50 protein-coding genes, 1 pseudogene and 1 riboswitch (1 of these 52 only partly in view) are annotated in these 56,349 nt (G+C 73.1%); of the genes and pseudogenes, 25 read left to right on the plus strand and 26 right to left on the minus strand.

What is annotated here, in order from left to right; translation table 11 throughout:
* A pseudogene (locus tag ODJ79_RS01670) lies at nt 1-501 on the minus strand (NAD(P) transhydrogenase subunit alpha); the annotation flags it as partial.
* Nucleotides 502-616: 115 nt separating this feature from the next.
* On the opposite strand from ODJ79_RS01670, the gene ODJ79_RS01675 reads away from it, so the two are divergent.
* The 3 genes from ODJ79_RS01675 to ODJ79_RS01685 all read left to right on the plus strand — a co-directional run bounded on the left by ODJ79_RS01675 (nt 617) and on the right by ODJ79_RS01685 (nt 4,030).
* Complete coding sequence (locus ODJ79_RS01675) at nt 617-1,615, plus strand: zinc-binding alcohol dehydrogenase family protein (protein ID WP_263021478.1); 999 nt, start codon at nt 617-619, stop codon at nt 1,613-1,615.
* Nucleotides 1,616-1,663: 48 nt separating this feature from the next.
* Nucleotides 1,664-2,377: an acetoacetate decarboxylase family protein gene (locus ODJ79_RS01680; RefSeq protein WP_263021479.1), complete on the plus strand. Its 714-nt coding sequence runs from the start codon at nt 1,664-1,666 to the stop codon at nt 2,375-2,377.
* A 75-nt stretch (nt 2,378-2,452) separates the two neighbouring features.
* Nucleotides 2,453-4,030, plus strand: a complete 1,578-nt coding sequence (locus tag ODJ79_RS01685) for a methyl-accepting chemotaxis protein (protein WP_263021480.1) — start codon at nt 2,453-2,455, stop codon at nt 4,028-4,030.
* Nucleotides 4,031-4,044: 14 nt separating this feature from the next.
* Here the strand turns inward: ODJ79_RS01685 and ODJ79_RS01690 are convergent, their stop codons facing one another.
* The 4 genes from ODJ79_RS01690 to ODJ79_RS01705 form a co-directional block, all read right to left on the minus strand.
* Entirely contained in the window at nt 4,045-5,562 is a 1,518-nt protein-coding gene (locus ODJ79_RS01690; protein WP_263021481.1) for a methyl-accepting chemotaxis protein, read from the minus strand.
* Nucleotides 5,563-5,628: 66 nt separating this feature from the next.
* The gene (locus ODJ79_RS01695; protein ID WP_263021482.1) at nt 5,629-7,002 is read right to left on the minus strand and encodes a transaminase; all 1,374 of its coding nucleotides are present in this window, start codon (nt 7,000-7,002) and stop codon (nt 5,629-5,631) included.
* Nucleotides 7,003-7,046: 44 nt separating this feature from the next.
* Nucleotides 7,047-8,000: a nucleoside hydrolase gene (locus tag ODJ79_RS01700; RefSeq protein ID WP_263021483.1), complete on the minus strand. Its 954-nt coding sequence runs from the start codon at nt 7,998-8,000 to the stop codon at nt 7,047-7,049.
* On the minus strand, nt 7,934-9,580 hold the full coding sequence (locus ODJ79_RS01705) for a sulfatase (RefSeq protein ID WP_263021484.1): 1,647 nt from the start codon (nt 9,578-9,580) through the stop codon (nt 7,934-7,936). The genes ODJ79_RS01700 and ODJ79_RS01705 overlap by 67 nt, the downstream gene beginning before the upstream one ends.
* Before the next feature lie 114 nt (nt 9,581-9,694).
* Here ODJ79_RS01705 and ODJ79_RS01710 point away from each other — a divergent pair, with 114 nt between their 5' ends.
* The 3 genes from ODJ79_RS01710 to ODJ79_RS01720 all read left to right on the plus strand — a co-directional run bounded on the left by ODJ79_RS01710 (nt 9,695) and on the right by ODJ79_RS01720 (nt 13,123).
* Entirely contained in the window at nt 9,695-12,052 is a 2,358-nt protein-coding gene (locus tag ODJ79_RS01710; protein ID WP_263021485.1) for a phosphoketolase, read from the plus strand.
* 87 nt (nt 12,053-12,139) lie between these two features.
* Nucleotides 12,140-12,667: a pyridoxamine 5'-phosphate oxidase family protein gene (locus ODJ79_RS01715; protein ID WP_263021486.1), complete on the plus strand. Its 528-nt coding sequence runs from the start codon at nt 12,140-12,142 to the stop codon at nt 12,665-12,667.
* Nucleotides 12,668-12,730: 63 nt separating this feature from the next.
* Nucleotides 12,731-13,123: a hypothetical protein gene (locus tag ODJ79_RS01720; protein WP_263021487.1), complete on the plus strand. Its 393-nt coding sequence runs from the start codon at nt 12,731-12,733 to the stop codon at nt 13,121-13,123.
* An 82-nt stretch (nt 13,124-13,205) separates the two neighbouring features.
* Here the strand turns inward: ODJ79_RS01720 and ODJ79_RS01725 are convergent, their stop codons facing one another.
* The gene (locus ODJ79_RS01725) at nt 13,206-14,183 is read right to left on the minus strand and encodes an aldo/keto reductase (RefSeq protein WP_263021488.1); all 978 of its coding nucleotides are present in this window, start codon (nt 14,181-14,183) and stop codon (nt 13,206-13,208) included.
* Between the two features lie 78 nt (nt 14,184-14,261).
* On the opposite strand from ODJ79_RS01725, the gene ODJ79_RS01730 reads away from it, so the two are divergent.
* Nucleotides 14,262-15,140: a LysR family transcriptional regulator gene (locus ODJ79_RS01730; protein WP_263021489.1), complete on the plus strand. Its 879-nt coding sequence runs from the start codon at nt 14,262-14,264 to the stop codon at nt 15,138-15,140.
* Between the two features lie 10 nt (nt 15,141-15,150).
* On the opposite strand, the gene ODJ79_RS01735 is transcribed toward ODJ79_RS01730, so the two are convergent.
* From ODJ79_RS01735 to ODJ79_RS01765, 7 genes are all read right to left on the minus strand, one after another.
* A complete protein-coding gene (locus ODJ79_RS01735) occupies nt 15,151-15,921 on the minus strand; it encodes a class I SAM-dependent methyltransferase (RefSeq protein ID WP_263021490.1) in 771 nt (256 codons plus the stop codon).
* A gap of 106 nt (nt 15,922-16,027) precedes the next feature.
* On the minus strand, nt 16,028-16,813 hold the full coding sequence (locus tag ODJ79_RS01740; RefSeq protein ID WP_263021491.1) for a dienelactone hydrolase family protein: 786 nt from the start codon (nt 16,811-16,813) through the stop codon (nt 16,028-16,030).
* A 177-nt stretch (nt 16,814-16,990) separates the two neighbouring features.
* Nucleotides 16,991-17,920: an aminoglycoside phosphotransferase family protein gene (locus ODJ79_RS01745; protein ID WP_263021492.1), complete on the minus strand. Its 930-nt coding sequence runs from the start codon at nt 17,918-17,920 to the stop codon at nt 16,991-16,993.
* 43 nt (nt 17,921-17,963) lie between these two features.
* On the minus strand, nt 17,964-18,419 hold the full coding sequence (locus tag ODJ79_RS01750) for a hypothetical protein (RefSeq protein ID WP_263021493.1): 456 nt from the start codon (nt 18,417-18,419) through the stop codon (nt 17,964-17,966).
* Between the two features lie 149 nt (nt 18,420-18,568).
* Nucleotides 18,569-19,360: a universal stress protein gene (locus ODJ79_RS01755; RefSeq protein ID WP_263021494.1), complete on the minus strand. Its 792-nt coding sequence runs from the start codon at nt 19,358-19,360 to the stop codon at nt 18,569-18,571.
* 91 nt (nt 19,361-19,451) lie between these two features.
* Complete coding sequence (locus ODJ79_RS01760; protein WP_263021495.1) at nt 19,452-20,570, minus strand: acyl-CoA dehydrogenase family protein; 1,119 nt, start codon at nt 20,568-20,570, stop codon at nt 19,452-19,454.
* A gap of 44 nt (nt 20,571-20,614) precedes the next feature.
* The gene (locus tag ODJ79_RS01765) at nt 20,615-21,301 is read right to left on the minus strand and encodes a lysophospholipase (protein WP_263021496.1); all 687 of its coding nucleotides are present in this window, start codon (nt 21,299-21,301) and stop codon (nt 20,615-20,617) included.
* 118 nt (nt 21,302-21,419) lie between these two features.
* Between ODJ79_RS01765 and ODJ79_RS01770 the strand changes: the two genes are divergently transcribed.
* On the plus strand, nt 21,420-22,289 hold the full coding sequence (locus tag ODJ79_RS01770; RefSeq protein WP_263021497.1) for a class I SAM-dependent methyltransferase: 870 nt from the start codon (nt 21,420-21,422) through the stop codon (nt 22,287-22,289).
* Nucleotides 22,289-22,876: a TetR/AcrR family transcriptional regulator gene (locus tag ODJ79_RS01775; protein ID WP_263021498.1), complete on the plus strand. Its 588-nt coding sequence runs from the start codon at nt 22,289-22,291 to the stop codon at nt 22,874-22,876. The genes ODJ79_RS01770 and ODJ79_RS01775 overlap by 1 nt, the downstream gene beginning before the upstream one ends.
* Here the strand turns inward: ODJ79_RS01775 and ODJ79_RS01780 are convergent.
* Nucleotides 22,839-23,288 (minus strand): Lrp/AsnC family transcriptional regulator, encoded by a 450-nt coding sequence (locus ODJ79_RS01780; protein ID WP_263021499.1) that lies wholly within the window; start codon nt 23,286-23,288, stop codon nt 22,839-22,841. The genes ODJ79_RS01775 and ODJ79_RS01780 overlap by 38 nt on opposite strands.
* Nucleotides 23,289-23,370: 82 nt before the next feature.
* Here ODJ79_RS01780 and ODJ79_RS01785 point away from each other — a divergent pair, with 82 nt between their 5' ends.
* Nucleotides 23,371-23,982, plus strand: a complete 612-nt coding sequence (locus ODJ79_RS01785; protein ID WP_263021500.1) for a LysE family translocator — start codon at nt 23,371-23,373, stop codon at nt 23,980-23,982.
* A 38-nt stretch (nt 23,983-24,020) separates the two neighbouring features.
* Here the strand turns inward: ODJ79_RS01785 and ODJ79_RS01790 are convergent, their stop codons facing one another.
* Complete coding sequence (locus tag ODJ79_RS01790; protein ID WP_263021501.1) at nt 24,021-26,144, minus strand: response regulator; 2,124 nt, start codon at nt 26,142-26,144, stop codon at nt 24,021-24,023.
* A gap of 77 nt (nt 26,145-26,221) precedes the next feature.
* Here ODJ79_RS01790 and ODJ79_RS01795 point away from each other — a divergent pair, with 77 nt between their 5' ends.
* The 8 genes from ODJ79_RS01795 to ODJ79_RS01830 all read left to right on the plus strand — a co-directional run bounded on the left by ODJ79_RS01795 (nt 26,222) and on the right by ODJ79_RS01830 (nt 37,948).
* Nucleotides 26,222-29,803, plus strand: a complete 3,582-nt coding sequence (locus ODJ79_RS01795; RefSeq protein ID WP_263021502.1) for a PAS domain-containing hybrid sensor histidine kinase/response regulator — start codon at nt 26,222-26,224, stop codon at nt 29,801-29,803.
* 60 nt (nt 29,804-29,863) lie between these two features.
* Nucleotides 29,864-31,519, plus strand: a complete 1,656-nt coding sequence (locus ODJ79_RS01800) for a DEAD/DEAH box helicase (RefSeq protein ID WP_263021503.1) — start codon at nt 29,864-29,866, stop codon at nt 31,517-31,519.
* A 64-nt stretch (nt 31,520-31,583) separates the two neighbouring features.
* A complete protein-coding gene (locus tag ODJ79_RS01805; protein WP_263021504.1) occupies nt 31,584-32,108 on the plus strand; it encodes a PadR family transcriptional regulator in 525 nt (174 codons plus the stop codon).
* Nucleotides 32,105-32,782 carry an ABC transporter ATP-binding protein gene (locus ODJ79_RS01810; RefSeq protein ID WP_263021505.1) on the plus strand — a complete coding sequence of 226 codons (678 nt, stop codon included), beginning with the start codon at nt 32,105-32,107 and terminating at the stop codon, nt 32,780-32,782. The genes ODJ79_RS01805 and ODJ79_RS01810 overlap by 4 nt, the downstream gene beginning before the upstream one ends.
* Nucleotides 32,779-34,977, plus strand: coding sequence for an FtsX-like permease family protein (locus ODJ79_RS01815; RefSeq protein WP_263021506.1), 2,199 nt, complete (start codon nt 32,779-32,781; stop codon nt 34,975-34,977). Before ODJ79_RS01810 ends, ODJ79_RS01815 begins: the two co-directional genes overlap by 4 nt.
* Nucleotides 34,978-35,117: 140 nt before the next feature.
* A complete protein-coding gene (locus ODJ79_RS01820; RefSeq protein WP_263021507.1) occupies nt 35,118-35,960 on the plus strand; it encodes a tetratricopeptide repeat protein in 843 nt (280 codons plus the stop codon).
* Between the two features lie 96 nt (nt 35,961-36,056).
* Complete coding sequence (locus ODJ79_RS01825; RefSeq protein WP_263021508.1) at nt 36,057-36,782, plus strand: hypothetical protein; 726 nt, start codon at nt 36,057-36,059, stop codon at nt 36,780-36,782.
* A 14-nt stretch (nt 36,783-36,796) separates the two neighbouring features.
* Nucleotides 36,797-37,948, plus strand: a complete 1,152-nt coding sequence (locus ODJ79_RS01830; RefSeq protein WP_263021509.1) for a hypothetical protein — start codon at nt 36,797-36,799, stop codon at nt 37,946-37,948.
* A gap of 39 nt (nt 37,949-37,987) precedes the next feature.
* Here the strand turns inward: ODJ79_RS01830 and ODJ79_RS01835 are convergent, their stop codons facing one another.
* Nucleotides 37,988-38,392 carry a MarR family winged helix-turn-helix transcriptional regulator gene (locus tag ODJ79_RS01835; protein WP_263021510.1) on the minus strand — a complete coding sequence of 135 codons (405 nt, stop codon included), beginning with the start codon at nt 38,390-38,392 and terminating at the stop codon, nt 37,988-37,990.
* A gap of 79 nt (nt 38,393-38,471) precedes the next feature.
* Here ODJ79_RS01835 and ODJ79_RS01840 point away from each other — a divergent pair, with 79 nt between their 5' ends.
* Both ODJ79_RS01840 and ODJ79_RS01845 read left to right on the plus strand, forming a co-directional pair.
* Nucleotides 38,472-40,232 (plus strand): ABC transporter ATP-binding protein, encoded by a 1,761-nt coding sequence (locus ODJ79_RS01840; RefSeq protein WP_263021511.1) that lies wholly within the window; start codon nt 38,472-38,474, stop codon nt 40,230-40,232.
* A gap of 77 nt (nt 40,233-40,309) precedes the next feature.
* Nucleotides 40,310-40,945 carry a hypothetical protein gene (locus ODJ79_RS01845; RefSeq protein WP_263021512.1) on the plus strand — a complete coding sequence of 212 codons (636 nt, stop codon included), beginning with the start codon at nt 40,310-40,312 and terminating at the stop codon, nt 40,943-40,945.
* Nucleotides 40,946-40,955: 10 nt separating this feature from the next.
* On the opposite strand, the gene ODJ79_RS01850 is transcribed toward ODJ79_RS01845, so the two are convergent.
* The 6 genes from ODJ79_RS01850 to ODJ79_RS01875 form a co-directional block, all read right to left on the minus strand.
* The gene (locus ODJ79_RS01850) at nt 40,956-41,591 is read right to left on the minus strand and encodes a nitroreductase family protein (RefSeq protein ID WP_263021513.1); all 636 of its coding nucleotides are present in this window, start codon (nt 41,589-41,591) and stop codon (nt 40,956-40,958) included.
* A gap of 22 nt (nt 41,592-41,613) precedes the next feature.
* Nucleotides 41,614-42,279 carry a response regulator gene (locus ODJ79_RS01855; protein WP_263021514.1) on the minus strand — a complete coding sequence of 222 codons (666 nt, stop codon included), beginning with the start codon at nt 42,277-42,279 and terminating at the stop codon, nt 41,614-41,616.
* Nucleotides 42,276-43,658 carry a DUF4118 domain-containing protein gene (locus ODJ79_RS01860; protein WP_317620626.1) on the minus strand — a complete coding sequence of 461 codons (1,383 nt, stop codon included), beginning with the start codon at nt 43,656-43,658 and terminating at the stop codon, nt 42,276-42,278. Before ODJ79_RS01860 ends, ODJ79_RS01855 begins: the two co-directional genes overlap by 4 nt.
* Nucleotides 43,658-46,147, minus strand: a complete 2,490-nt coding sequence (locus ODJ79_RS01865; protein WP_263021515.1) for a DEAD/DEAH box helicase — start codon at nt 46,145-46,147, stop codon at nt 43,658-43,660. Before ODJ79_RS01865 ends, ODJ79_RS01860 begins: the two co-directional genes overlap by 1 nt.
* Nucleotides 46,148-46,239: 92 nt before the next feature.
* Nucleotides 46,240-46,881 (minus strand): nucleotidyl transferase AbiEii/AbiGii toxin family protein, encoded by a 642-nt coding sequence (locus ODJ79_RS01870; protein WP_411267246.1) that lies wholly within the window; start codon nt 46,879-46,881, stop codon nt 46,240-46,242.
* Nucleotides 46,878-47,219, minus strand: a complete 342-nt coding sequence (locus ODJ79_RS01875; RefSeq protein WP_263021517.1) for a hypothetical protein — start codon at nt 47,217-47,219, stop codon at nt 46,878-46,880. The genes ODJ79_RS01870 and ODJ79_RS01875 overlap by 4 nt, the downstream gene beginning before the upstream one ends.
* 113 nt (nt 47,220-47,332) lie before the next feature.
* Here ODJ79_RS01875 and ODJ79_RS01880 point away from each other — a divergent pair, with 113 nt between their 5' ends.
* On the plus strand, nt 47,333-47,707 hold the full coding sequence (locus ODJ79_RS01880) for a hypothetical protein (RefSeq protein ID WP_263021518.1): 375 nt from the start codon (nt 47,333-47,335) through the stop codon (nt 47,705-47,707).
* On the opposite strand, the gene ODJ79_RS01885 is transcribed toward ODJ79_RS01880, so the two are convergent.
* The gene (locus tag ODJ79_RS01885) at nt 47,685-48,137 is read right to left on the minus strand and encodes a GNAT family N-acetyltransferase (protein WP_263021519.1); all 453 of its coding nucleotides are present in this window, start codon (nt 48,135-48,137) and stop codon (nt 47,685-47,687) included. The genes ODJ79_RS01880 and ODJ79_RS01885 overlap by 23 nt on opposite strands.
* A 52-nt stretch (nt 48,138-48,189) precedes the next feature.
* Nucleotides 48,190-49,185 carry an L-glyceraldehyde 3-phosphate reductase gene (gene mgrA / locus ODJ79_RS01890; RefSeq protein WP_411267247.1) on the minus strand — a complete coding sequence of 332 codons (996 nt, stop codon included), beginning with the start codon at nt 49,183-49,185 and terminating at the stop codon, nt 48,190-48,192.
* A gap of 51 nt (nt 49,186-49,236) precedes the next feature.
* A riboswitch (glycine riboswitch) is annotated at nt 49,237-49,348 on the plus strand.
* Nucleotides 49,349-49,438: 90 nt separating this feature from the next.
* On the opposite strand from mgrA, the gene gcvP reads away from it, so the two are divergent.
* The gene (gene gcvP / locus ODJ79_RS01895; RefSeq protein WP_263021521.1) at nt 49,439-52,246 is read left to right on the plus strand and encodes an aminomethyl-transferring glycine dehydrogenase; all 2,808 of its coding nucleotides are present in this window, start codon (nt 49,439-49,441) and stop codon (nt 52,244-52,246) included.
* 530 nt (nt 52,247-52,776) lie between these two features.
* Here gcvP and ODJ79_RS01900 read toward each other — a convergent pair.
* Nucleotides 52,777-52,977 carry a DUF5999 family protein gene (locus tag ODJ79_RS01900; protein ID WP_263021522.1) on the minus strand — a complete coding sequence of 67 codons (201 nt, stop codon included), beginning with the start codon at nt 52,975-52,977 and terminating at the stop codon, nt 52,777-52,779.
* Between the two features lie 124 nt (nt 52,978-53,101).
* Between ODJ79_RS01900 and ODJ79_RS01905 the strand changes: the two genes are divergently transcribed.
* On the plus strand, nt 53,102-54,415 hold the full coding sequence (locus tag ODJ79_RS01905) for a chorismate-binding protein (protein WP_411267248.1): 1,314 nt from the start codon (nt 53,102-53,104) through the stop codon (nt 54,413-54,415).
* A gap of 92 nt (nt 54,416-54,507) precedes the next feature.
* Here ODJ79_RS01905 and ODJ79_RS01910 read toward each other — a convergent pair whose 3' ends face one another.
* Nucleotides 54,508-55,074: a dihydrofolate reductase family protein gene (locus tag ODJ79_RS01910; protein WP_263021523.1), complete on the minus strand. Its 567-nt coding sequence runs from the start codon at nt 55,072-55,074 to the stop codon at nt 54,508-54,510.
* A gap of 111 nt (nt 55,075-55,185) precedes the next feature.
* On the opposite strand from ODJ79_RS01910, the gene ODJ79_RS01915 reads away from it, so the two are divergent.
* Nucleotides 55,186-55,980: a hypothetical protein gene (locus ODJ79_RS01915; RefSeq protein ID WP_263021524.1), complete on the plus strand. Its 795-nt coding sequence runs from the start codon at nt 55,186-55,188 to the stop codon at nt 55,978-55,980.
* Between the two features lies 1 nt (nt 55,981).
* Nucleotides 55,982-56,349, plus strand: the 5' portion of a protein-coding gene (locus ODJ79_RS01920; RefSeq protein WP_263021525.1) for a SigE family RNA polymerase sigma factor. Its footprint extends 124 nt past the window's final position; only the first 368 of its 492 coding nucleotides appear in the window; it begins with the start codon at nt 55,982-55,984; the stop codon falls past the right edge of the window.

The raw sequence follows: 56,349 nt of genomic DNA on the forward strand, positions 1-56,349 counted from the left end.
GGCCGGGCGGGTGGTGCCGGCCGCGGTCATCAGCATCGGGAAGAAGCCGGGGTACGCCTCGGCGGCCAGCAGCGCCGCCTTGTAGCCGGCCACGTTCGCCTGCGAGGTCAGCGCGTCCATCGACTGCGCCCGGCTCAGCGTGCGCGGCAGCAGATCGAGACTCACCGCGGTCACCCCGGCGGTGGCCAGCCGCTGGGCCAGACCGGGGTCGCCGAGCGGGCCGAGCAGGCCGACCAGCAGCTGGCCGGGGCGGCACGACCCGGCGTCCTCCGGCGGATGCAGGCAGAGCAGGACGTCGCTCTCGGCGTACACCCGGGAGCGCGGGACCACCTCGCCGCCGGCGGCGGAATAGTCCACGTCCTCGAACCAGGCCCGGTGCCCCGCGCCCGGCTCCACCAGCACGTCGACGTCCTGTTTGCGCAGCCGCGCGGCCCCGTCCGGGGTGAGCGCGACCCGCCGCTCCCGCCCCGCCGTCTCGAGCAGCACCCCGACCGTAGTCATGTCCACCTCGTCGTAGATCCGACCGTCAACCTCGATGCTGTCCCAACAATGCGCGCACGGCCACCCGATGACCTGACCAAGATTCAGGCCAAGATGGACGGGGGAGGTGGGGCCGATGCTGGGATGGCAGGTGCGGGCGCCGGGCGCCGACATCGCACGGGCGCTGACCCGGACCGAGATGGCGACGCCGCGGCCGGGTCCGGGGGAGCTGCTGGTGGCGGTCGAGGCGTGCGGGGTGTGCCGGACGGACCTGCACGTCGCGACCGGTGAGCTGCCGCCGCACCGGCCCGGGGTGGTGCCGGGGCACGAGGTGGTCGGGCACGTGGCCGGGCTCGGCGAGGGGGTGCACGACTTCCGCGCCGGCGACCGGGTGGGCGTGGCCTGGCTGCGCTCGACCTGCGGGATCTGCCTGTTCTGCCGTTCGGCGCGGGAAAACCTGTGCCCCCATTCGGGGTACACCGGCTGGGACGCGGACGGCGGCTACGCCGAGTTCACCACCGTACGGGCGGACTTCGCGTACCGGCTGCCGGTCGGGTACTCGAACGAGGAGCTCGCGCCGCTGCTGTGCGCCGGGATCATCGGCTACCGCGCGCTGGAGAAGGCGTCACTGCCCACCGGCGGGCGGCTCGGCATCTACGGGTTCGGCGGGTCGGCGCACCTCACCGCCCAGGTGGCGATCGCGTCCGGAGCCCGGGTGCACGTGTTCACCCGCTCGCCGCGCGCCCAGAAGCTGGCCCTCGAGCTCGGCGCGCTCTCGGCCGGCAGCGCCGACGACGGCGTGCCCGAGCCGCTCGACTCGGCGATCATCTTCGCGCCGAACGGTGACCTCGTGCCGGTCGCGCTGCGTGCCCTCGAACGCGGCGGAACGCTCGCGGTGGCCGGCATCTACCTCACCGACATCCCGTCGCTGAACTACGAACGAGAGCTGTTCCAGGAGCGGACGCTGCGCAGCGTCACCTCCAGCACCCGGTCGGACGGGCGGCGGCTGCTCGGCTTCGCGGCCCGGCACCGGATGCGGGTGCAGGTCGACCCGTACCCGATGGAGCGGGCCGACGAGGCCCTCGCCGACCTGGCGGCCGGGCGGGTCGACGGCGCCGCTGTGCTGACGACGTAGCAACGCCAAGGTCTCGTCCGGCGACTCGGCGGACGCTAAGGTCTCGGCATGGCGGAGCGGGTCAGTGCGGGCACGTGGACGATCCAGGGCGAGACGGTCACCCTCCCGGTGACGATCACCGATGCCCGGCTGACCGCCGCGGTCTTCACCGCGCCCGCCGCCGGTGCCCGCGAGGTGCTCGCGGAGGTGCCGCTCGAGCCGTTCGTGCTGTTCGGCCGGGCGATCACCCTGCTGATGACCATCCACTACCCGCAGTGGGCGCTCAAGACGTACGACGAGGTGGGCGTCGGGCTGCTGGTGCGCGGGCCGCGCGGGGCGCCCGGCCTGCACATCGTCGACCTGCCGGTGACCGGGGCGTTCACCCGGGAGGCCGGGCAGGACTTCTGGGCGCTGCCGAAGTGGCTGATGTCGGCGGACCTGTCGTTCGGCGACGCGGCGACCGAGGTGGCCGTGCGCGACGGCGACGCCGAGGTGCTGCGCGCGACGATCCGCAACGGCTCGTGGCGCCTGCCGTTCCGCACCCGGGTGTCGCTGCCGGCCTGGTCTTATCTCGACCACGGCGCGCAGGCCGGCCGCCTGCTGCGCGGCCGGCTCCCGATGCATCTGTCCGGCGCGCGGGTGGGTCGCGGCGGTTTCGACGTACGGCTCGGTGAGCACCCGATGACCCGCCGGATGCGCGCCCTCGGGATGCTCGGCCGGCCGTTCCTGACCGTGACCGGCGCCCGCCTGCAGGGGCAGCTGGGCGAGTTCCGGCAGGTCTGACCGCTCGCCACTTCTCATGCGAACGGCCTCCGGTGCCGATCTTTTGGGCACTAGTCTGTGACAGGAGGCAGGAGCATGGGGCTCACCAGGGCGTTCGACGACCGTTCGCTAGGTGTCAAGATCGGTACGGCGGTGCTGACCGCGACGGTCAGCGGGCTCGTCGTCGGCGGCGTCGCGGTCCTGAAGCTCCACGACCAGAACGCCGACGCTGCCGCGGCGCAGCGCAAGGCCGTGGCGGTCGGTGCGGCGAGCGCCGCCTTCGCGAAGAACGTCGAGGGCTTCGCCGAGGGCATCTTCGCGCTCCAGCTCTACCCCACCCTGGCCGACACGATCATGCCGAAGCTCGCGGAAAACAAGACCGCCGTCGAGGGCGCCCTCGGCAGTCTCGGGCAGAACCTGGCGGCCGACCCGGCGGGCCTCGCCGCGGTGGCCAAGGCGAAGACCGACTGGCAGGCGTTCGCCGAGTTCGCCAGCTCCCACACCAACCAGAGCAGGGCCGAGCTCGCCCAGTCCGTCCCGAAGTTCAACGCGCTCGCCGCCGCGCTGGCGGCCGACGAGGCGACCCTGCAGGCGCGGGCGGAGGCGCAGTCCGAGCAGACCATCGCGGCCGCGCACCAGGCCAGCGTCAAGGCGGGCTGGGCCCTGACCGGGCTGCTGGTCGTGGGCGTGCTGCTCAGCCTGCTGATCGGTTTCCGGGTGGCGAGCCGTCTGCGCCGCGCCGTGCAGCGCGTCTCGCTGGTCGCCGAGGGCCTCGCCGAGGGCGACCTGACCCGTACCTCCGGCGTGTCGTCCGGCGACGAGGTGGGCCGGATGGCCGCCGCCCTCGACCAGGGCCTGAGCCGGCTGCGCGAGGACCTGGTGCAGCTGGCCGGCAACGCGGGCACGCTGAACGCGGCCGCCGGCCAGCTGACCGCGGTCTCCGGCCAGGTCGACGCGGCCGCGTCCGAGGCCTCGGCGCAGGCCGGCTCGGTGGCCGCCGCCGCCGACGTGGTCTCCAACAACCTGAACGTGGTCAGCGCCGGCTCGCAGGAGATGGGCTCGGCGATCGGGGACATCGCCGTGTCGACCTCCGAGGCCTCCGAGGTGGCCGTGCAGGCCGTCGAGATGGCCGCGCAGACCAACTCGATCGTGGCCCGGCTCGGCGACTCGTCCAGCGAGATCGCCAGCGTGGTCAAGACGATCACCGCGATCGCCGAGCAGACCAACCTGCTCGCCCTGAACGCCACCATCGAGGCCGCCCGCGCCGGCGAGTCCGGCAAGGGCTTCGCCGTGGTCGCGGGCGAGGTCAAGGACCTGGCCCAGGAGACCGCGAAGGCGACCGAGGACATCTCCCGCCGGGTGCAGGCGATCCAGCTGGACACCGACGGCGCGGTCACCGCGATCGGCGAGATCTCCGCGATCATCGAGCGGATCAACGGCATCCAGCTCAGCATCGCCTCCGCGGTGGAGGAGCAGACCGCGACCACCCAGGAGATGAACCGGACGCTGTCCGAGGCCGCGGCCGGCGCCGGGAACATCGCCCAGACGATCGGCACGGTCTCCGACGCGACCCGGCGGACCTCCGGCGCGGTCGGCGACACCCGGGCGGCGGCGGACGATCTCGCGCTGACCGCGAACCAGCTGCAGACGCTGGTGGAGCGCTTCCGCTACTGAGTCCGGCTCGGGGATCAGCGCTCGAAGGCGCGGGCCATGGTGGCCTGCTCTTCGAGCACCTCCCCGATCCGGGCCTGCACCGCGTCCATCTGCCCGATGGTCTCGCTGGTGGTGCGGATCCCGGCCGCCACCGACTCGGCGGTGGCCTGCAGCGCGGCGATCTGCTCGGAAACCCGCTTGGTCGCCTCGGCGGTCTCCCGGGCCAGCTCCTTGACCTCGCCGGCGACCACCGCGAAGCCCTTGCCGATCTCCCCGGCCCGGGCCGCCTCGATGGTCGCGTTCAGCGCGAGCAGGTTGGTCTGGTCGGCGATCGAGGTGATCACCTTGATCACGTCGCCGATCGAGTTGGAGGCGTCGCCGAGGGCGGCCACGTCGCCGGTCATGTCCGAGGCCCGGCTGACCGCCTCGTCGGCGACCCGGGCCGCGTCGTCGGTGGCCGCGCGCAGCCGGTCGACGGTGTTCAGCAGGTCGCGGGCGTTCTGCGCGGAGAGCGCGCTGCCGCGCACGATGTCCAGCCGCAGCGAGACCAGCTGCTGCACGTAGCGCAGCGCGGACGCCCGGGACTCGGACAGCTCGATGAACTCGGTGGTGAAGAAGTCCATCGTGCCGACGATCCGGTCCATGCTGGTGATCGGGAAGCTGACCGCGGAGCGGATCCCGGTGTGCACCGCGGCCGCGGCCCGTGCGTCGTCGGCCAGGTCCCCGACGTTGCGGACGAAGACCAGGTCGCGCTGCCGCCAGGCGCGCCCGGGGAGGCCGGCCCCCTCGGCGAACGACGCGGCGTGGGTCACCTTGCGGAACTCGTCGCCGGCCGAGCCGGACTCCATCTGGTACCGGAGGACGCGCTCGTCCTCGTCGATCTCCCAGTACGAGCCGTAGGCCCAGCCGAACACCTTGCGGACCGCTTCGAGCGTGGACCGCAGCGCGATGCCCGAGTCGCTGGTGGTGCCGAGCGCGTCGACCACGGCGGTGACCGCCAGCCGGTCGTCGGCCAGCTGCTGGGTGGTGAACTGGACCAGCGCGGCCCGGCGGGCCTGCTCGGCGACCCGCATGATCGCACCCCACTTGCCGATCAGCGCGTTGTCCACGGCGACCTCGGTGCGGCCGTAGAGCTCCAGCACCGCGATGACCGTGCCGTGCAGCACGATCGGCAGGGCGAGCGCGGAGCGGCAGCCGGCCCGGAGCGCGGCGTCCATCCGCGGGTCGCCGGCGCGGGAGCTGTCGGCGTACACCGCCTCCCGGGCGCGGATCGCCTGCTGGACCACGGCGGGCTGCCCGGCGGTGCCGCTCAGCTGCTCGACGATCGGGCCGACCTCGTACTCCAGCCGCGGCACGCCGCCCTCGACCAGCCAGGCGCCCGCGTAGTCCATGTCGTAGAACTCGACGTAGGTGGACGCGAAGATGCGCCAGGTGCTGGCCTCGTCGGTCGCGCTCTCCAGGTTGGCGACCAGCTCCTCGAGCGCCTCGATGTCCCGGGGTTCCCGCTGCCCCGCGGGACGGTCGGCAGCGGCTCGGCTTCCGAACACACCCATGGAAACAGGCTACGGAGTAAAGAGCCGCTTCATCCGGTAATCACCAGGTTGCCCCGGCGGGCTGGGCTAACCGTCCGACCGCAGCTCGGCCAGCGCGGCGGCGAAGATCTCGTGGTGGCGGGCGACGTCGTCCAGGGTCGTGGCGGGCGACATCAGGGCCATGTTGTGGAACGGCGTCAGCAGGACGCCCCGGTTGGCCAGGTAGACGTGCAGGAAGTCCTCCAGCTCGCCGTCCGCCGAGGCCGCCGACTCGGTGCCGGTGCGTGGTGCCGGGTCGGCGAAGCGGTACTCGACCCGCGCGCCCAGCTGGGCGACCGACCACGGCAGTGCGTGCGCCTTGATCAGGTCGCGGATGCCGTCGGCGAACGCGGTGGCCGTCGCGATCATGCCGGCGAAGGCCTGCTCGGTCAGGACCGAGGTGAGGGTGGCCCGGGTGGCGGCCATCGAGACCGGGTTGCCGGCCAGGGTGCCGCCGACCCCGCCCATGTCGACCAGATCCAGGTCGGCGCGGCCGAGCAGGGCGCCGGCCAGCTCCTCGGACAGGCCGTACGCGCCCACCGGGATGCCGCCGCCGATGGCCTTGCCGATGGTCACGACGTCGGGGGACAGGCCCCACGCCGCGGTCGCGCCGCCGGGCCCGGCCGAGAAGGTGTGCGTCTCGTCGTTGATCAGATAGGTGCCGTACCTGCGGGTCAGCTCGCGGACGCCCGCCAGGTAGCCGGGGGCCGGCAGGACGATGCCGATGTTGGTGAGCGCGGGCTCCATCAGCACGGCCGCGACGTCGCCGTGGGCGAGCTCGCGTTCGAGGCCGTCGAGGTCGTTGTACTCGGCGACCCGGCTGGTGGTGGTCACGTCGGTGGGGGCGCCGACGTTGCCCTCGCGGCTGCGGCCCGCGCCGTCCGGGCCGGTCACGATCAGGGACTCGTCGACCGAGCCGTGGTAGCAGTAGCTGTTCACCAGGATCTTCGACCGGCCGGAGACGGCGCGCAGCAGGCGGATCGCCCAGCGGTTGGCGTCCGTGGCGGTGAGCGCGAAGCTCCAGTACGGCAGGCCGAACCGGCGGGCCAGCTCGTCGCCGACCGCGGCGGCGTCCTCGGTCGGCAGCATGGTGCTCGCCCCGCCGAGCTCGGCCAGCCGGCGGGTGACCGCCGCCACCACGGGTGCGGGGGAGTGGCCGGCCATCGCGCCGGTGTCGCCGAGGCAGAAGTCGACGTACTCGTGGCCGTCGAGGTCGGTGATCCGGGCGCCGCGGGCGCCGGCCACGTACACCGGGAAACCGCCGGCGGTCTTCTTCATCCAGGTCATCGGGACCCGGCCGAAGAGGTGTCCGGCGCCGGCGTACGCGGCGGCCGACCGCGGGTGCCGGTCGGCGTAGGTGGCCCGCTCGCGGGCTGCGAGGGAGGCGAGGCGGGCGCGGTCGACCCCGGAATCCGTCGGCATGGCGCGACGTTACCAACGATCACGGCAGGGCGGGAGGGGCGCCGCTACTGATTCCGTGTCAGCAGCCGGCGCAGGATCGCGGGCCCGCCCGGCTCGGCGAGGGCCAGCACCACGCGGACCGCCGACGGGGCGGACGGGTCCTCCCGTACCGCGCCCTCGGGATCGACCCGCAGCGGCAGTCGCGGGGCGTCGGAGGGGGACAGGTCGCCGACCGCGATCGCCGCCGCGAGAGGATCATGCAAAGGAATTTCCCGTACGCCGAGCTCGGGCTCGTACCAGTCGAAGTAGACCGGGACCATGTCGGCGAGCGCCTCGTGCAGGGCGGTGCCGCCGGCCCGGAGCGCGGCCCGGTCGGCCTCGGTCCAGCGGTGGTTCATCGTCACGTCCAGCGGTACCAGCGTCACGGGCCAGCTCGCGCCGAGGACGGCCGCCGCGGCGGCGGGGTCGCCGGCGATGTTGGCCTCGGCGTGCGGCGTGACGTTGCCGGGGCGGCGGACCGCGCCGCCCATCACCGTCACGCTCGCGATCATGTCCGCGATTCCGGGTGTCTCTCGCAGGGCCTGCCCGAGGTTGGTGCACGGCCCGGTCGCCAGGATGTGCAGCTCGCCCGGATTGTCCTGTGCCAGGTCGCGAAGCAGGTCGGTCGCGCTCCGCGGATCCGGCTCGCCGCCCCGGGGGAGTTCCACACCCCCGACGCCGTTGTCCCCGTGGACCACCTCGGCGCCGCGGCGATGGACACCCGAGCCGATCGCAACGGGTATGCCGGAAACGTGCGACAGCTCCAGCAGGCCGAGCGTGTTGCGGGCGGCCTGGACCGCCGAGGTGTTCCCGTTGCAGGTGCCGATGCCCAGCAGGTCCACCGAGGGGGTGGCCAGGAGGTACGCGATCGCCAGGGCGTCGTCGACGCCGGTGTCGCAGTCGAGGTAGAGCTTCAGGACGCCGCCGCCTTCGTGCCGAACGCCGTGAAGAACCGATCCCGGAACGCGTTCATCGGCCATACCGGCGTATCACCGTGGGGCCGCAGCCCCTCCGCCCACTGCCAGTCGGTGATCCGCTCCAGGACCGCCCTGTCCTTCGTCACGATCGAGATCGGGACGTCGTGGCTCGCGCCGGCGCCCGAGGCGATCGGCGAGGGCTGGTGGTCGCCGAGGAACACCATCACCAGGTTGTCGTCGCCGTACTTGGTGATCCAGTTCACCAGCGACGTCACCGAGTAGACGATCGATTTCCCATACTCCGGGCGCACCTGCACGGGATCGGCCCAGAGCGCCTTGGGCTTCTTGCCGTCGGCCGCCATCGGCGCGTAGACCGAGCCGTCGCCGATCTGGTCCCAGTCGTCGAGATAGGTGGGAATCGGCGCCCACGGCGTGTGGCTCGAGACCAGCGGCATCTCGATCATCAGGTTCTTTCGGTCCGGCTTCTTGTACTCGACGGTGTTCAGCTGCTTGAGCGTGTACTGGTCGGGCATCGGCGCCCAGCTGAACTTCGGACCCCGGTAGCCCAGGTTGCGCGAGTCCCACACCTGGTCGTACCCGTAGAAGGCGGCCTCGGGCCAGGCGCTGGTCGCCCCCGGCATGACGCTCACCGTGCGGAAGTCCTCGCCGTGGAAGGCCCGGGTCAGGGTCAGCCGGTTGCTGGAGACCAGGTTGCGGTAGCGCTGCTGGTTGTTGATCCAGAGGCCGGACTCGAAGGTGGAGTGGGCGAGCCAGCTGCCGCCGCCGAAGGTCGGTGAGGTCAGCCAGCCGCTGCGCGACTGGAAGCCGGCGGTGGTCAGCCGGCCGGTCAGCTGGTCGAGAACCGGGTCGACCATCGGGGCCAGCTGCGGGTGCTCGATCGCGCTGCGGCCGTAGCTCTCCACGAATGTGAAGATCACGTCCTTGCCCTTCAGGGCGGTGAGCAGCTGGCCCGCGGGGACGTTGGCGAACGCGTCCTGCTTGACCTCCTTGGCGAACTCGGCGGAGTCCCGGAAGCCGGCCTGCGCCTGGTGGGCGCGGTCCCAGGCGTAGGTGGCCGTGCTGCGGGCCGCGATCGGCACCGCGGCGATCGAGAGGCCGAGCGCGAAGCTGGCCGCCCACGCCACCGCGATGCCGCCGGCCGCGATCAGCGATCGGCGCTGGTTCCGGCCGATCAGCGCGCCGATCCGCAGCACCGCCCAGATGGTCAGGGCCAGCACCACCGCCACGAGGGCCACGATCGCCGCGATCGCGCCGATGGCCGCGCCCTTGCCGTACGAGTCGACCACGAAGTGATACGCGTCGTCGAAGAGCACCCAGTCCAGCACCGGGTCGAACGGCCGGTTGAGCTCGGCGAAGAAGCCCATGTCCAGGCACTTCTCGACGACCAGCAGGCCGAGCAGGACGCCGACCACGATGCCGGCGATCCGGCGCGGGCGGGGCGGGACGAGCAGCAGCGCGATGAGGAAGGCGCCCTCGACCGGAATGCGCAGGAAGCCCAGTGGGGTGAGGCGTTCCAGGACGTTCGGGAAGATCAGGGCGGCGAAGACGATGAACCCGGCCAGAACCGTCAGGGTCCGGGCGGTGGCGGGGTGGGCGAAGAGGCGGCGCACGAAAGGTTTCACGGAAACGTCACCGCGACGGTTCAAGTTTTTCCACCGGCTCGAACGACTCTTGTACGGGCGGTGCCCGGGCACCGTAAGTTGGGCAAAAGCCACGAACCGGGAAAGGACCTCGCCGTGAGTCTCGATCTCGCCCCGAACCTGGCGACGCCCGACCAGGCGGAGCTGGACCAGCTGGACGCCTGGTGGCGGGCCAACAACTACCTGACCATCGGTCAGATCTACCTGCTGGACAACCCGCTGCTGCGCAAGCCGCTCGCCGCCGACCACATCAAACCGCGCCTGCTCGGGCACTGGGGCACCAGCCCGGGCCTGTCCTTCATCTACGCGCACGTCAACCGGCTGATCCGGCACACCGGGCAGCAGGCCATCTACCTGGCCGGCCCCGGCCACGGCGGCCCGGCGCTGGTCGCGGCGGGGTATCTCGAGGGCACCTACACCGAGGTCTACCCGCTGGTGTCCCAGGACGAGCGGGGCATGCTCCGGCTGTTCCGCCAGTTCTCCGCCCCCGGCGGCATCCCGAGCCACGTGTCGGTGACCACGCCCGGCTCGATCCACGAGGGCGGCGAGCTGGGGTATGTGCTGGTGCACGCGTTCGGTGCGGTGATGGACAATCCCGACCTGCTGGCGATCGCGGTGGTCGGTGACGGTGAGGCGGAGACCGGCCCTCTCGAGGGTTCGTGGAAGGGCGTCTCGTTCATCAACGCGGCCCGCGACGGCGCGGTGCTGCCGATCCTGCACCTCAACGACGGCAAGATCGCCGGCCCGACCGTGCTCGGCCGCAAGGACCCGGCACTGGTCCGCTCGCTCATGCAGGGCCACGGCTACCACGTGATCGAGGTCGAGGGAAACGACCTACCCGGCATGCACACCCGCTTCACCGCCGCGCTGGCCGACGCGTACCGGCGGATCCAGGCCAAGAAGGAGGGCAGCGCCGAGCCGTGGCCGATGATCATTCTGCGCTCGCCGAAGGGCTGGACCGGGCCGCACGAGGTCGACGGGGTCCTGGTCGAGGGCACCTGGCGGTCGCATCAGGTGCCGCTGTCCGGCGTGCGGGACAACCCCGCGCACCTCGCGATGCTGGAGCGCTGGCTCAAGTCGTACCGGCCCGAGGAGCTCTTCGACGGGAACGGCGCGCCGATCGCGATGATCCGGGAGCAGGCGCCGGAGGGCGATCTGCGGATGAGTGCGTCGCCGCACGCGAACGGCGGGCTGCTGACCAAAGATCTGGACATGCCGGACTTCCGCGACTACCGGATCGAGGTGAAGAGGCCCGGGGTCGAGCGGGCGGAGTCGACCCGCAAGCTGGGTGAGCTGATGCGTGACATCTACCGGTCGAGCCCCGATCGGTTCCGGTTGTTCTGTCCGGACGAGACCAACAGCAACCGGCTCGGCGCAGTCTTCGAGGTCTCCGAGCGGGCCTTCATGGAACGGACCGTCCCCGACGACGTGAAGCTCGGCCCGGACGGCCGGGTGATGGAGGTGCTCAGCGAGCACAACTGCCACGGCTGGCTGGAGGGCTACAACCTGACCGGCCGGCACGGCATGTTCGCCACCTACGAGGCGTTCGCCATGGTCAGCGCGTCGCAGACGGTGCAGCACGGCAAGTGGCTGCAGGAGGCCGCGCACCTGCCCTGGCGGGCGCGGGTCCCGAGCCTGAACATCCTGCTCACCTCCACCTGTTGGCGCAACGACCACAACGGCTTCTCGCACCAGGGTCCGGGCCTGATCCAGGTGGTGCTCAACCAGCGCGGCAACGTCGCCCGGGTCTACCTGCCGCCGGATGCGAACTGCCTGCTCTCGGTGGCCGACCACTGCCTGCGGTCGCGCTCGTACGTGAACCTGATCGTGCAGGACAAGCAGCCGCAGCTGCAGTACCTGACGATGGACGAGGCGATCGAGCACTGCACCCGCGGCGCCGGCATCTGGGAGTGGGCCGGCACCGACGACGGCACCGCCGAACCCGACATCGTGCTCGCGTCGGCCGGCGACGTCGTCACGATGGAGACGGTGGCGGCGGCGCAGATCCTCAAGGAGCGGCTGCCCGGCTTCCGGGTCCGGGTCGTCAACGTGGTCGACCTGATGACGCTGATCCGGCCGAAGGACCACCCGCACGGCATGAGCGAGACGCTCTTCTCCGAGCTGTTCACCGACGCGGAAGACGTGATCTTCGCGTTCCACGGGTATCCCGGCGCGATCCACCAGCTGGTGCACGGCCGGCCGGACGCCGACCGGTTCCGGGTGCGGGGCTTCATCGAGGAGGGGACGACCACCACCCCGTTCGACATGACCGTGCGCAACAAGGCGGACCGCTACCACCTGGTGATGGACGCCATCAACAACGCGAAACGGTTGCCCCGCGGCGCCGCCGACCTCAAGGCGTGGTGCGAGATGCAGCTGGCCCGGCACGAGGCGTACGTGGTGGAGCACCTCGAGGACATGCCCGAGGTCCGCGACTGGGTGCTGTCCTCGTAGGACCGGTCGGCTCGCCGGGGCGCTCGCTGGGCGCTCCGGCCGGCCGACGCCGGTGACCGGTCGCCGGGGCCGGACTACGTTGTGGTCATGCTGGAGAACGCCGAAGAGATCGCCGCGCTGCAGCTCCTCCTCGACCGGTCGCACGCGGGTGCGACCAACCATCTGCGCAACATCGTGCACGCCGGCCGGACCCTCACCGCCGAGGATCTGACCGGCCTGCTCACCGGCATGAAGGTGCTCAGCGTCGCCACCGTGACGGCCCGCGGCGAGCCGCGGATCAGCGCGCTGGACGGGCATTTCCTCCACGCCACCTGGACCTTCAGCACCTCGGGGGCGGCCGCCAAGGCCCGGCACCTGGAACGCCGGATGGCGGTGAGCGTGGCGCACATCGACGGCGAGGAGTTCGCCGTGTTCAGCCACGGGCGCGCCGAGCGGCTGCTGCCCGGCGACGACGACTGGAAAGAGACGCTCGAGCACTGGACGGCGTACTACGACAGTTCGCCGCTGAGCTGGGGCGAGGACGTCCGGATGTACCGGTTGCGCCCGCATTGGATGGTCGGCTACGCGTCCGATCGGCTGGAGGTGCTGAGCCGGCGCGGGGTGTCGCCGTCGTGACTATGGACCTTTGTTGATGTGGTGCAGTAATCTCCGCTCGCCGGTGATCTTCAGGAGGCGGGGATGGCGGAGCTGGTCGACCTGCTGGTGCCGGCCGAGGTCGTGCCGCTGCTGCCCATGACGGACGGTGCGCCGGGCACGACCGCGCCGATCCGTGGTGGCGGCGTCTACCTGCGCGGGGTGCCGGTGTCGGTCGCCGAGCAGTGGATGGCCCAGAACCCGGGCGTGCACACGATCAAGCGCCGGCCGGCCGCGCGGTGGTTCCGGCCGCGGGTCTACACGTACGCGTCGGTGGTCTGCCTGATCGCGGCGGTGCAGGTGGTCATCGTGCTCGCCGTGGACGGGGCGGCGAATCCGTGGTGGCTCTGGGTGGGCGGGCCGCTGGCGCCGGCCGCCGCCGGGGTGGCGCTGGCCTACAAGTCGATCCCGTTCCCGCACGTCCGCTTCGCCGGCTGACTGCCCGGCGCCGTCCCGGATGGCTCGGGACGGCGCCTGTGCCGGCCCCGGTGCCGGTGCCGGTGCCTTGCCGGTCAGCCGGTCAGCCGGTCGTGCGGGTCGTGCCGTGCGCCGCGAACGACCGGCGGTCTCCGGTCCACGCCTCGCGGGGCGCGGCGGCCGCCAGCGCGGTCAGATCGTCCTCGGCGAGCGCGATGCCGGCGGCGGCCGCGTTCTCGGTGACCCGGGCGTGGTTGCGGGTGCCGGGGATCGGCACCACGTCCGGGCCGCGGGCCAGCAGCCAGGCCAGGGCCAGCTGACCGGTCGTGACACCGAGCCGGCCGGCGATCCGGGTCAGCTCGGCGACCAGGGTGAGATTCCGGTCGAGCGCGTCCGGCGCGAACCGGCCGTCGGCGGCCCGGAAGTCACCCGGCGCGAACGGCCCGGCCGGCAGCTTCCCGGTCAGCAGCCCGCGGCCGAGCGGACTGTAGGGAACCAGGCCGGCCCCCGCCGCGCGCGCCGCCGGGACCACGTCGTCCTCCGGCTCCCGCCACGACAGCGACCACTCGAACTCGACCGCCGCGATCGGATGGACCGCTCGCGCCGCATCGATCTGCGCCGGGCTCACCTCCGACAGCCCGAGATGGCGAACCTTTCCGGCCTCGACCAGCGCCGCCATTGCGCCGATCGTGTCCGCGAGGGGCACCTCCGGGTCGACCCGGTGCAGGTAGTACAGATCGATCACGTCCACGCCCAGCCGCTTCAGCGAGGCGTCGCAATAGCCGGCGACGCGATCGGGGTGCGCGTCCAGGCTCACCCCCCGATCGCCGCGCACGATGCCGAACTTGGTCGCCACCACCACCTCGTCGCGGCGACCCGCGATCGCCCGGCCGACGAGCCGCTCGTTGTGGCCCCCGCCGTAGCTCATCGCCGTGTCGAGCAGCGTCACGCCCGCGTCGAGCGCCGTGCGGATCGCCGCCACCGAGGCGTCCTCGTCCGCGGGCCCGTAGGCCTGCGACAGCCCCATGCAGCCGAACCCCATCGCCGAGCACGTCAAACCACCAAGAATCCGTTGCTCCATGCGGTCCAGCGTGATCGATCGGCGGGGCAACTCCCAATGCGTTTCGCGTACGCATTCAGCGCGGTGCACGATGAATCCATGGAATTACGGCAGCTGGACACGTTCGCGGCGGTGGCCCGGCAGGGCGGTTTCACCCGGGCGGCGGAACACCTGCGGCTGGCGCAATCGGCCGTGTCCGCCCAGGTACGCGCGCTCGAGACCGAGCTGGGCGTGCCGCTGTTCGCCCGCACCACCCGCCGGGTGACGCTCACCCAGGCCGGCGAGGCGCTGCTGTCCCGATACGACCGCATCCAAGCGGAACTGGCCGGCGCCCGATCGGACCTGACCGAGCTGACCGCCGTGCTGCGCGGCCGGGTCACGATCGGCGCCACGGCCGTGCTCGGCGACTTCACGCTGCCGGCGGCGCTCGCGTCCTTTCACGACCGTTATCCGGGCGTGGAGCTGTCGCTTCGATCCGACCTGATCGCGGGGCTGCTCGCGGCCCTGGATGCCGGCGAGACCGACCTGGTGGTCGGCCCGCGGCACGAGGACCTGCCCGAACGGTTCCGCGCGCGCCGGATCGCCGACGAGCACCTGGTCCTGGCCCTGCCGCCGGGCCACCGCCCGGTGACGTCGCTGGCAGACCTGCGGGACGAGCCGTTCGTCTGCCTGCCGGCGGGCAGCGGCCTGCACCGGATCCTGCTCGCGGCGGCGTCGGCGGCCGGCTTCACCCCGCGGATCCCGTTCGAGACCCACAGCGCGATGGCGATCCGCGACCTGGTCTCCGCGGGCGTCGGGGTGGCGCTGCTGGCGCGGTCGGCCGTGCTCCGGCCGGGCCCGCCGATCGCCGTGCACGCACCGCACCCGGCGATCCCGCACCCGCCGATCGCGCTGATCCATCGGCGGGACCGGCCACTGTCCCCGGCGGCCCGGGCCTGCCGCAGCCACCTGCTCGACCAGGCCCGCGCGCGGCGCTGATGCTTGTCTGCTACGACGCCGGGCTCTTGGCGAGGCAGACCGTGGCGCGGCTGTCGACGATGATGCCGCCGGAGCGGTGCATGCGGGTCAGTTCGGCGAGCGCGCGCTGCTTGAACGCGGCGGCGTCCGAGGGGCCGAGGGCCTCGACGCGAGCGGCGAACCCGTGCGACATGTGGAAGTCCCAGCAGGTCTGCGGGTCCGAAACCGGCAGATGGACGGCGATGCCGACGGTGCGTACGTCCACGAAGCCGGCCGCGCGCAGCGCGGGCGGGACGTCGAGGTGGGCGGGGCGGGACCGGGCGGTGGCCCGTGCGGCGAAGTCGCTCCAGATCGCGTCGAAGGCCTGCCAGCGGCCGCGATCGTCGCCGGGGCCCGGGGTGGTCAGGGCGACGGTGGCGCCGGGCCGCAGCACGCGGCGCAGCTCGGTGAGCACCCGAGCGGGATCGGCGACGAGATGGATGACGAAGCCGGCGGTGGCCACGTCGAAGGTGGCGTCGGGCAGATCGAGCCGGTGGATGTCCATCAGCCGGACGTCGATCTCGGGGTGGGCGGCGGCGAGAAGCGCCACCATGCGGGGCGCGGCGTCGACCGCGGTGACGGAGCACCCGCGGGCGGCGGCCGCCGCGGCGATCGCACCGCGGCCACTGCCGACGTCCAGCAACCGCATGCCCGGGTGCGGCTGAACGACGTCGAGCAGCCGCGCGCCGAACTCGGCAAAAAACGGAACGACCTGGTCGTAGCCGTCGGCGAGCCGGTCGAACAGCGCCCACGTGTCGGTCATGACCGGAGAATGGCAGATCAGGCCGGGTGACCGCAGACGCCGACGGCGGACAGCGGCCCCGCGAGTCTCCCGCGGGGCCGCCGTCACGGCTCGCCGACGGACCCGATCAGGCCTGATCGGCTCCGGACGGGGCGGGCGCCCGGCCCAGGTGGCGGGGAAGGAACTCGTTGTCGAGGCCGATCCAGCGGATGCGGCGGTGGTCGCCCGGGTTGGCGTGCAGGGTCTTCTCCTCGGTGGCGAAGGCGTCGAACAACTCGACCGCGGACTCGCGGGTGACCAGCTCGTCGTCCCACGGGACCAGGTACTGGATCGGGACGGTGATCTGCCGCGCGGCCGCGAGCAGGTCCTCGTGGACGAAGAAGCCGGCACCGAAGATGGCGGCCGCGATGCGCGGCTCGACCGCGGTCAGGGGGATGCCGATCGCGGTGCCCATCGAGATGCCGCCGCCGTAGCCGATCGGAGCGCCGGCGCCGATCTCGGGGAGCCGCTGGAGGGCGTCCAGGGTGGCCTGCCACTCCGGGACCGCCCGCTCGGCCAGCGACGTGGTGTAGGCGATGCTGACCGACTTGAAGCGCTCGTGATCGCCGGCGGTCATGGCCTCGCGCATGTCGGCGCGGGCCCGGTCGTCGGCGGCCGAGCGCGGGCGGTCGCCGTGCCCGGGGGCGTCGATGGCGACCACGTGGTAGCCCCAGGAGGTGACGGCGTCGCGTGCCCGCGCGGCCAGGGCCGGGGTCTTCTTGTGCAGGCCGCCGCCGTGGCCCATCAGCACCAGCGGGGCGGTGCCGGGGGCGAGGTCGGGCGACCACAGGACGCCGGGGACCTCGCCGAGCAGGAAGTCGCGTTCGAGGACGCCGGCCGACGAGGACTGGGCGGTGAATCGTACGGAATGCATGGTTTGCCTTTCGGGAATGCCTCGGTTGTGGCGCTCCCGGCGGGCCCTATGCCGGCCGCTCGACCGTGACGTCGGCGGGGAGCACCCAGATGGGTACGGCGTGCATGGGTCTCACCTCCCGGCGTGAAGTCACGGTGCGCGGGCACGCTATCAGCCCGCCCGATGCCCGCCAACCGATTAATCGTCGAGGTAGCCGTGCAGTTCGGCGAGGGCTTCCTCGGCGTCGCCGCCCTCGGTGTGCGGGGCGCGCAGGTCGGCCGCGAAGCAGGCGATGTCGGCGAGGATCCAGGTCAGGCGGTAGAAGCTCAGCGCGGCGGCCGAGATCCGGTGGCCGGTCGCCTCGGCGTACCGGGTCAGGGCCGGGTCGTCGGCGGGGCCGGCCTCGGCGAACGGGTCGTCGGTCAGGTGCCACAGGTCGCGCTCGGGCGGGGCGAGGCGGACGGTGTCCCAGTCGATCAGCAGCTTGCCGGTGGCGGTGGTCAGGATGTTGGCGGGGTGCGGTTCGCCGTGCGTGACCACCCGGGGGGCCGGGGCCAGCTCGGCGGTCAGGCGGTCCAGCTCGGACAGCCAGTGGCCGATCTTCGCGGCATGGGCGGCGAGGAGGGCACGGGCGGGCTCGCCGTACGGCCCGGCGGTCCACGAGGGATCCGGCAGGGCGGCGGCCAACGTCTCGCGGCCGCGGAGTCGCAGGTCGTCGGGGGGTGCCAGGTCGCGGACCCGCGGGGTGGCGCGATGCAGGGCGACGAGCAGGTCGACCACCTCGGCGCGGTCCCCGCAGTGCGGCCCGAAGTCGCCGGCCACGCCCTCCACCAGCGGGAACACCGACAACGTGTGGCGCGGCCCGACCGGCCGGAGCGGGGCGCCGTGCGCGGCCAGCACGAACCCGAGGCCGGCGTCGCGACGGAGGGCCTGGGCCGTGCGCAGGGCTCGTTCGAGCGGCGCGGGTTCCGCCGCGGTGACCGTGAGGAACCAGCGGTCGTCGGCCCGCCAGTGGTAGCCGCCCGCGCCCACCGGCAGGTAAGCGATCTCGTGGGCGTCGATGCCCCATCCGTCCCGCAGCGCCGCGGCCAGCATCGCCTCGGTGACGCCCGTGGGCCTGTCCCGCATGCCGGGGATTCTGTCGGCCGGCGGGCGGGCGAGCCACCGGATTTCAGGACTTCGGGCGGTAGCAGGGTGAGGCGATCGACAGCCGCAGGCCCTGCTCGGCGGTCAGGTCGAAGCGGTAGTTGTCGTTCGTCGTGGCGCTGACCTCGGTGGGCGATGCCGCCGACGCGAGCGTGTAGCCGTTGCGCTGCCACTCATCGCGAATCTTGTCGAGGGTCGCGGTCAGCTGGGCGGCGGCCACCGGCAGGCGGTAGATGCCCTGGACGTAGTACTCCTCGTCGGGGTCGGACAGGCCGCGGCCGTTGTCCCGCGGGCAGCCGGTGACATTCGCCGCCGACTCGCTGAACGTGCCGGCTCCCGAGGCGGCGAGGGTGATTCCGGCGTACTGCTCGACCTGGGTCTGCACCGCGTCCTTCGGCAGCACCGGCAGATCGCTGCCGCCGCCACCGCAACCCGGCAGGGCCAGGACGAGGACCAGGGCGAGCGGTCGGAGGCGGCTCATCGGCTCAGCATCCATCGCCGGGCCGGCGGCCGCCTCGCCCGCAGGAGATGACTATCGCGCCGGCCGCGGAACGGCTGTCGCGTTTGCCCGCGGCAGGTCACTTTGGCGACGGCTGCGGAACGGCTGTCGCGTTTGCCCGCGGCAGGTGGCTATCGGGCGATCAGGACCGGGCACGCCGCCCGGCGCAGCAGGCCGCTGCCCACCGCGCCCAGCATCACCCCCTGGTAGCCGTGCCGGCGCGGGCCGACCACCACCAGCTGCGCCTGCTGGCAGCGCTGCACGAGCACCCGGTCGGGCCGGCCGGACGCGTACTCCCGTTCCACTTGCACCGAAGGGTATTTCTCGCGCCAGGGGTCGAGCCGCGGGTCGATCTCGGCGCCGAGGGCCTCCGCGGCGGCCGGTGTCGGGTGGCCGTTGGCGTGGGCGGTCACGGCCAGCAGAGGGGCGCCGCGCAGGGCGGCCTCCTCGAACGCCCGGCCGATGATCGTGGACGCGGCGGGGCCGTCGTCGACGCCGACCACCACCGGGCCGTCGTCGGGGCCGGGGCGGCCTCGGACGACCACGACCGAGGCGCGGGCGTGGGTGGCGACCTGGCTGCCGACCGAGCCCAGCGGCTGGCCCGGCAGACTGCCCCGGCGACGGTCGCCGACCACCAGCAGGGCGGCGTCCTCGGCGGCGTGCAGCAGCATCGGCGCTGCGTAACCGGGCATCGCCAGCCCGCGTACCTGGATCTGCGGGGCGACGGTGCGGGCCTGCGTCACCGCCTCGTGCACGACGGCGGACGCGTCGTCGTCGTGCTGCCGGCCGGGATCTCGCCGGTGGTAGGCCGTGAACACGCGCAGTTCCGCCTCGCGGAGCTGCGCCTCGGCCGCGGCCCAGCGGACCGCGAGGGTCGAGCCGGGCGAACCGTCGGCGCCGACCACAATTCGAGCCTTGAGCATGGGCCGCCTCCTCGTCAGCTGCGTGACGCATGCCGGCACAGCCCCAGGTTTGCTCGCCGGGGCGGCCGATGGCAACACCGATTTGGGGGGATCAACGCAGCAGAGCGTCCGTCCCGACGGCGATCAGGGCCACGTCCTCCTGTGGAGCGTGGACGAGCGCGGATTGCACGTCCCGGAAATGGCGTTCGAGGGGGCTGTCCCGGCTCAGTCCCGGGTTGCCGAGCAGGCGGGTGGCGAGGGTGACCGCCGCGACCGCGTGCCGGGCGGCGACGATCCGGGCGCCGGCCGCGTCCGGGACCGGCTCGCCGGCGTCGAAACGCTCGCTCGCGTCCAGCAGCAGCCGCTCGGCCGTGCTCAGCAGGACCTCGATCTCGCCGGCCGCGGTGCGGAACCGGTCGGTGGTGGCGACCGGCCGGCCCAGGCCGGCCGGCACGCGTTCCCGGGCGAACCGATGGAAGTGCTTCTGCGCGGCCCGCCCGACGCCCACGTAGAGCGCCGCCAGGGGCAGCTGCAGGGCGTGACCGGCCGGGCCGTCCGAGCCGGGTTCGGCCAGGTCGAGCACGTGCCCGGCGGGGATCTCCACATCGGTCAGCAGCACGTCGTGGCTGCCGCTCGCGCGCAGCCCCAGCTGGTTCCAGCACGGCACGATCGCGACGCCGGTGGCATCGGCCGGGATCACGAAGGTGCCGACCCTCGGTCGCGGCTCGTCGGTGGACGCGAACACCAGCAGGTAGGCCAGGCCGGCCGCGCCCGTCGCGAAGCGCTTGTGCCCCGAGATCCGCCAGCCCGTCGCGGTACGCGTCGCCGTCGTCGCCGGGCGGCCGCCCCGGCTCGGCGAGCCCAGCTCCGGCTCGACCCGCAGCGTGTTGAGCAGCGTGCGGCGGGCCGCCGAGTCGGCGAGCACCTGCCGGTAGAGCTCGTCCGGCCAGGACGGCCGGCGGGCCTGCAGCAGGTGCGGCAGCTGGGTCATCGCCGCGATCAGCGCCACCGACGGGTCACCCTGGCCGAGCGCCAGCAGGATCCGGGTGAGGCCCGCGACGCCGAGGCCCGGACCGCCGTACGCCGTGCCGACCGTGGCGGTGAGCAGGCCGGCCTCGTGCACTGCCTCGAGGCCGGCGCGGGGGAAGGCGCCGCTCTCGTCGTACGCGGCCGCGGTTTCGGCCAGCGCCTCGGTGACCGACGGCAGCTGCCGGAGATCGACGGGCTTCACGGGCGCACCCGGGCGATCAGGCGGCGTACCTGAGCGATCGCTTTTCACGGCCGGCGCACCTGGGCGATCGCCGGCAGGTCGGCGCCGAGCCGCAGGCGTTCGAGGAACAGCACGACGGTGGCGGCCACGGTCCGGTGGCTGACGTCGTTGAGCACGTCGTGCCGCCCGCCGGCGATCGTGACCAGGGTGCCCGGGTAGCGGCCGCGCGCCTCGCCGAGCGGGCTGATCGGATCGGCGTCGCCGTGCAGGCCGAGGGTCGGTAGGCGGACGTCGCCGGCGCCGAGAAGCTCGGCGGGAAGGTCGGTCTGCAGGCTGGCGCCGCCCTCGCCGAGCACCCGCCGGTGGTTCGGGCAGGCCGTGCGGGCCTCGATCTCGGCGTCCCAGCCGAGCAGGTCGATCGCCGGGCGGGGCACCGGCAGCCCGGCCAGGATCAGCGCGTCCAGGCCCGGGGTCTCCCGGGCGGCCAGGGTGAGGGCTAAGAGCGCGCCGGCGTCCGGCCCGACGATCACCTTCGGGGCGGGCAGGGCATCGTCGGCCAGCAGTTTCTCGGCGGCGGCCAGGGAGCCGCCCGGATCGGCGGTGACGTCCGGGAGGATCCGCACCCGATAGCCGTCGGCCGCGATGCGCCGGCCGAAGCGGGCGTAGATCTCGGCGGTCTCCCCGCGACCGGCGGCGACCAGGACGGTTCCGCGGGCCGCGATCCCGGCCGGCTCGTCGTACGCGTCAGTCATGCCCGCCAGCATCGCGGCCGGCGCCGGGTCGCGTCCAACGATGATCTCCGATCGGAATTGAGTAGTGTCGCTAATGTGTCCCTAGAAAAATGGACGCTCGTTCATTTAAGGTCGGGACATGCAGAACCGAGCCAGCCGGACCGCCGAGCAGGTGGCCTTGTTCCGGGCCCTCGAAACGGCGCGCGGGCACGACCGGGTCTTCGACGACCCCCTCGCGGTCCGGTTCCTGCACGGCGGTTATCGGGTGCTGGCCCGCGCCGCCCGGGTGCGCCCGGTCGGGCTGCGGCTGTCCCGGTTCATCGACCGGCGCTGGCCCGGCCCGCGGCCGTCCGCGGTCGCACGCACCCGGCTGATCGACGACCTCGTCGGCGAGGCGCTGGCCCACGGCGCGCGGCAGGTGCTGCTGCTCGGTGCGGGCTACGACAGCCGGGCGTACCGGCTGCCCGGCATCGACCGGGCGGCCGTCTTCGAGGCCGACCATCCGGCCACCCAGGCGGTCAAGCGGCGGCTGGTGCGCGGCGCGGTGCGCCCCGAGCGCCGCCGGCACGTCCACTACGTGCCGGTCGACCTGCTGCGCGAGGACCTCGGCGACGCGCTGCTCGCGGCCGGGTTCGCCGCGCTCGAGCCGACCGTGGTGGTCTGGGAGGGCGTCACCAACTATCTCTCCGAGCCCGCCGTCGACGCCACGCTGCGGCGGCTCGCCTCGCTGACCGCCACCGGAAGTTCATTGATCTTCACGTACGTGGATCGCCGGGTCCTCGACGGTTCGCTGGACGCGGGGAATTGGCCGGCGGCGGTGCGCCGGGCGGGGGAGCCGTGGACGTTCGGCTTCGACCCGGCCACGCTGCCCGCCTACGTGGCCGCGCGGGGGCTGCGGCTCGCGCTCGACATGTCCACCCGGGACGCGGCCGTGCGATACCTGGAGCCGCTCGGCCGGGACGAGAACGCGGCGACGTTCTACCGGGTCGCCCGGGCGGAGATCCAGTAGTGCCCAAGGTCAGCGAGGCGCACCTGGCCGCCCGTCGCCGGCAGATCCTCGACGCGGCGGCCACCTGCTTCGCCCGCGACGGCTTCCACCGCACCAGCATGCAGGACATCGTGCACGAGTCCGGGATCAGCGCCGGGCTGGTCTACCGGTACTTCGCCGGCAAGGACGATGTGATCGCGGCGATCGTCACCGAGTGGCACGACCGGCGGCAGGTCTTCGCCAGCGGCACGGTCGCCGAGCGGTCGGCGGCCTACCTCGACTATCTGCGATCCGTGGGCACCCCGGAGGCCGGGCCGACGCTGCGGCTCGGGGTGCAGATCTGGGCCGAGGCGATGCGCAACCCGCGGATCCGCGACCTTTCCCGGCGCAATGTGGACGATCCCCGGGCGGCGGTCGCGGCGGCCCTCGCCGGGGTGCCGCTCGCGCCCGGGGTCGATCCCGACGCCCTCGCGCGGGTGCTGATCGCCGTCTATCAGGGCCTGGCCCTGCAGACCACGTGGGACGAGACCCTCGACAACGAGGCGTACGTCTCGACCGTCGCCGCCGTGCTCAGGGCAGTGGTCGATCCCCGACCACCTGCTTCATGACCAGGGTGGACGTCAGCCGGCGTACGCCGGGAAGGGTGGCCAGACGCTCGTCGTACAGCCGTTGGAACGCGGGCAGGTCGGCACTCACCACGCGCAGCAGGTAGTCGGGGTCGCCGAAGAGCCGCTGCGCCTGGACGACGTGCGGGATCGCCGCGACGGCCGCCTCGAACGCGGCGACGGTGTCCCGATCGCCCCGCTGCATCGAGGCGAAGACCACCGCCTCGAAGCCGAGCCCGAGCGCCTCCGGGTCGACGATCGCCCGGTAGCCGCGGATCGCGCCGGACCGTTCCAGGTCGCGCAGCCGGCGGTGGCAGGGCGAGAGGCTGAGCCGGACCCGGGCGGCCAGCTCGGTGACGGTCAGCCGGCCGTCCTGTTGCAGCTCCGCAAGAATCTGCCGGTCGAGGTCGTCCACGAGACAGATTCTTCTCCTGCAGGACGCTTCCGGGGAAATAGTGGGAAGCACCTTCCGCCGGGATTTGCCTAATCTTCCCGGTATGGCGGTCGGGGCGGCGCTCGGATTCTGGGCCATGTCGGCGCTGCTGGTGCTCGTGCCCGGCGCGGACTGGGCGTACGTGATCGCGGCCGGCCTGCGGGACCGGGCGGTGTGGCCGGCGGTGAGCGGGCTCGCGCTCGGGTATCTCGCGCTGACGGCGGTGGTGGCCGGCGGGGTGGCGGCCCTGGTGGCGCGCACGCCCGTCGTGCTGACGGTGCTGACCTTCGCGGGGGCGGGCTACCTGATCTGGCTGGGGGCGGGGGTGCTCGCCCGCCCGCCGGCCATCTCGGCGGGGCAGTGGCGCGCCTCCTCGGCCGGGCGGGCGGTGGTCCGGGGTTTCGGGGTCAGCGGGCTCAACCCGAAGGGGCTGCTGCTGTTTCTCGCGTTGCTGCCGCAGTTCACCGACCCGCGGGGGAGTTGGCCGGTGGCGGCGCAGATCGGGCTGCTCGGCGTGCTGCACACGACCAACTGCGGCGCCGGCTATCTGGGGGTCGGGGTGCTGGCCCGCTCGGTGCTGCGGGCGCGCCCCGGCGTCGCCCGGCTGACCACCCGGGTGTCCGGCGCGGCGATGGTCGTGCTGGGTGTCGCGTTGCTGGCCGAGCACTGGCTCTGAGCATTCGTCCCGCCGGCGCGGCGAGAGGTTGCCGGTTCTCAGGCGGCCAGCGCGGTCTTCAGGGCCGCGGTCAGCTCGGCACTGGAGAACGGCTTGGCGAGGATCGTCCGGCCCGGTTCCAGCGAGCGCCCCTCGTCGTCGATGAGCGCCTCGGCGTACCCGGAGATGAAGACGACCTTCGTGCCGGGCCGGTCGGACAGAAATCGGTGGGCCAGCTGCCGGCCGTCCATGCCCGGCATCATCACGTCGGTGACCAGGCAGTGGATGACGTCCGGGTGGTGCTCGGAGACCTCCAGGGCCTCGGCGCCGTTGGCTGCGGTCAGCACCTGGTAGCCGGCCTTCGCGATGAACCGGGCCGTCACCTCGCGCAGGTCGCGTTCGTCGTCGACCAGCAGCACCGTCTGAGCGCCGCCGGCCGGGGCGCCGCCGGCCGCGGTCGTGCCACCGGCGCTCGCCGCCGCGCTGGCCGCCGCCCCGTTGCCGGGAGCGGCCGCGGTGCCGGGGGAGGCGGTGGTGGCGGGGGCTGCTGCGGTGCCGGGAACCGCTGAGCTTCCTGGGGCGGCCGTGACGGGCGCCCCCGAGGACGCGGCCGGGAGGCTGATCAGCACGGTGGTGCCCTTGCCGGGTGTCGAGGTCAGGTCGAGCTCGCCGCCGGCCTGGGCGACCACCCCGTGCGCCGTGGCCAGTCCCAGGCCCGCCGACATGCCGCCGGTCTTGGTCGAGAAGAACGGCTCGAACGCGCGCGCCTGCACCTCCGGCGGCATGCCGTGGCCGTTGTCGGCCACGCTGATCGTGGTGGTGACGCCGGCCCGGCCGGTGGTCACGGTGATCGTGCCGCCGTCCGGCATGGCGTCGCGCGCATTCTGTACGAGGTTGTGCAGCAACCGGTCGAGCAGGTTCGGGTCGATCAGCACCGGGGGTGCGCCGCCGCGGCGCAGGTCGAGCTTGATGCCGGGGCCGGCCGCCGCGGTCAGGGCGTCGACGGCGCCGATGAGGAAGGCGTCCACGTCGACCAGCACCGGGTTGGTGATCTCGCGGCGGCCGAACTGCAGCAGCTGCCCGGTCAGCTGCGTCGCCCGCTCGCCGCCCTTGGTCACCTGGCCCAGGTCCTCCAGCAGGGCCTCGCCGACCGCGGCCGACAGCCGGCCGGCCGCGGTCTCCTCGGTGATCTGCTCGATCGCCAGGGTGACGAAGCCGAGCATCGCGCCGAGCAGGTTGTTGAAGTCGTGCGCGATGCCGCCGGCCATCCGGCGCAGGCTGTCCAGCCGCTCGGCGTCGCCGCGGCGGGCCTCCTCCTGCCGCTGCCGCATCTCGCGGGCGGCCCGCTCCTCGGCGGTGACCAGGTCGGTGACGTCGTCGACCGTCACCACCGCGCCGGCCGGCTCGGCCTCGTCGCGGATCGGGCGCAGGTGGATGCGCAGCCAGCGGGCGTCGCCGTCGTCGCGGACGAACCGGTTGCGGTAGCGGTGCTCGACCGCCCCGGCCGCGCCGGCCCGTACCGCCTCGACCGCCTCGGCATGGGTGCCCGGCTCGAGGCAGGCCAGCCAGCCCCGCAACAGCAGGCGCGCGGCGCTCATCCCGGTGATCTCCGAGAGGCGGGGATTGGCGTACGTGGCGAAGCCGTCGGCGTCGAGCAGCACGATGCCGACCGGCGAGGACGCGGTCATCGCCTCGAACCGGCGCTCGGTGTGCCGCAACGCCCGGACCTTCTCCAGCAGCTTGGCGTTGATCGCGCGGGCGTGCACGGTGGCGAACTCGTCGGCCGGCCGGGGGGTGATCTCGACCGGGCCGTTGCGCAGCGCCACCTCGACGGCGTCGAGCAGCTCGCGCGGGTCGGCGCTGCGCAGCACCACCTGGGAGACGCCGCACGCCTCGGCGATCGGGCGGGTCTCCGGCTCCAGGTAGTTGGCGGTGTAGAAGATGACCGGGGCGTGCGCCGCCTGCTCGTCGGCGGACGACCGCAGCCGGTGCACCATCTCCAGCCCGTCGATGCCGGGCATGAGCACGTCGGAGACGACCACGTCGGGGTGCCGGCTCTGGGCGAGGACGAGCGCGTCGGCCCCGTCGGCGGCCTCGATCACCTCGTGCCCGCGGTAGCCGAGCAGGATCGAGACCAGCTCACGGTTGGCCGCCACATCGTCCACGACCAGTACCGTCGCCACGACGTCCTCCTTCGGCGGGTATTGCCTCCTGGAAAATTACCGCCACGAATGGCATATGAAGGTGATATTCCGGATATATGTCCTCGTCTCCCGATGCCGGCGACCGGGCGGCGCCCCGGTTCCTCACCCGCGTGATGGGGTCGCTGGCCGCGGCCCTCGGCGTGTTCCTGCTGGCGTTCGGGGCCGTCGCCGCCGGTCTCTCCCTCATCCTCCTCGGCGGGGGTGCGGTCGCGCTGGCCGATCGCCATCGCCGGTACGCGCGGCGGGTGGTGCCGATCGCCGCCGTGGTGATCGTCGCGATGACCGGGGACCTGATCCTCCCGCTGACCGGCCGGGGTGGCGCGGCCGGCGCGTTCCTGCTGCTGGCCGCCGCGCAGCTGCTGCTGCTGGGCGACCGGCACTGGACGGCGGCCGGGCAGGCGGCGGCGATCGGCGGCGGCATGATCGGCCTGCTCGCGATCTACGGACTGGTCGTCCCGGCGTCCGGGCCGGTCGGCACGCCCGCCGACCGGGCGCTGGGGCTGACCGCCGCCCTGGGAATCGTGGCCGTCGCGGTCGCCGCGCTGCCCGCACCGGCCGGTACCGGGTTGATCTGGGTGCTCGCCGACCACACGGAGAGTGCCAGGCTGACCCGCCGGACGCTGGTGGCGGCCCTGGTCGCGCTGCCGCTGACGGCGCGGCTGATCACGGCCGGCCGGTACGGCCCGCAGCTCGAGGCCGCCCTGCTGGTCGTCGCGAACGCCGGGATCATCGTCGTCGTCGGGCTGGTCACCGGCTCCCGCGCGGCCCGGATGGAGCGGGCCGGCGCCGCCGCCCGGGCCGCGCCGGCGGACACCGGGCCGCAGCGCGACCCGGCCGCGTTCTCGATCAAAGGGCCGGACGGTGAGACCGGCGAGATGACCCCGGCGCGGGCCGCCGCCGAGGCGCAGGCCCAGTCGTACGCGCAGCTCGCCGGGATCGTGTTGGCCTCCAACGACGCGATCGTCAGCAAGACCCTGGACGGCACGATCCTCACCTGGAACCCGGGCGCACGGCGGCTCTACGGCTACACCGCCGAGGAGATGATCGGCCGGGACGTCACCGTGATCCTGCCGCCGGACCGGCCGGACGAGGAGAAGCGCCTGCTCGCCCGGGTCCGGGCCGGCGAGCTGATCAAACACCACGAGACCCGGCGGGTACGCCGCGACGGCACCACCATCTACGTCTCGCTGAGCATGGCGCCGATCCGCGACCCGGACGACATGATCGTGGGCGCCTCGACCATCTCGCACGACATCACCGCCGAGGTGGAGGCCGAGCGGCGGCTGCGCTTCGAGCGCGAGCAGTTCCAGACCATCATGACCGCGGCCAGCGACCCGTTCGTCAGCATGGACCACAACGGCCTGATCACCGAGTGGAACCGGCAGGCCGAGCAGGCCTTCGGCTGGAGCCGGCAGCAGGTGCTCGGCCGGCACGTGGTGGACACCGTCGTGCCCCGCCGGTACGCCGCGGCGCTGGACCGGGTGCTCGAGGGCCGCTGGACCTGGCTGCTCGACCGGCCGATCGAGATGGACGCCGTCCGCGCCGACGGCACCGAGTTCCCGATCGAGCTGACCATGTGGCGGATCCGCCGGGACGGCCCGTCCACCTTCCACGCGTTCGCCCGCGACATCAGCGCCCGCCGGCAGACCGAGCAGGCCCTGGCGCAGGCCCGGGACCAGGCGGTCGAGACGGCCCGGCTGAAGTCGCAGTTCCTGGCCTCGATGAGCCACGAGATCCGGACGCCGATGAACGGCGTGATCGGCCTGTCCGGCCTGCTGCTGGGCACCGAGCTCAGCGAGACCCAGCGCCGGTACGCGCACGGCATCAACAGCGCCGGCGTGGCCCTGCTCGCAGTGATCAACGACGTGCTGAACTTCTCCAAACTGGAGGCTGGGAAGGTGCCACTGGAACGAGCCGACTTCGAGATCTGGCGGCTGCTCGACGAGGTGGTCGGCCTCGTCGCCCACGCGTCCGGGGCCAAGGAGCTGACCGTGTCCCCGCACTGCCACCCCGATCTGGCCGGCCCGGTCAGCGGCGACGCCGGCAAACTGCGTCAGGTGCTGCTCAACCTGATCGGCAACGCGGTCAAGTTCACCGGCGACGGTGGTGCCGTGACGATCACCGCGGGCCCGGCCGAGGGCGACTTCCCGCCCGGCAGCGTCCCGGTCCGCTTCGAGGTCTCCGACACCGGCATCGGCATCGACCCGGACCAGCAGGCCCGCCTGTTCGAGCCGTTCGTCCAGGCCGACGCCGGCACCACCCGGCGGTTCGGCGGCACCGGGCTGGGCCTGGCGATCAGCCAGGAGCTGGTCGGGATGCTGGGCGGGGAGATCGGCCTGACCAGCGCGGCCGGCCAGGGCAGCACGTTCTGGTTCACCGCGGCGCTGTGGCCGGCCGTGGCGGACGCCGACTCCCCGCACCGGCACGCGCTCGGCGAGCTGCGGGTGCTGCTGATGGCCGGCGCCGACACCGCGGTGATCGCCGAGCAGCTGGAGACCTGGGTCGCCGGGACCACCGCCGCCGCGGACGAGACCGCCGCGGTCGGTGCGCTGACCGCCGCCGCCGAGGCCGGCCGGCCGTTCGACGTGGCCGTCGTGGACGACCCGGCGCTGGTGCCGATGATCGTCGCCGACCCGGCCCTGCCCGCCCCGAAGCTGGTGCTGATCGGCGGCGGGACCGGCCGGTCGGCCGGGTTCCATGCGGTGCTGTCCCGGCCGGTGCGCCGGTCCGAGCTGCTCGACGCGCTGGCCGGCCTGTTCACCGCGCCCGCCGACGAGCGCGCGGCGCGCGCCGCCCGGTCGCCGGCCGGTCACGGGCGCGTGCTGCTGGTCGAGGACAACGAGATCAACCAGACGGTGGCGTCGGGCATCCTGGCCAACCTGGGCTTCACCACGGACGTCGCCGGCAACGGCCGGGAAGCGGTCGAGAAGGCGGCCGGCCGGGACTACCGGGCGATCTTCATGGACTGCCTGATGCCGGAGATGGACGGCTATGAGGCGACCGCCGCGATCCGCCGCGCCGAGGGGACCGGCCGGCACGTGCCGATCATCGCGATGACCGCGGGCGCGCTGCCCGAGGACCGCGAGCGCTGCCTGGCCGCCGGCATGGACGATCATCTGACCAAGCCGCTGATGCCGGCCACCGTCGGCGCGGCGCTGGAACGGTGGGTGCAGGTGCCGGACGTGCGGCGGGAGATCCGGGAGCGGCTCGACATGCTCGGCGGCGCGGGCGGGCCGCTCGGGCCGGCCGAGCTGTCCGGGCTGCTGCGCAAGCTCAGCGCGCACGCACCCGGCCACGTGGAGGAGATCCATCAGGCGGTCGCGATGGACGACCCGGCCCGGCTGCGCGACCAGGCCCATCAGCTCAAGGGGGTGGCGGCCAACCTCGGCGCGCGGGAGCTGGCGGCGGTCTGCGAGCGGCTGGAACAGGCCGCCCGCGACTCGGATCTGGACGCGGCGATCGAGCCGCTCGCCGAGCTGCGCCCGCGCACCCGGGAGATGCTGGCCGCGGTCGAGGAGATCCTGTCCGGCCTGGACCCGGCCCGGACGGCGGAGAGCGACCCGGCAGCTCCGCCCGGCGGTCGCGGCACGGGCGCGACCAGCGACGGCGATCGCGTGGTGCGGCCGGGACCGGGCTGATCCTCGTACGGTATGGGCCTTGGTCTTTTGCTCCTCGGCCGCTCTCCTATGGTGGTGGTCATGGCAGATGATCCGGTCGAGGGTTTCGCGGGGCTGGGGTTGCGGGCGGAGCTGTTGCGCGCACTGACCGTGCTGGGCTATGAGGAGCCGACGCCGATCCAGCGCGAGGCGATCCCGCCGCTGGTCGCCGGGCACGACCTGGTGGGGCAGGCGGCCACCGGCACCGGCAAGACGGCCGCGTTCGCGCTGCCGGTGCTGCAGGTGCTGACCGGCGGGCGGGAGGACGGCGGCCCGCAGGCGCTGGTGCTCGTGCCCACCCGGGAACTGGCCGAGCAGGTCTCGCAGGCGGTCCACCGGTACGGCCGGGAGCTGGGCGTGCGGGTGCTGCCGGTGTACGGCGGGCAGCCGATCGGACGGCAGCTGCAGGCCCTGCGGCGCGGGGTGGACGTGGTCGTCGGCACGCCGGGCCGGGTCCTCGACCACATCGAGCGGGAGACGCTGCGGCTCGGCGACGTGCGCACGGTCGTGCTCGACGAGGCCGACGAGATGCTGGACATGGGCTTCGCCGAGGACATCGAGGCGATCCTGGCCGAGACGCCGGCCGAGCGGCAGACGGTGTTGTTCTCGGCGACGATGCCGCCCCGGATCGACAGCATCGCCCGCCGGCACCTGCGCGACCCGGTGCGGATCACGATGGGCCGCAAGGCGGTGTCGCCGGACGAGCTGCCGCTGGTCCGGCAGAGCGCCTACCTGGTCGCCCGCGCGCACCGGACGGCCGCCCTGGGCCGGATCCTGGACGTGGAGGCGCCCACCGCGGCGATCGTCTTCTGCCGCACCCGCGAGGAGGTCGACCAGGTCACCGAGGCGCTCAACGGGCGCGGGTACCGGGCCGAGGCGCTGCACGGCGGGATGAGCCAGGACCAGCGCGACCGGGTGATGGGCCGGCTGCGCGCCGGCAGCACCGAGCTGCTGGTCGCGACCGACGTGGCGGCGCGCGGCCTGGACGTGGAGCAGCTGACGCACGTCATCAACTTCAACGTGCCGGCGGCGCCGGAGGCGTACGTGCACCGGATCGGCCGGGTGGGCCGGGCCGGGCGGGAGGGCTGCGCGATCACCCTGGCCGAGCCGCGGGAACAGCGGATGCTGAAGGCGATCGAGCGGCTCACCGGGCAGCGCATCACCCTCGAGAAGCTGCCGACCGTGACGGACCTGCGGGCGAGGCGGCTGGAGCTGACCCGGGCGGCGCTGCAGAGCAGCCTGGAGACCGACGACCTGGAGCGCTACCGGGTCGTCCTGGACTCGCTCACCGGCGAGTTCGATGTGGAGGACATCGCCCTGGCGGCGGTGCGGCTGCTGCACGAGGCGGCCGGCGGCGACGCCGACGAGAAGGAGATCCCGTCGCCGGCGCCGGTTCCGGATGCGGATCGGTCGCAGCGCGGCGCCCGGGGGAAGGCGCGGGCGACGGAGTCCGGGGTGACCCGGCTGTTCTTCGGGATCGGGCGGCAGGCGGGCGTGCGGCCGCAGGACCTGGTGGGTGCGATCGCCGGGGAGTCCGGGATCAGCGCCCGCGAGATCGGAGCCATCCAGATCACCGACCGGTTCTCGCTGGTGGAGGTCCCCGCGTCCGCCGCCGACGCGATCATCCTGGCGATGCGCCGCAGCACGATCCGCGGCCGTCGGCCCACGGTGCGACGGGAGCGCTTCACGCCCCGCTGACCCGTCTGAGTGGGTACCCCCGAGGTATATACGCGGTGTATACCCTTGGGGTATGGTCGTCGGCATGAGTGTTCCCCTGACGCTGCTCGGGCTGCTCGAGCGGCAGCCCAGCCACGGCTACGACCTGAAGCGCGACTACGACCTCTGGTTCGGCCACGGCCGGTCGCTGCCGTTCGGGCAGGTCTACTCGACGCTGGGCCGGCTCGCCCGGGACGGCAAGGTGGTGATGGACGAGGTGACCCCCGGTGAGGGGCCGGAGCGCAAGCGCTACGTGATCACCGAGGTCGGCGCCACCGAGGTCGACACCTGGCTGACCGAGCCGGTCGCCCCGGAGCCGCACCAGCAGACGGTGCTGTTCGCGAAGGTGGTGCTCGCCCTGATGCTGGACCGGCCCGCCGAGGAGTATCTGGACACCCAGCGCCGCGCCCACCTGGCCCGGATGCGGGAGCTCACCGAGACCAAGCGCACCGGCGGCCTGGTCGACGGCCTGCTCGCCGACCACGGGCTGTTCCACCTCGAGGCCGACCTGCGCTGGATCGACACCACCTCGGCCCGGCTCGACCAGCTGCGCGCGCAGGTGAAGCCGTGACCGCCGCGCTCGAGGCCCGCGGGGTGGCCCTGTCGTTCGGCGAGACCCCGGCGCTGCGCGGCGCCGACCTGACCGTGCAGGCCGGTGAGATCGTCGCGGTGATGGGGCCGAGCGGCTCCGGCAAGTCGACGCTGCTGCACTGCCTGGCCGGCATCCTGGCGCCGGACGCCGGCGAGATCCACGTGCTGGGGGAGCGGATCGACCGGCTGAGCGAGGCCCGCCGCAGCGAGCTGCGCCGCGACCGGTTCGGGTTCGTCTTCCAGTTCGGGCAGCTGGTACCGGAGCTCACCGCCGAGGAGAACGTCGCGCTGCCGTTGCTGCTGTCCGGCGTACGCCGCGAGCCGGCCCTGCGGCGGGCCCGGGAGTGGTTCGCCCGCCTCGGCCTGGACGGCCTGGAGAGGCGCCGCTCCGGCGAGCTCTCCGGCGGCCAGGCCCAGCGGGTCGCGCTGGCCCGCGGCCTGGTCGGCGAGCCGGCGGTGCTGTTCGCCGACGAGCCGACCGGCGCGCTCGACTCGCTCACCGGCGAGCAGGTGATGGACCTGCTGGTCGACTCGGCCCGGCGGCAGGGCGCTACGGTCGTGCTGGTCACCCACGACGCCCGGGTCGCGGCGTACGCGGACCGGGAGATCATGGTGCGCGACGGCCGGATCACCTCGCCCGCGGTGGCGTCGTGATCCGCCTCGGGATGCGGCTCGCGCTGACCGGCGGCCGGGCGGCGCTCGCCCGGCTGGCCCTGGTCGGCGGGGCGGTGGCGGTCGGGGTCGCCCTGCTGCTGTCCGTGCTGGCCGGCCTCAACGCCGTGCAGGCCCAGAACCTGCGGTACGCGTGGCTGAACAGCGCCGCCACCTCGGCGGCGACCGGCCCGGAGGCCTCGGACCCGGCCGGCTGGGCGCTGCGCGAGGACTACTTCGCCGGTCGGCGGATGGCCCGGATCGACATCGCGGCCACCGGCCCCGACGCGCCGGTCCCGCCCGGGATGACCCGGCTGCCCGCTCCCGGCGAGTACTACGTCTCCCCGGCCCTGTCGCGGCTGCTCGCCGCCACGCCGGCCGGCGAGCTCGGCGACCGGTTCCCCGGTCACCAGGCGGGCGTCATCGGCGACGCCGGGCTGGCCTCGCCGGACTCGCTGATCGCCGTGGTCGGGCGTACCCCGCAGGAGGTCGCCGGCATCAGGGGCGCCACCACGATCACCCGGATGGTCAGCGTCTCGCCGCGGGACTGCAGCGCCTGCTACGTGGGCACCGGCCGGGAGGGGATCACGCTGATCCTCTCGGTTGTGGCGGCCGCCATGCTGTTCCCCCTGCTGATGTTCATCGGCACCGCCACCCGGCTGGCCGCGGCCCGGCGCGAGCAGCGGTTCGCCGCGATGCGCCTGGTCGGCGCCACGCCGCGGCAGGTCTCGGCGATCGCCACGGTCGAGTCGACGGTCGCCGCGGTCGTCGGCACGCTGCTCGGCTTCGCGCTGTTCCCGCTGCTGCGGCTCGGCCTCGAGCGGATCACCTTCACCGGGGAGCGGTTCTTCCTCGGTGACCTCTCGCTGACCTGGGCCAACGTGCTGCTGATCGGGATCGGGGTGCCGCTGGGCGCAGCGGTGGCCGCCCGCGCCGCGCTGCGCCGGGTGCGGATCACCCCGCTCGGCGTCGCCCGGCGGGTCACCCCCCGGCCGCCGCGCGCCTGGCGGCTGATTCCGGTCCTGGCCGGGCTGGGCGAGCTGGCCTGGTTCGTCGGCCGCCGGCCGCAGACCACGAACGGCCAGACCTGGGCGTACCTCGGCGGCATCTTCCTCACCATGATCGGGCTGGTCATCGCGGGGCCCTACCTGACGATGGTGGGCTCCCGGGTGCTGGCTCGGCTGGCCCGGCGGCCCGCGACGCTGATCGCCGGGCGGCGGCTCGCGGACGACCCGCGCGCGGGGTTCCGCGCGGTCAGCGGCCTGATGCTGGCGCTCTTCGTGACCAGCGTCGCGACCGGCGTGATCACCTCGATCGTGGCGTACCGGGGCGAGACGCCGGCCGGCACCGCGGCCTACGACAACCTGTCCATCGGCTGGTACCCGGAGAACGGGGAGAAGCTGCCGGGCCCGGACACGGCCATCCCGGCCGGGCTGGCCACCACCCCGGGCGTGCGGGACGTGCTGGTGGTCCGCTACCAGGGACAACTCGGGAATCTGCCCACCGGCGCAATCGGCTGCGCCGAGCTGGCCGAGCACCCGGAGCTGGGCCAGTGCGCGCCGGGAGAGCTGGTGGGGTCGGTCTACGCCGACCTGTCGCGCCCCGACTTCGGCCCGGCGTACTACGAGCCGTCGCCGCTGACCCCCGCCGAGCTGGCCGGCAAGCCGCTGCAATCGATCGTGGTGCTCACCGACGGGTCGCGGGCCGCGATCGAGCGCTCCCGCACGGTGCTCGAGGCCGCCTTCCCGACCGGCTATCTCCCGGCCACCGAGAACGAGTGGCGCAGCGACTTCGCCCGCACGCTGGTGCAGTGGCAGCGCCTGGCCGACGTGGTGATCGTGGCGAGCCTGGTGATCGCCGGATGCAGCCTCGCGGTCAGCCTGGCCGGCGGGATCAACGAGCGGAAACGGCCGTTCGCCCTGCTGCGGCTCACCGGGGCGCGGCTCGCCGAGCTGCGCCGGGTGATCACGCTGGAGAGCGCGGTGCCGCTGCTGGCCGTCTCGGTGGTGGCGATCGCCGCCGGGTTCACCGCGGCCGCGTTCTTCCTGCGATCCCAGCTGCAGTACGACCTGAAGGCGCCCGGCGCAACGTACTACGTGATGGTCGCGCTCGGCCTCGGTTTCTCGCTGGCGCTGATCGCCTCCACCATGCCGCTGCTCAAGCGGGTCACCGCGCCCGCGACGGCCCGCAACGACTGAGCAGCCGCCGCGCCCTCGGCGGCCCGCAACGACTGAGCAGCCGGCGGGCTGAAGCGGGTCGCCGCGCCCCCGGCGGCCCGCAACGACTAAGCACCCGGCGGTTTGCACAAGTCGCCGGGTCCGCGACCGAATGTGCGGTCGTGCGAACCGAACTGCTTCTCGACCAGGCCGGCGATCTGCTGCATCGCGGGCAGGCCGGTCAGGCCGTAACGATGCTCGCCCCGTTCGTCGGCGAGCAGCCCGGCAACGTCGACGCCTGGCTGCTGCTGGCCCGCGCTCATGTCGAGCTGGGCCGCCCGGCCGTCGCGCTGGACTGCGCCCAGGCCGCGCTGCGTCTCGACCCGCACAGCGTCGAGCCGCTGTACTGGGTGAGCGCCGCGTACACCGCGACCGGCCGGCACGAGCCGGCGATCGCCGCGGCGAGCCGGGCCTGTGTCGAGGACCCGGGCAACCCGCGGCTGATCGAGCGGCACGGCCGGGCCCTGCTCGCGGCCGGCCGACTCACCAAGGCCGAGCGGGTTCTCGCGGCCGGCGTGGAGTTCGCCCACTACGACCCGGGGCTGCATGTCGCGTACGGGATGGCCTTGTTCGCGGGCGGCCGCCCGCTGAGCGCCCGGGAGGCGTACGGCCGCGCGGTCGCGATCGATCCCGGCTACCTGCCGGCGAAGGCGCAGCTGGACCTGCTGGCGGAGGCCGAGCGGCGGATCGTCGACGCCGAGACGCTGATCGAGGTGACCGACGAGTACGCCGAGTCGCTGCGGGTACCGGCCGGCGGCCATCGCCCGGCCACGGCCGGCCGCGGCGCGCTCGCCCACGTGGCCACCGTCGCGGTCGCGGTCTGCCTGGCCGCGGTGCTCGGCCTGGCCGTGCTGGGCCGGCTGGCCCCGGGCGACGTACCGGTCTCGCTGACCCTCGGCGTGCTGTGCGCGGCCGGTTCGGCGGCCTGCGCCGCCGCGCTGATCCGCCGCCGTCGTCCTTCTTGACTCGTTCCAGGATCGTTTCAGGATCGCTTCAGCACTGTTGGTCATGCTCCCCGCGACGGCGCGGCACACCGCCGCGCCGCTAGGGGGAACACGCGCATGCGCAGAATCACCATGCTCAGGTCGGCGGCGATCGGCTCGGCCGTGGCCGCCGTGCTGGCCATGACCGCGGGGCCGGCCCGCGCCGACGCCGTGCCGCAGCTGACCGCGTTCTCGGTGTCCACCGCGGCGGTCGATGTCACCAACGCCGCCGCGCAGATCACCGTGACCATGACGGTCAGCGACCCGGACGCCACCGGCGTCGGGAGCGGCTCGGTCACCGCCTACAGCCCGCTCCCGGTACCGACCCACCCCTCGGGCGGGCAGCTCGTGCAGGTCGGCGGCACCGCCACGAACACCCGATACCGTGCCGACATCACCCTGCCCGCGGGCACGGCGCTCGACTACCAAATGATCATCACCTTCCGGCCGGCCGGCGAGGCCGCGGTCGACCTGCAGTCCCAGCTGGTCGCCTCGGGCTGGGCCAACCACACGATCACCTCGGTCACCGCCGTCCCGGACGCGCCGGTGAACTTCACCTTCCGCCGGGACATCGGCCGCGGCGGCCGGATCATCAAGGTCAACTGGGCCGAGCCGGAGCCCGGCCGGCCGATCGCGACCGGCGCGACGGTCACCAGCAGCGGCTGCGGCATCGCGGAGAGCATCACGTACAACAGCGTCTGGTTCATCGGCCCGCCCGCCGACACCACGACCTGCACGGTGACCGTGCGCGTCACCAACAGTGCCGGCGCCTCGCCGCCGACCACCGCATCGGCCACGCTCTGAAAGGGATATCGATCATGAACAACCGATTCCTGCGGCGTGCGGCGGTCGCCGTGCCGGCCGCGGGGGCCGCGCTCGCGCTGGCCGCGCCGGCGCTCGCCGCGCCGGCCTGGGTGATCACGCCGATCCCGAGCCCGGCCGACGGCCTGCTGAACGCCGTCACCGCCCGCACCGCCACCGACGCCTGGGCGGTCGGCGTCTTCCCCGGCCCGAACGACGACGACGGCGGGGTCATGCTCGCCGAGCACTGGAACGGCACGGCGTGGACGCAGACGCCGACCCCGAACATCGTCCGCGTCGACGAGATCCTCAACGCGGTGTCCGCCTCGTCGGCCACCGACGTGTGGGCGGTCGGGTCGCAGAACCCGACGGGCGCCGCCCATCACGACCCGATCACCGCGCACTACGACGGCACCGCCTGGACCATCGTGCCGACCCCGGCCACCACGGGCGGGTCCAAGTCGATCCTGTTCGGCGTTGCCGACCTCGCCCCGAACAACGTGTGGGCGGTCGGCCGCAGCGAGGGCAACCGGGCCCTGCTCGAGCACTGGACCGGCTCGGCCTGGTCGATCGTCACGGCGCCGGTGCCGTCGGTGCCGGCCGGCGAGACCTTCGTCGGAACCACCCTGAACGCGGTCTCGGCGCGATCCGCGACCGACATCTGGGCGGTCGGCTACACCCAGGCGGCCAAGGGCACGGCCAGCATCAAGTACAACCTGACCATGCATTTCAACGGCACGTCCTGGACGGTCGTGCCGAGCCCGAACCCGGCCGTACGCAGCCCGCTCAACGGGGTGCAGCAGCAGCTCAACGGGGTCGTTGCGAGCTCCGCGAACGACGCCTGGGCGGTCGGGAACACCGTCGACACGGTCAGCGGCAGCTTCCAGCCGAACGGGCCGGTCGCGATGCACTGGAACGGCACGGCGTGGTCGCTGGCGACCCTGCCGGCCGGCGTCACCACGCGGTTGTCCGCGGTGAGCGCCAACTCGTCCGGCACGGTCTGGGCGGACGGCGACGGCGCGATCCTGCGCTTCAACGGCGCCACCTGGACGACCGAGACGGTCCCCGGCACGCCGATCCTGCGGGGCATCGCCGCGGTGCCCGGCACGGCCACCGAGGCCTTCGCGGCCGGGTCCGCAACGGGCCCGTACGTGGCGCACCACCAGTAGAAGGCAGCGGCGTACCGGGTGGCGGCCCGGTACGCCGCTCTACTGCAGTTTCCGCAGCAATCGCCCTAGTTCATCCCGCTCGGTCGGCGTGAGCCCGGCGAAGAACTGCTCGCCCTCGTTGCGGCGCGCAGCGCGGATCGCCTCGGCCGTCTCCCGGCCCTTGCCGGTGAGAACGAGCAGCGTCGCCCGGCGGTCATCGGGGTCGGGACGCCGTTCCGCCAGCCCGCGCGAAGCAAGATCGTCGGCGACCTCGGTCGCCGACCGGGCCGCGATCCGCAGATGCTCGGCGAGCCCGCTCAGCCGCATGTCACCGTGCCGGGACAGCACGCTCAGCGCCCGGCCCAGCGAGGGGGACAGGTCCCACGGCTCGAGCGCGGCCTTCGTCCGGTGGCGCAATCGGTGCGCCACCGACCAGAACGCCTCGGAGAGGGTCGCGTCGTCCACCGGAATACGGTAGCAGGACTTGCTGTTGTTCCCTCATGATGAGGTAACCTCAGTAAACCCCTACCGAGAGAAGGCGCCCTTGCCGAGGCCCGAACGCAAACTCACCCCGGCCGAGAAGAAGCAGGCGAGCGAGGTCTCGCTGCGTCGCATCGGCGGCCTGTTCACCGGCCACCGCTGGTCCCTGTCCCTGGTCGTCCTGATCATCGTGGCCTCCTCGATCATCAGCATGGCCTCCCCGTTCCTGCTGCGCGCCGTGATCGACCGCGCGCTCCCGCACGCCGACCTGACGTTGCTGGTCTGGCTGGTGCTCGGCATGGTCGCCGTCGCCGCCGTGACCGCCGCCCTCGGCGTCGTCCAGACCTGGATCTCCACCTCCGTCGGCCAGCAGGTCATGCACCGGCTGCGCGCCGACGTCTTCACCCACCTGCAGCGGCAGTCGATCGGGTTCTTCACCCGCACCCGCACCGGCGAGGTGCAGTCGCGCATCACCAACGACATCGGCGGCATGGAGGCGGTGGTCACCTCCACCGCCACCTCGATCGCCGCGAACCTCACCACCGCGATCGCCACCCTCGTCGCCATGGCCGCCCTGTCCTGGCAGCTCTCCCTGGTCTCGCTCGCCGTGCTGCCGCCGGCGATCTGGCTCTCCCGGCGGGTCGCCCGGATGCGCCGGGAGATCACCGCGCAGCGCCAGCGCGAGCTGGCCGACCTCAACGTCACCATCGAGGAGGGCCTGTCGATCAGCGGCGTCCAGCTGTCCAAGACCATGGGCACCGCGCCGGCCCTGATCGACCGGTTCACCGCCTCCTCCCGTCGCCTGATCGACCTCGAGCTGCGCTCCGAGCTGGCCGGCCGCTGGCGGATGGCGTCGATGAGCATCGTCTTCGCGGCCATCCCGGCGGTCATCTACCTGGCGGCCGGCCTGCCGTTCAGCCACCTGTCGATCGGCACCCTGGTCGCGTTCACCGCGCTGCAGGCCGGGCTGTTCCGGCCCCTGCTGGGCCTGATGAGCGTCGGTGTCCAGCTGACCAGCTCGCTCGCGCTGTTCGCGCGCATCTTCGAGTACCTCGACCTGCCGGTCGAGATCCAGGAGCCGGCCCAGCCCACCCCGATGAAAAACCCGCGAGGCCACCTGCGCTTCGAGGACGTGACCTTCGCGTACGGGGGAAGCGAGATCGCCGCCGTGGCGGGAGTGACGCTCGACGTGCCGGCCGGCACCTCCCTGGCCCTGGTCGGCGAGACCGGCTCGGGCAAGAGCACGATCGCCGCACTGATCGCCCGCCTCTACGACCCCACCGCCGGCCGGGTCACCATCGACGGCGTCGACCTGCGCGAGATGTCCCTGGCCGACGTCGCGTCCATCGTCGGCGTGGTCAGCCAGGAGACCTACCTGCTGCACACCTCCGTCCGGGAGAACCTGCGCTACGCCCGCCCGGACGCCACCGACGAGCAGATCGAGGCCGCCGCCCGGGCCGCCCGGATCCACGACGTGATCGCCGCGCTGCCGGACGGCTACGACACCACGGTGGGCTCCCGCGGCCACCGCTTCTCCGGCGGCGAGAAGCAGCGCATCGCGATCGCCCGGACGCTGCTGCGCGACCCCCGCATCCTGGTGCTCGACGAGGCGACCAGCGCCCTGGACAACCGGACCGAGCGGGCCGTGCAGCGCGCCTTCGACGAGCTGTCCCGCGGCCGCACCACGGTCACCATCGCGCACCGGCTGTCGACGATCCGCGACGCCGACCAGATCGTGCTGGTCGACCGCGGCCGGGTCGTGGAGTCCGGTACGCACGACGCTCTGGTCGGCGCCGGCGGTCGCTACGCGGCTTTGGCCGCCTGATCCCTCATCCGGCCGGGCCATTTGCCGATACTCGCTGCACGACCCTCCGCTTCCCCCCAGCTGGAAAGGATCCGCCGATGGCGCAGACCATCCGGGACATGCCGGTCCGCTCCGACGGCTGGCGTCCCACCGACCCGGTCGTCGAAGGCATCATCAAGCGGGGCCTGGCCGACGCCGAGCACTCCGCGTCCCGCGACGGCGTCCGCGAGATCATGGCCGGCGCGGTCATCCTGGTCGTGCTGGCGGCGGGTCTGCTGAGGGCCGGCGCGTCGCCCGTGCTCGCCATTCTCCTGCCGGCGGCGCTGTTCATCGTCGGCGTCTACTACGTGGGCTCCCGGGCCGTGCCGGGCCCGGTCGACCACTCCCGGGCCCTGGACGTCGTGGTGGGCGGCCCCGGCAGCCTCCCGGCCGGCTACCTCGTGCACCCCGGCGCCTGGGTGGGCGGCATGGCCAAGTACGTCGCCTACGTCCCCGAGTCGCAGCTGCGCGCGGCCGCCGACATGTGCGCCAGCTTCCCGGGCACGGTCGACCGCCTGCTCCAATTCACCGGCAACATCGCCGCCCAGTTCCCGCCCCTGCCGCGCCCCGTCACGTCCGAGGTCGTGGTGCACCGGGCCAACGAGCTGGTCGAGACCGGCCTGCCGATGCTCCGGGCGTTCAACGAGACGCACCCGCAGGACAAGCCCGCCGGCAAGAAGGGTAAGAAGAAGTAACGCCCGGCCGTTACGGGGCGGTGTACCGGTCGTGGAAGACGACCTCGTCGAGGGGCCGGCGCTTCGGCTCGGCCCACCGGCCCCGGCTGGGATAGCCGAGCGGGATCAGCGCCATGGTGAGTGCGTCCTCGGGCAGGCCCAGCAGCTCCCGGGTCTCGGCCTCGTGCCCGGTGTGCAGCGTGGTCAGCGTCGACCCGATGCCGTAGGCGCGGGCCGCCAGCATCAGCTGCTGCGCCGCCCCGTAGATCGAGGCGCCCAGCCGCGGGTTGGTCGACCTGGCCGCGCCGAGCAGCACCGGGAAGATCCAGACCGGGGCGTCCTCGAGGTGGGCGGCCAGGTGGTCGCCGGCCCGGAAGTTGGCCGGGCCCAGGCCGTCGGCCGACTCGGGCTGGGCCAGCATGACCTCGCGGTGCACGCCGTACAGCTTCTCCCAGCCCTCCCGGTAGAAGGCGGCGATCCGCGCCTTGACCTCCGGGTCGCGCAGGACGATCCAGGCCCAGCGCTGGGTGTTGCCGCCGTTGGGCCCGCGGATCGCCGCGTCGAGCAGCTTGCGGACGATGTCGTCGCCGATCGGCTCGGGCGACAGGTAGCGGCGCGCCGGGGTGGAGTGCAGCGCCTCCAGGACGGTGATCTCCGATTCGGACATGGACCCACCCTAGACGGCGCCCTCACGGCTGGTAGCGGTAGCCCATTCCCGGCTCGGTGAGCAGGTGCCGCGGCCTGGTCGGGTCGTCCTCGAGCTTGCGCCGCAGCCGGGCCATGTACTGCCGCAGGTAGTTGGTCTCGGTGCCGTACCGCGGCCCCCACACCTCGTGCAGCAGCCGGCGCTGGGTGATCAGCTTGCCGGGGTTGCGCAGCAGCTGCTCGAGCAGCTGCCACTCGGTCGGGGTGAGCCGTTGATCGGGGGTGATCGTGTGATCGCTCAGGTCGATCGTGTACCGGCCGACCGTGGCGGTCACCACCGCCTCCTGCGGATGGACCCGGCGGGTCACCGCCCGGATCCGGGCCAGCAGCTCGTCCACCCCGAACGGTTTGGTCACGTAGTCGTCCGCGCCCGCGTCCAGCGCCGCCACCTTGTCGGTGCCCTCGGCCCGCCCGGACAGCACGATGATCGGCACGGTGCTCCAGCCGCGCAGCCCCCGGATCACCTCGGCGCCGTCCATGTCGGGCAGGCCGAGGTCGAGCACGATCAGGTCGGGCGGGTGCCCGGCCGCCGCGTGCAGCGCGCCCGCGCCGTCCGCGGCGACGTCCACGTCGTACCCGCGGGCGCGCAGGTTGATCCGCAGGGCCCGCAGGATCTGCGGATCGTCGTCGACGACGAGGACGCGGGTCATCCGGCCGCAACCCCCTTTCCGGGTACGGGCAGCGCCAGGATCATGGTGAGACCCCCGCCGGGCGTCTCGGCCGGGCGCAGCGTCCCGCCCATCGCCTCGGCGAGCCCGCGGGCGAGTGCGAGCCCGAGGCCGACCCCGTCGTGCGAGTGCCGGTCGCCGAGCCGCTGGAACGGCAGGAACACCTGCTCCCACTTGTCCGCGGGGATCCCCGGGCCGTGGTCGACCACCCGCAGCTCGACCAGGTTCCCGCAGGCCGCCCCGCCGATCTCCGGCGGCCTGCCGGCCGGCGAGTACCGCAGCGCGTTGCCGACCAGGTTGACCAGCACCCGGTCGAGCAGCCCCGGATCGGCCCGGACGGCCGGGAGGTCGTCGGGCAGCCGCACCGCGACGGTCCGCCCGGCGGCGCCCAGCTCGTCGAGGGCGCGCGGCAGCACCTCCTCCAGGCCCACGTCGGCCGGCGTGATCCCGAGCGCCCCCGCCTGCAGCCGGCTCATGTCGAGCAGGTTCGCGACCAGCCCGGCGAGCCGGTCGATCGACTCCTCGGCGGTGGCGAGCAGCTCGTCGCGGTCCTCCGGGTCGAACTCCACCTCGGGGCTGCGCAGCCCGGCGACGGCGGCCTTGGCCGAGGCGAGCGGGGTCCGCAGGTCGTGCCCGACGGCGGCGAGCAGCGCGGTGCGTACCCGGTCGCCCTCCGCCGCCACCATGAGCCGCTGCTGCCGCAGGGCCACCGCGGACTGGGCCGCGAAGGCCCGCACTATGCGCTGGTCGGCGGGGCTCAGCGGCGGGCCGCGCAGGACCAGGGTCACGCTCTGCCCGGCGGTGACCCGCAGCTGTTCGCCGGCCGGCTCGATGTCGCCGACCGTGGCCGCCGGCTGCCAGTCGTTGCCGACCCGCTCGAGCAGGGTGACCGAGGTGAGGCCGAAGGTGTCCCGGAGCTGGCGGAGCAGGGCGTGCAGCGGGTCGGCCGACCGCAGCACCGCCCCGGCGATCGTGGCGAGGGTGTGCGCCTCGGCCGCGGCCCGGCCGGCCTGCCGGGTGCGCCGGGCGGCCAGGTCGACGACCCAGGACACGGCCAGCGCGACCACCACGAACATCGCCACCGCGACCAGATCGGAGCGGGTCGCGATCGCGAGGGTGTGCAGCGGCGGCACGAAGAAGTAGTTGAGCAGCAGGACCCCGCCGACCGCCGCCACCAGCGCCGGCCACAGCCCGCCGACCAGGGCCACCCCGACGACCGCCGCCAGCAGCAGCGGGATGCTCCCGGTCAGGTCCAGCCCGGTGGCGTGCGCGACCAGCGCGAGCAGCGGCGGCCCGGCCACGGCGAGCCCGAACCCGGCGAGCTGCCGCCGCCGCGACAGGGGGCCGCCGGGCGCGGACATCAGTCGTGCGGGCCGACGGCCGTGACCGTCACCGCCGCCGCGCCGATCTCGTCCGAGGCCGCCAGGTCGACCGTCGCCGAGATGCCCCAGTCGTGGTCGCCGTCCGGGTCCTCGAAGACCTGCCGCACCGTCCACATCGCCGGACCCACGTCGAGGTGCAGGAACGCCGGCCCGCGCGCGGCCGGGCCGGTGCCGATCTCGTCGTACTCGTCGAAGTACGGCGCCATCGCGTCGGCCCAGGCGTCGCGGTCCCAGCCGGCCTCCGCGTCCAGCTCGCCCAGCTCGTCCCAGCGGCGCAGCGCGGCCAGCTCGACCCGGCGGAAGAGCGCGTTGCGGACCAGCACCCGGAACGCCCGCGCGTTGCGGGTGACGGCCGGCGGCTTGTCGTCCAGGCGTACCTCTTCGGGCTGGTCGGCCGGATTGCGCAGGCGTTCCCACTCGTCGAGCAGGCTGGAGTCGACCTGCCGGACCAGCTCGCCGAGCCACTCGATCAGGTCGGTAAGCTCCTCGGTGCGGGCGTCCTCGGGCACGGTCTGCCGCAGCGCCCGGTACGCGTCGGCGAGATAGCGCAGCACCAGGCCCTCCGAGCGGGACAGCCCGTAGAACGACACGTACTCGGTGAAGGTCATCGCCCGCTCGTACATGTCCCGTACGACACTCTTGGGTTTGATCTCGTAGTCGGCGACCCACGGGTGGCCGCGCCGGTAGGTCTCGTAGGCGCCCTCCAGCAGGTCGAGCAGCGGGCGCGGGTGGGTGACCTCCTCGAGCAGCTCCATCCGCTGCTCGTACTCGATGCCCTCGGCCTTCATCGCGCCGACCGCCTCGCCGCGGGCCTTGGTGCGCTGCGCGGACAGCACCTGCCGCGGGTCCTCGAGGGTCGCCTCGATCACCGACACCACGTCGAGCGGGTAGTCCGGCGCCTCCCGGTCGAGCAGCTCCAGGCAGGCGAGGGCGAACGGGGAGAGGGCCTGGTTCAGCGCGAAGTCCAGCTGGAGATCCTCGACCAGCCGGTAGACCCCGTCCCCCGTACGCTCGATCACGCCCCCGGCGACCAGGGCCCGCGCGATGGCGATCGCCCGGCGGATGTGCCGTCGCTGGGCGCCCGGCTCCTCGTGGTTGTCGGTGAGCAGGTGCCGCATCGCGGCGAACGGGTCGCCGCCGCGCGCGATCACGTTGAGCAGCATCGCGTGCGACACCTGGAACGAGCTGGTCAGTGGCTCGGGGTCGGCGGCGACGAGCCGGTCGAAGGTGGGCTGGCCCCAGCCGATCGTGCCCTCCGGCGGCTTCTTGCGGACCACCTTGCGCCGCTTCTTCGGGTCGTCGCCGGCCTTGGCCAGGGCACGCTCGTTGTCGATGACGTGCTCGGGCGCCTGCACGATGACCGTGCCGAGGGTGTCGAACCCGGCCCGGCCGGCCCGGCCGGCGATCTGGTGGAACTCGCGGGCCTTCAGCAGGCGGGTCTTCACACCGTCGTACTTGGACAACCCGGTGAACAGCACCGTCCGGATCGGCACGTTGATGCCGACGCCGAGCGTGTCGGTCCCGCAGATCACCTTGAGCAGCCCGGCCTGCGCGAGGGTCTCCACCAGCCGGCGGTATTTCGGCAGCATGCCGGCGTGGTGCACGCCGATCCCGTGCCGCACCAGCCGGGACAGCTGCCGGCCGAAGCCCGCGGTGAACCGGAAGTTGCCGATGGCCGCGGCGATCGCGTCCTTCTCGGCGCGGGTCGCCATGTTGACGCTGGTCAGGGCCTGCGCGCGGTCCAGGGCGGCGGCCTGGGTGAAGTGCACGATGTAGACCGGGGCCTGGTGCGTCTGCAGCAGCTCCTCGATCGTCTCGTGCAGCGGCGTCATCGCGTACGAGAAGATCAGCGGAACCGGCCGCTCGACGCTGGCCACGACGGCGGTCTCCCGCCCGGTGCGCCGGCTGAGGTCGTCGACGAAGCGGCTGGTGTCGCCGAGCGTGGCCGACATCAGCAGGAACTGGGCCTGCGGCAGCTCGATCAGCGGCACCTGCCAGGCCCAGCCGCGGTCCGGCTCGGCGTAGAAGTGGAACTCGTCCATCACCACCAGGCCGACGTCGGCGTCGGCGCCCTCGCGCAGCGCCAGGTTGGCGAGGACCTCGGCGGTGCAGCAGATGATCGGCGCGTCCGGGTTGACGCTGGCGTCGCCGGTGAGCATGCCGACGTTGTGCGCCCCGAACGCCGCGCACAGCGCGAAGAACTTCTCGCTGACCAGCGCCTTGATCGGCGCGGTGTAGAAGGTGGTGCGCTCGCCGGCGAGCGCGATGAAGTGCGCGCCGGTGGCGACCAGGCTCTTGCCGGAGCCGGTCGGGGTGTTGAGGATGACGTTCGCCCCGGTGGCGAGCTCGATGAGCGCCTCCTCCTGGTGGGTGTACAGGGCGAGGCCCTGCTCGGTGGCCCACTTCTGGAAGGCGTCGAAGACCGCGTCCGGCTCGGCCGTGCCCGGCAGGCGATCCGTCAACGTCATGCTGTTCAACCCCTGGTGTTCTGGTCCGGCTTTCACCCCGGAACAGTACGCGGGCAAGGTCGTCGGGGACCTTCCGGGCGTTTCCCGTCCGGTCAGGTGCGGGGCCACTGGGCGAGACGCGTCCGTAATTCGGTGATTTGCGGCGCGTTCAGGCCGTACAGCGCAAATCGGGCGTCGTCCAGCCGGTCCAGGTAGCGTCCCGCGTCCGCGACGTCCTCGGGGTCGATGGCCGGGTCGGCGCGCGCGGCCAGCTCGAGCAGGCGGGGCAGGGGATAGATCTCCAGCGCCGCCGCCACGTCGATGTAGTCGCGGACCTCACGCCGGTTGACCAGTGCCGCGACCTTGGTGGCGACCAGGTCGTCCAGGTGCATGACCGGCCCGACGTCCATCACCACCGGCGCCCGCTGCCGGTCGAGCCGGCACAACGTGAGCCGCAGCGCCTGCCCGTCCCGGCTGACCACGAATTCCTGCAGGTCCTCGTCCATCCCGGCGAACAGCTCGTCGCCCTCCTCGCGCACCACCCGGTAGCCGGCCGTGGTGAGCGCCGCGGTCACCTCGCCGGCCGCCGCGGCGACCCCGCCGGCCGTGTCGGTGAACAGGTCGACGTCCTCGGTCGGGCGGGCCACCAGGCCGTTGACCAGCCACGCGACCCCGCCGCCGAGGACGAAGCCGTGCTCGGCGGCGACTGTCAGCGCGACCTTGGCGACGTCCCGGTAGAAGGTCTCGAAGCTCACCGAGCGTGGCGCAGGCGCGGGTGCCGGGCCTCCCATGCGGCCCGCACGGCGCGGGGAAGGTTCAGCTGCGGCCACACCCGGACCAGGGTGGGACCGTCCAGATAGGTCTGCAGCTCGGTGACCCGGATCGCCTCGCGCAGCACGTTCTCGTACATCCACGCCAGCATCGTCGGCTGGCACAGGTCGAACGTGCCCCGCGGACCCCACCACAGCCGCAGCGGCAGCTCGACCAGCCCGCGGGTGGGCCCGGTCAGCTCGGCGAGGGTGCCCGCGACCAGGACCGGCCGGTGCGGCCGGGCGAGGTGGACGACCGGTGCGTCGCGGGTCGGGACGGGCATGTGATCAGCGTAAACCGACAACCCGCCCGAACCACAAACACCTAGGTTCCTAGGATGCTGTACGCGAGGTGCCCGGGGTCTCGCCGGTTGCGGGAACGGGTCACGCTGGGCCCATGACGGCAACGCGTCGGCAGGTGGTGACGACCGGGCTGGTGGTGGCCTTCGTGACCCTGGCGTCCGGGCTCGTCAGCGTGCTGGTGGCGTCGCGGGTGCTGTGGGTGCTGGTCTTCGCGGCCGTCTGCTACCCGGCGTTGCGCGCCACACACCGGGAGGCGCCGGGCTTTGACGCCCCGCGCAGGCAAGGCACCGGCCGGGGAAGCGAGGCGCGGGCCCCGCAGCCGTGGCGAGCCGAGGTGGTCGCCGGGGTGGTCAGCGTGCTGGGCTGCCTGCTGCTGGTGCCGTTCGTGCCTGGCGGCCTGGCTCCGTACCTGCTGGCCGCCGCGGTGGTGCTGGTCGTCTACCTGCTCAGCGCGTGGTGGTTCGGCTGAGGATGCGCCGCCCCTCGTCGGTGAAGCCGCGGCCGCGGTAGATGGCGAACAGGTGGGACACGTCCTGCCCGTTCGGGGCGATGACGATCTCCAGCTGCGCGGCACCGAGCTCGGTGGCCCAGCGAGCGCTGTCCTCGATCAGTTCGGCGGCCAGCCCCCGGCGGCGGAAGGCGGGCGCCACGTAGAGGTCCTCCAGCTCGGCGATCAGCCCGTTCTCCAGGCCGTACGAGGAGGTGGAGAGCGCGAACGCCACGATCGTCCCGCCCTCCTCGATCACGGCCGCGTGCGCCGCCGCGCTGCCCAGCAGGTGCGACAGGTGCTCGGCGAGCTTCTCCCGGGGCGTGGTGAAGCCGTCCTCGGCGTAGAAGTCCACCGCCAGCGCAAGGATCGCCGAGTGGTCGGCGGCGTCGGCGGTGCGCAGGCGGCTCATGCGGTTGACGACTCCCGTCTCCGTACGCGGTGCGGCTGTTGATCGATATGGGTCAGAGGTCGAGCGCGGTGGCGTCGATCTCGCCCAGCTCCTCGGCGGTGAGCACCAGGTTGTCCAGGGCGGCGACGTTGTTCTCCAGCTGGGCGACGCTGCTCGCGCCGATGATCAGGCTGGTCATCCGCTCGTCGCGCAGCGCCCACGCCAGGGCCATCTGGGCCAGGGACTGGCCGCGGCGCTTGGCGAGGTCGTTCAGCGCGTGGATCCGGGCCATCGTGCGGTTGTCCAGGTCGCTCTCGTTGAGGAAGACGCTGGTGCGCACGCGCGAGTCGCCGGGGATGCCGCCCAGGTAACGGTCGGTGAGCAGGCCCTGCTGGAGCGGGCTGAACGCGATGCAGCCGGCCCCGGCCACCTCGAGCTCGCCGAGCAGGTTGTCCCGCTCGATCCAGCGGTTGAGGATCGAGTACGAGGGCTGGTGGATCAGCAGCGGGGTGCCCAGGTCGCGCAGGATCGCGGCGGCGCGGGTGGTCTGCTCGGCCGAGTAGTTGCTGATCCCGACGTAGAGGGCCTTGCCGGCGCGGACGACGGCGTCCAGCGCGGCCATCGTCTCCTCGAGCGGCGTGGCCGGGTCGGGCCGGTGGTGGTAGAAGATGTCGACGTAGTCCAGCCCGAGCCGGGTGAGCGACTGGTCGAGCGAGCTGACCAGGTATTTGCGGGAGCCCCACTCGCCGTACGGGCCGTCCCACATCAGGTAGCCGGCCTTGGTCGAGACGACCAGCTCGTCCCGGTAGGGCTTCAGGTCGGTGGCGAGCAGCCGGCCGAAGTTGCTCTCCGCGCTGCCCGGCGGCGGCCCGTAGTTGTTGGCCAGGTCGAAGTGGGTGACGCCGAGGTCGAAGGCGCGCCGGACGATCTCGCGCTGCCGGTCGAACGGGCGGCCGTCGCCGAAGTTGTGCCACAGGCCGAGCGAGATTGCCGGGAGCCGCAGGCCGCTGCGGCCGGCCCGCCGGTAGGTCATCGAGTCGTAGCGGTTCCCCGCGGGGGTGTAGGTCACAACCACACCCTAGAGACACCTGTTTGAAACGTTGTCACTGGTAGCTTGGTCGGCAGCCATGCGGGAGAGTCCGCCGGCCCCCGTTTCCCGACGGGTGGCTGGGTGGCGCCGAAGGGGCAAATCCTCCCCGGAACCTCTCAGGCAAACGGACCGCGTGGGCAAGCGACTCTGAAGTGCTCCGTCCCACCGGGGACGGGGTATGACAGAGGGGGAGGCCGCCTTGTCGACCTTCCGCCTCTGGCTTGGAGCCGCCATGACGTTCGCATCCCGGCACATCGGTCCGGATCCTGACGAGCAGACCCACATGCTCAAGACCATCGGGTACGCGTCGCTGGACGCCCTGATGGACGCCGCGATCCCGGAGGTGATCCGCTGGCACGGCACGCTGTCGCTGCCGCCGGCCGCTTCCGAGCAGGAGACGATCGCCGAGCTGCGGTCGATCGCGGCGAAGAACACGGTGGCCACGCCGATGATCGGCCTCGGCTACTACGGCACCCTGACCCCCGCGGTGATCAAGCGGAACGTGCTGGAGAACCCGTCCTGGTACACCGCGTACACGCCGTACCAGCCGGAGATCAGCCAGGGCCGCCTGGAGGCGCTGCTCAACTTCCAGACCATGGTCACCGACCTCACCGGGCTCACCACCGCCAACGCCTCGATGCTCGACGAGGGGACCGCGGTGGCCGAGGCGATGACGCTCGCGCGGCGTTCCTCGAAGAGCAAGTCGTCCGTGTACGCCGTGGACGCCGACACGCTGCCGCAGACGTTGTCCGTTCTGCGCACCCGGGCGGAGCCGCTGGGGATCACGGTCGCGCTCGTTGACCTTTCCGAGGGTGTCTCTTCGCTTCCGGCCGAGTATTTCGGGCTTCACCTGCAATATCCGGGCGCGTCAGGCGCGGTGCGCGATATTTCGGACTTCGTTTCGGCCGCCCACGGCGTCGGGGCGCTGGTCACCGTGGCGGCCGACCTGCTCGCGCTGACGCTGCTGCGGCCGCCGGGCGAGTTCGGGGCGGACATCGCGGCCGGCACCACCCAGCGGTTCGGGGTGCCGCTCGGCTTCGGCGGGCCGCACGCCGGTTACCTCGCCGTCCGGGCCGGGCTCGAGCGCTCGCTGCCGGGCCGGCTGGTCGGCGTCTCCAAGGACGCGGACGGCGCGCCCGCGTACCGGCTCGCGCTGCAGACCCGGGAGCAGCACATCCGCCGGGAGAAGGCGACCAGCAACATCTGCACCGCCCAGGTGCTGCTGGCCGTGATGGCCTCCATGTACGCCGTCTACCACGGTCCCGACGGGTTGCGCGCGATCGCCAGGCGGGTGCACCAGCACGCCCTGACCATCGCCGGCAGCCTCGCCGCCGGCGGGGTGACCGTCGCGCACCGGGCGTTCTTCGACACGGTGACCGCGGTCGTGCCCGGCCGGGCCGCCGCCGTGGTCGCCGCGGCCGCCGAGGCCGGGATCGACCTGCGCCTGGTCTCCTCGGACGAGGTGTCGGTCGCCTGCGACGAGACCACCACCGAGGCGCACGTCGCCGCGGTCCTCGCCGCCTTCGGGGTCGCGCTCGCGCCGGCCGCCGAATGCGGGGCGAAGTCGCTCGGCCGCACCGGCGACTTCCTCACCCACCCGGTCTTCCGGACCCACCACTCGGAGACGAGCATGCTGCGCTACCTGCGCAAGCTCGCCGACCGGGACTACGCGCTGGACCGCGGCATGATCCCGCTGGGCTCCTGCACGATGAAGCTCAACGCGACCACCGAGATGGAGCCGGTGACCTGGCCGGAGTTCGCCGACATCCACCCGTACGCCCCGGCGTCACAGACGGTCGGCTACGAGCACCTGATCGCGCAGCTGGAGGCGTGGCTGGCCGAGATCACCGGGTACGACGCGGTGAGCGTGCAGCCGAACGCGGGCTCGCAGGGTGAGCTGGCGGGTCTGCTGGCGATCCGCGGGTATCACCGGTCGCGCGGTGAGGTGCACCGGGACGTCTGCCTGATTCCGTCGAGCGCGCACGGGACGAACGCGGCCAGTGCCGTGATGGCCGGCATGCGGGTCGTGGTGGTCGCCTGCGACTCCCTGGGGAACGTGGATCTCGACGACCTGGACGCCAAGATCGCGGCACACGCCTCCTCGCTCGCGGCGATCATGGTGACCTACCCGTCGACGCACGGCGTGTATGAGACGTCCATTTCCGACTTGTGCGCGAAGGTGCACGAGGCCGGCGGCCAGGTGTACGTCGACGGCGCCAACCTGAACGCGCTGGTCGGCTTCGCCCGGCCGGGCAAGTTCGGCGCCGACGTGTCGCACCTGAACCTGCACAAGACCTTCTGCATCCCGCACGGCGGCGGCGGTCCCGGCGTCGGCCCGGTCGCGGTCCGCGCCCACCTCGCCGGCTTCCTGCCCGGCAACCCGGTGCTGCCCGGCGACCACCACGCGGTGTCCGCGGCCCCGCACGGCTCGGCCGGCATCCTGCCGATCTCGTGGGCGTACCTGCGGATGATGGGCCCGGACGGCCTGGCCGCGGCGACCGGCGTGGCGGTGCTGACGGCCAACTACGTCGCGGCCCGGCTGCGCGACCATTACCCGGTCCTCTACGCCGGCAACAACGGCCTGGTCGCCCACGAGTGCATCCTCGACCTGCGCCCGCTCACCAAGGCGACCGGCGTCTCGGTCGACGACGTGGCCAAGCGCCTGATCGACTACGGCTTCCACGCGCCGACGATGTCGTTCCCGGTGGCCGGCACGCTCATGGTCGAGCCGACCGAGAGCGAGGACCTGACCGAGCTGGACCGCTTCTGCGACGCGATGATCGCCATCAAGGCCGAGATCGACCAGGTGGCGGCCGGCGTCTGGCCGGCGTCGGACAACCCCCTGGCCAACGCGCCGCACACCGCGGCGGCGGTGACGGCCGACGAGTGGGCGCACCCGTACTCGCGGACGGTCGCGGCGTACCCGTCGGGCGTCGACCGCGCGGCCAAGTACTGGCCGCCGGTCCGCCGCATCGACGGCGCGTACGGCGACCGGAACCTGGTCTGCTCCTGCCCGTCGCCCGAGGCGTTCGAGGACTGACATTCGCGTTTCGGCAGGTCAGCGACCACCCTTGAGGAGCACTTGAGGGTGGTCGCTCACCCTCTACCTCAGGTTGAGGGTTAGGGCGACCGGGGGCGGAGTCACCGCTGAGTTGGGGCGCGCTCGGCTGAGCGCAGGCGCGCTCGGTCGGCCACGGGCGTGCTCAGGCTGAGTTGGGGGCGCGCTCGGGTCGGCCGCGGGCGCGCTCGGCTGAGCGCAAGCGCGCTCGGGTCGGCCGCGTGCGTTCGGGCTGACCGCGGGGCTCGAGCTGGCTGCTCGCGCTGACCGGCCGGGTGCGTGCTCGGCCGGCGGTGAGGGTGTTCAGGCCGGCCGTGAGTGCGCGTGGGGCGTGGGCCCGGATGAGGGCGCGCGGCACCCGCGTCCGCCGCGAGTCGTCGTCGTGCGCGGCGGGCGGGGAGTCGTGGGAGTGGCAGGCTCGGCGTTGAGCTCTGGGGTCACGCGGCTACTGTCGGTAGCGGCGGTGGCTCGGTCGGGGCGGCGCCGATGCCGTCACGAAGGGGCTCGCCGGGTCAGGCCGCGAGGGCGTGCCGGGCGGGGCCCCGGTGGGGCTCGATCATCGTGCCGTCGGGGAGGATCTCACCGGTGTCCTCGAAGACGATCACGCCGTTGCAGAGGAGGCTCCAGCCTTGCTCGGGGAACGTCGCGAGAATCCGCGCCGCTTCCCGGTCGACGGCTTCGGAGCTGGGACAGGGGGTTTGGTGCTGGCACATCGGGGGTCTCCGGTCGGGGGGCTGTGTGTGACGATTCACAACGACGGTGACGGACGTTACCTCAATCCGAACGACTTCGGGCGGAGTGGGTGACGGCGTCCCCTTGACAGAATCCTCGGTTCATATGGTCCACGGAAGTGCGCTCGCCGACCACTACCCGACACCTCCTTCGGGGCGTCCGCCGGGCGCTCCGGCGTCCTGCCAGCGCCGTCACCGTGCGTTAGCTTCGTTCGAATGGTTCAGGTGGGACGGTGGTGACCCCGCCGAGCTTGTCGCCGATTTCCTCGCCGGTAACGGACTGTGCGTGCGCAATATCGGCCGAACGGACGACCAAGTCCGCCCGACCAGCGCCGGCAACCTGTGTGGCGCCGCACTGTACGTATCCGCCGCAGCCGGTTCCGTAATGGCCGGCGGCCCGGTGGCCGCCCCCTCTCCGGTTCCGGCGATTCCGGACGTCTACGCCGTCATCTACGAACATTCATGGCCCGATGGTGACGGCACCCCGCAACGGCCGAGCCGGCCGCGGCCCGGTTCCCGGTGGCCCGACGGTGAGGGGTCCGCGAGTGCGGGGCCCGTGGGCGGGTGGTCCGCGGGCGTGGGATCCGTGGGCGGGTGGTCTGTGGGTGAGTGGTCTGTCGGTGGGTGGACACCCAGCTGGACGCGCGTGGAGCACGCGGCGGCGGTCGAGGCGGTGCGGGCGGCGATCGGGCGGGGCGACGTCTACCAGGTGAACGTCGTAGGGCACGCCAAGGCGCCGTATACCGGAGATCCGATGCCGGCCCTGCACCGGGTCGCGGCGCTGCCCGGAGCCCGCTACGGCGGCGTTCTGGAGGGCAAGGGGTGGGCGCTGGCGACCGCCTCCCCGGAGACGCTGGTGGAGGTGCGGGACGGCCGGGTCATCACCCGACCGATCAAGGGGACCCGGGCGGCCACCGCGCAGGGACGCCGGGAACTGCTCGCCTCGGCCAAGGAACGCGCCGAGCACGTGATGATCGTCGACCTGGAGCGCAACGATCTGTCCCGGCTGCCCGGGGTAGGCCCGGTGACGGTGGACGAGCTGTTCGCCGTCCGCCGGTGGGTGGACCTGTGGCAGGCCGAGTCGGTGGTCTCCGCGCCGATCGAGACCGAGATCGACCTGGCCGACCTGCTGCGGGCGGTCTGCCCCGGCGGCTCGGTCACCGGCGCGCCCAAACTCGCCGCCCTGGCCGAGATCGCCCGCCTCGAGCCGGTCGGCCGGGGCGTGAGCATGGGCGCCGTCGGCTGGGTCGGCCCCGACCACCTCGACCTGGGTCTGAGCATCCGCACGGTTGCCGTGGACGGCACCCACGTGCACACCTGGGCCGGCGGCGGCATCACCTGGGACAGCGACCCCACCGCCGAGGTCGACGAGGCAGCCGCAAAAGCCGCCCCGATCCGAACGGCCCTGGCGGGCGCCTGAGACCGCGACCCGGTCAAGGCGGTCCGGGCCGGGCGCCGACACGGGGCCGGGCGCCGACGCGGGGCCGGGCCGGCGGGCGGCCGGAGCGGCCCTCAGGCGGCGGTTGGGGCGACCGTGTATGTCAGGTAGGCAAACTCGCCGCGGCGCTCGAGGGTGGACAGGGATAGGCGCGACGACGGGAGGCGGCGGGGGAGCAGCGGCGCGCCCGCCCCGAGCGTCACCGGGGCCACGCCGAGGATCAGCTCGTCGAGCAGGCCGGCGTCGGCGAAGTCGGCGGCCAGGGCGCCACCGCCGACGATCCACAGATTTTTCCCGGCGGCGGCCGTGGTCATCGCGGCGTGGACCGGGCCGACGTCGCCCTGGACGAACTGCACCGCGGCGCCAGGGATGACGGGCAGATCGCGGTGGGTGAAGACCCAGGCGGGGACGTCGCCGTACCAGGCCTTCCACTTCTCGGGGTGGTCCAGGAGACCCTCGTGGTCGAGCACCCACTGGTAGGTCGTGGCGCCCATGGCGAACGCGCCGACCCCGGCGAAGAAGGCGGCGAAGGGGTTCGACTCGTCGTCGGCGGCGGCCTCGAAGAGCCAGTCGAGCGAGTTGTGCTCGTCGGCGATGAAGCCGTCGATGGTGGTGGCGGTGTAGTACTGCGTCTTGGGCACGGCACTCACCCTGCCACCGGGGTACGACAAGAAATCACACTTTTCGAGGGTCGCTGTCACCGAACGGCACGCCCGGCCCGTCTTTTGCGTAAGAGGGCGCGGGAGAGGTTTGTGACGGAAGATCTGCGGGCGTTGCTGCGGGCCGATCTGAGCTGCGAGCGGCCGCCGCCGCTGGGCGATCTGGTCGGTGCCGCGATCCGCGACGGGCGGCGAATCCGTCGAAAGCAGCGTATCCGGCGTATCGGGGCAGGTCTGGTGGCGATCGCCGCGGCGGCGGCCGCCTTCGTTCTCGTCGGTGACGGCGGGGTCGCGAACCGTCGGTATCCGCCGGCCGGCGCCGTCGATGTGATCTCTCCCCAATCCGTGCCACCCGCCCTGCCGGTTCCCCCGAACACAGCCGAAGCGCGTACGTTGACCATCCGCAGCGGCACGACACGTGCCGACGGCTCGCGGGAGAAAGCGACATCAGCGGCGATGCTTCATCTTCTGACTCAACTGCTCCCTCCGGGGCGGACCAGCCACCCCGGGGTGGCCGCCGAGGACGATCTCCAGGTGCAGCTCTACCTCGACGACGGCTCGGGCCCGGGCATCGTACGCGTGGGCGTCGGGAGGAACGGCCCGATCGGTGACAATTCGCCCCACGGGGCGACGGTCAGGGTGACAATCAGCCACGTGCCGGACAACTGCCTGCAGGGCACCGTCGTGGACGCCGCCTGGCCCGACGGCACCCTCGTCCAGGTGGACGTCGGCTCCTGCCTCGACCCGGCCGGCCCGCCGACGATGCCCGCGCTCACCGAGGAGCAGGCGGTCCGCGTCGCCGCCGACCCGCGGTGGGGCGTGACCATGGACACCGCCCTGGTCGAGGACGGCGCCAAGCAGTTTCCGATCCTGCCGGTGCTCGGCTGACATGACCGACGACGACGAGTTCGCGGAGTTCGCGAACGCGCACGCCGAGCGCCTGCGCACCACCGCGTTCATGCTGTGCCACGACTGGCACCTCGCCCAGGACCTCACCCAGACCGCGCTCACCAAGCTGTTCCTGAGCTGGCGGCGGGCGACCCAGGCCGACAACCTTCTCGCGTACGCGCAAAAGATCCTGCTCCGCGCCTACCTGGACCACCGTCGTCGCCGGTCGTCGACGGAGTCGACGCCGGGGGTGCTGCACGAGCCCGCCTACCGGGAGAACCCGGAGCTGCGGCTGACCATGCTGGACGCCCTCGCCGGCCTGCCGGCGCGGGACCGGGCGATCGTGATCCTGCGGTACTTCGAGGACTA

The organism is Actinoplanes sp. KI2 (genome assembly GCF_025630775.1).
Classification (GTDB): domain Bacteria; phylum Actinomycetota; class Actinomycetes; order Mycobacteriales; family Micromonosporaceae; genus Actinoplanes.

Bases quoted from the DNA above. Each gene is read 5' to 3' on its own strand.
- ODJ79_RS01675 (WP_263021478.1), top strand. From the start codon at position 617: ATGCTGGGATGGCAGGTGCGGGCGCCGGGCGCCGACATCGCACGGGCG.
- ODJ79_RS01680 (WP_263021479.1), top strand. From the start codon at position 1,664: ATGGCGGAGCGGGTCAGTGCGGGCACGTGGACGATCCAGGGCGAGACG.
- ODJ79_RS01685 (WP_263021480.1), top strand. From the start codon at position 2,453: ATGGGGCTCACCAGGGCGTTCGACGACCGTTCGCTAGGTGTCAAGATC.
- ODJ79_RS01690 (WP_263021481.1), bottom strand. From the start codon at position 5,562: ATGGGTGTGTTCGGAAGCCGAGCCGCTGCCGACCGTCCCGCGGGGCAG.
- ODJ79_RS01695 (WP_263021482.1), bottom strand. From the start codon at position 7,002: ATGCCGACGGATTCCGGGGTCGACCGCGCCCGCCTCGCCTCCCTCGCA.
- ODJ79_RS01700 (WP_263021483.1), bottom strand. From the start codon at position 8,000: ATGGCCGATGAACGCGTTCCGGGATCGGTTCTTCACGGCGTTCGGCAC.
- ODJ79_RS01715 (WP_263021486.1), top strand. From the start codon at position 12,140: ATGCTGGAGAACGCCGAAGAGATCGCCGCGCTGCAGCTCCTCCTCGAC.
- ODJ79_RS01720 (WP_263021487.1), top strand. From the start codon at position 12,731: ATGGCGGAGCTGGTCGACCTGCTGGTGCCGGCCGAGGTCGTGCCGCTG.
- ODJ79_RS01725 (WP_263021488.1), bottom strand. From the start codon at position 14,183: ATGGAGCAACGGATTCTTGGTGGTTTGACGTGCTCGGCGATGGGGTTC.
- ODJ79_RS01730 (WP_263021489.1), top strand. From the start codon at position 14,262: ATGGAATTACGGCAGCTGGACACGTTCGCGGCGGTGGCCCGGCAGGGC.
- ODJ79_RS01735 (WP_263021490.1), bottom strand. From the start codon at position 15,921: ATGACCGACACGTGGGCGCTGTTCGACCGGCTCGCCGACGGCTACGAC.
- ODJ79_RS01740 (WP_263021491.1), bottom strand. From the start codon at position 16,813: ATGCATTCCGTACGATTCACCGCCCAGTCCTCGTCGGCCGGCGTCCTC.
- ODJ79_RS01745 (WP_263021492.1), bottom strand. From the start codon at position 17,920: ATGCGGGACAGGCCCACGGGCGTCACCGAGGCGATGCTGGCCGCGGCG.
- ODJ79_RS01750 (WP_263021493.1), bottom strand. From the start codon at position 18,419: ATGAGCCGCCTCCGACCGCTCGCCCTGGTCCTCGTCCTGGCCCTGCCG.
- ODJ79_RS01755 (WP_263021494.1), bottom strand. From the start codon at position 19,360: ATGCTCAAGGCTCGAATTGTGGTCGGCGCCGACGGTTCGCCCGGCTCG.
- ODJ79_RS01765 (WP_263021496.1), bottom strand. From the start codon at position 21,301: ATGACTGACGCGTACGACGAGCCGGCCGGGATCGCGGCCCGCGGAACC.
- ODJ79_RS01770 (WP_263021497.1), top strand. From the start codon at position 21,420: ATGCAGAACCGAGCCAGCCGGACCGCCGAGCAGGTGGCCTTGTTCCGG.
- ODJ79_RS01785 (WP_263021500.1), top strand. From the start codon at position 23,371: ATGGCGGTCGGGGCGGCGCTCGGATTCTGGGCCATGTCGGCGCTGCTG.
- ODJ79_RS01795 (WP_263021502.1), top strand. From the start codon at position 26,222: ATGTCCTCGTCTCCCGATGCCGGCGACCGGGCGGCGCCCCGGTTCCTC.
- ODJ79_RS01800 (WP_263021503.1), top strand. From the start codon at position 29,864: ATGGCAGATGATCCGGTCGAGGGTTTCGCGGGGCTGGGGTTGCGGGCG.
- ODJ79_RS01805 (WP_263021504.1), top strand. From the start codon at position 31,584: ATGAGTGTTCCCCTGACGCTGCTCGGGCTGCTCGAGCGGCAGCCCAGC.
- ODJ79_RS01825 (WP_263021508.1), top strand. From the start codon at position 36,057: ATGCGCAGAATCACCATGCTCAGGTCGGCGGCGATCGGCTCGGCCGTG.
- ODJ79_RS01830 (WP_263021509.1), top strand. From the start codon at position 36,797: ATGAACAACCGATTCCTGCGGCGTGCGGCGGTCGCCGTGCCGGCCGCG.
- ODJ79_RS01845 (WP_263021512.1), top strand. From the start codon at position 40,310: ATGGCGCAGACCATCCGGGACATGCCGGTCCGCTCCGACGGCTGGCGT.
- ODJ79_RS01850 (WP_263021513.1), bottom strand. From the start codon at position 41,591: ATGTCCGAATCGGAGATCACCGTCCTGGAGGCGCTGCACTCCACCCCG.
- ODJ79_RS01855 (WP_263021514.1), bottom strand. From the start codon at position 42,279: ATGACCCGCGTCCTCGTCGTCGACGACGATCCGCAGATCCTGCGGGCC.
- ODJ79_RS01860 (WP_317620626.1), bottom strand. From the start codon at position 43,658: ATGTCCGCGCCCGGCGGCCCCCTGTCGCGGCGGCGGCAGCTCGCCGGG.
- ODJ79_RS01865 (WP_263021515.1), bottom strand. From the start codon at position 46,147: ATGACGTTGACGGATCGCCTGCCGGGCACGGCCGAGCCGGACGCGGTC.
- ODJ79_RS01875 (WP_263021517.1), bottom strand. From the start codon at position 47,219: ATGCCCGTCCCGACCCGCGACGCACCGGTCGTCCACCTCGCCCGGCCG.
- ODJ79_RS01880 (WP_263021518.1), top strand. From the start codon at position 47,333: ATGACGGCAACGCGTCGGCAGGTGGTGACGACCGGGCTGGTGGTGGCC.
- ODJ79_RS01885 (WP_263021519.1), bottom strand. From the start codon at position 48,137: ATGAGCCGCCTGCGCACCGCCGACGCCGCCGACCACTCGGCGATCCTT.
- gcvP (WP_263021521.1), top strand. From the start codon at position 49,439: ATGACGTTCGCATCCCGGCACATCGGTCCGGATCCTGACGAGCAGACC.
- ODJ79_RS01900 (WP_263021522.1), bottom strand. From the start codon at position 52,977: ATGTGCCAGCACCAAACCCCCTGTCCCAGCTCCGAAGCCGTCGACCGG.
- ODJ79_RS01905 (WP_411267248.1), top strand. From the start codon at position 53,102: ATGGTCCACGGAAGTGCGCTCGCCGACCACTACCCGACACCTCCTTCG.